The following is a 41,618-nucleotide window of genomic DNA, read 5'->3' on the forward strand; positions in this document are numbered from 1 at the left end:
ATCGACGGCGACAAGCACACGGTCCCCGGCAGCCCAAGGCCCCTCGATGGCGTGAGCCTGCATGTGGGTAAGCAGCTGTTCGTCGACGCGCTGGGCGGTGCGGCGCAGAGCAAGCTCACGCAGCGCCGTCAAATTGCCGGGCGAAAAATAGTTCTCGATGGCGCGGCGCGCCGTAGTCGGCACATAGACCTTGCCTTCATGCAGGCGTTTGATCAGGTCGTCGGGTGTGAGGTCGATGATCTCGACGTCGTCGGCGCGGTCGATGATCGAGTCGGGCACGGTCTCGCGCACTGTGACGCGGGTGATCTGGGCGACGATGTCGTTGAGGCTCTCGACATGCTGGATGTTGAGCGTGGTGTAGACGTCGATACCCTGGGTCAGCAATTCCTGGACGTCGAGGTACCGCTTGGGATGACGGCTGCCGGGCGCGTTGGAGTGGGCGAGCTCGTCGACAAGCGCCAGTGCCGGCCTGCGCGCGATGATGGCGTCGAGATCCATCTCATCGAGCTTGCGGCCCTTGTAGTCGACCGCCTTGCGCGGCACGACCTCAAAGCCTTCGACCAGCGCCTGGGTTTCGCGCCGGCCGTGGGTCTCGACAACGCCGATGACGACATCGGTGCCATCGGCAAGCCGGGCACGGCCCGACATCAGCATTTCATAGGTCTTGCCGACGCCAGGAGCAGCACCGAGGAAGATCTTCAGGCGACCGCGTCCCTCGCGTGCTGCTGTCTCAAGCAGCGCGTCGGGCGAAGGCCTGCCTTCCTTGTCTCTGATGTCGTCTGGCATCAATTCTTTACAGTCTGGGGCGCCGGAGTTCTTGCAGTGTTAGAACTCCGGCGCGACCTTGTCAGCGTGCGATCGCCGCGTCGAGCGCCAAATTCAGCTTGAGCACATTGACCACCGGTTCGCCCATGAAGCCGAGTTCGCGGGCTTCGACGTGGCTGTCGACAAGGCTGCGGACGAAGGCTTCGTCGGCACCGCGCGCCTTGGCCACGCGCGCCACCTGGAAGTAGGCGGCCTCGGGCGACAGGTGCGGATCAAGGCCGCTGCCCGATGCGGTGACTAGATCCATCGGCACCGGCGCGCCAGGATCGGTCTGCTTGAGCGTGTCCGCCTCGGTCTTGATGCGTTCGATCAGCTTGGCGCTGGTCGGCCCGAGGTTGGAGCCGCTGGAGCCAGCGGCATTGTAGCCGTCGCCCGCGGCCGAGGGACGGCCATGGAAGTAGCGCTCGCCGGTGAAGGCCTGGCCGATCAGCTCGGAGCCGATGACCTTGCCGTCCTTGACGATCAGGCTGCCATTGGCCTGGTGCGGAAACAGCACTTGCGCGATGCCGGTCATGCCCAGGGGGTAGATGAGGCCGGTGATGACGGTGAGCGCCGCGATCATGACGAGTGCAGGTCTAAGTTGCTTCAACATGATGAAGGTCCTTTACACGAGGCCGATGGCGTTGATCGCCATGTCGATGGCCTTGATGCCGATGAAGGGCACGATGATGCCGCCGAGGCCGTAGACGAGCAGGTTGCGGCGGAGCAGCGAGCCGGCACCGATCGGCCGGTATTTGACGCCTTTCAGCGACAGCGGGATGAGCGCGACGATGATCAGCGCGTTGAAGATGATCGCCGACAGGATGGCGCTCTGCGGGGTCTGGAGCCCCATGATGTTGAGCGCGCCGAGCTGCGGGTAAAAGGCCAGGAACATCGCCGGGATGATGGCGAAATACTTGGCGATGTCGTTGGCGATCGAAAACGTGGTGAGCGCGCCACGCGTCATCAGCAGCTGCTTGCCGATCTCGACAATCTCGATGAGCTTGGTCGGGTCGCTGTCGAGATCGACCATGTTGCCGGCCTCGCGCGCTGCGACAGTGCCGGTGTTCATGGCGACACCGACGTCAGCCTGGGCGAGTGCCGGGGCATCGTTGGTGCCGTCGCCGCACATGGCGACCAGCTTGCCCTTGGCCTGTTCCTCGCGGATGAGGCTGAGCTTGTTCTCCGGCGTGGCCTGGGCGAGGAAATCATCGACGCCGGCTTCGGCCGCGATAGCCGCTGCCGTCATCGGGTTGTCGCCGGTGATCATCACTGTGCGGATGCCCATGCGGCGCAGCTCGGTGAAGCGTTCCTTGATGCCGCCCTTGACGATATCCTTGAGGTAGATGACGCCGAGCAGGCGGGCATCGCGAACAACCGCAAGCGGGGTTCCGCCGAGCTTGGCGATCTCGTCGGAGATGGCCTGGATGCCACGCACGGCTTCCGTGTCGACACGCGTGCCTGAAGCCGACGCGGCACTGGATTTGACATAGTCGAGCACCGAATCCACCGCGCCCTTGCGGATGGAGGAGCCGTCCAAGTCGACGCCACTCATTCGGCTCTGGGCGGTGAAGGGCACGAAATGAGCGTGCAGCGAGCCCATGTCGCGGGCGCGGATGCCATAACGCTCCTTGGCGAGCACGACGATCGAGCGGCCTTCCGGCGTCTCGTCGGCGAGCGAGGCAAGCTGGGCGGCATCTGCCAGTTCCTGCTCGGTGACGCCCCTGACCGGACGGAATTCGGTCGCCTGACGATTGCCGAGCGTGATCGTGCCGGTCTTGTCGAGCAAAAGCGTGTCGACGTCGCCGGCGGCCTCGACGGCGCGGCCCGACATGGCAAGCACGTTGAAGCGCACGAGGCGGTCCATGCCGGCGATGCCGATGGCCGAGAGCAGCGCACCTATGGTGGTCGGGATCAGCGTGACGAACAGCGCGACCAGCACGATGACCGGGATGTAGCCGCCGGCATAGGTGGCGAAGCTCGGGATTGTGGCAACGGCAAGCACGAAGATCAGCGTCATGCCGGCAAGCAGGATGTTGAGCGCGATCTCGTTCGGCGTCTTCTGGCGCTCGGCACCCTCGACCAGCGAGATCATGCGGTCGAGGAAGGTCGACCCGGCAGCGGCGGTGATGCGCACGCGGATCCAGTCGGACAGAACCTGGGTGCCGCCTGTCACGGCCGAGCGGTCGCCACCCGACTCGCGGATGACCGGAGCCGACTCGCCGGTTATGGCGGCCTCGTTGACCGAAGCGACACCTTCGATGACTTCGCCATCGGAAGGGATGATGTCGCCGGCCTCGACGAGGACGACCTGGCCGACCTTGAGGGCTGTGCCCGGCACCATCTTGTAGGCGGTGCGGCTTTCGCCTTCGAGCAGCTTGGCCTGGGTTTCAGTGCGTGCCTTGCGCAGCGAGTCGGCCTGGGCCTTGCCGCGGCCTTCGGCAACGGCCTCGGCGAAGTTGGCGAACAGCACCGTGAACCACAGCCACAGGATGATCTGGAACGAGAAGCCAAGACCGCCCGCTCCGGTGACCAGATCCTTGACGAAGAGCACCGTTGTCAGCGCCGTAACGACGGCGACGACGAACATGACAGGGTTCCTGGCCAGGCTGCGCGGGTCAAGCTTCTTGAACGCGTCGCCTATGGCGGGGAGGATGATGCGAGCGTCGAGCAGGCTCGCAGATTTGTGGACACTCATGTGAGAGACTCCAGTCCTTTAGTTTTGCGGCGCTGCATCAGAACGTCTGGCCGACGATCATGGCGAGGTGCTCGACGATCGGGCCGACGGCGAGTGCCGGGAAGAAGGTCAGGCCGCCGACGATGACCACGACACCGGCAAGCAGGCCGACGAACAGGGTCGTATCAGTCGGGAAGGTACCGGCGGAGGCTGGAACCGTCTTCTTCGCCACCAGCGAACCAGCGATTGCCAGTGCCGGGATGATGACCAGGAAGCGGCCCATCAGCATGGCGAGACCAAGCGTGATGTTGTACCAGGGCGTGTTGCCGGTGAGGCCGCCGAAGGCTGAGCCGTTGTTGGCAGTCGCCGAGGTGTAGGCATACAGGATCTCGGAGAAGCCGTGCGGACCCGGCGTTCCGACCGAAGCGACAGCGTTCGGTATCAGCACGGCAATGGCTGTGAAGCCGAGCATGGAGAGCGGCAGGCACAGGATGGCGAGCAACGCCATCTTGACTTCCTTGGCCTCGATCTTCTTGCCGAGATATTCCGGCGTGCGGCCGACCATCAGGCCAGCAACGAAGATGGCGATGATGACGAACATCAAGATGCCGTAGAAACCAGCGCCGACACCGCCGACGATGACTTCGCCAAGCTCCATGTTGATGAGCGGGATGAGCCCGCCCAGCGCGGTGAAGGAGCCATGCATGGCATTGACCGCGCCGCAGGAGGCGGCGGTGGTAACGACGGCGAAGAGTGCCGACATGACGATGCCGAAGCGCGCTTCCTTGCCTTCCATGTTGCCACCGTCGATGCCGAGCGCATGGACCAGCGGGTTGCCGGCGGCTTCGGCCCAGTAGGTGACGGCGACGCCGGCGACAAACAGGATGCCCATGGTGGCGAAGATCGCCCAGCCCTGGCGCTGGTTGCCGACCATGCGGCCGAAGACGTTGGTAAGAGCAGCGCCGATGGCGAAGATCGAAACCATCTGGAGGAAGTTGGAGATGGCGTCAGGGTTTTCGAACGGGTGCGCGGAGTTGGCGTTGAAGAAGCCGCCGCCATTGGTGCCGAGCATCTTGATCGCCAGCTGCGAGGCAACCGGGCCGACAGCGATGGTCTGCTGGGCGCCCTCGACTGTGGTGGCCGCAACATAGGAGCCAATGGTCTGCGGCACGCCGAGCCAGACATAGGCAAGCGTCAGCACGATGCACAGCGGCAGCAGCACGTAGAGCGTGGAACGGGTCAGATCGACCCAGAAATTGCCGATCGACTTGCCCGAGGCGCGAGCAAAGCCGCGGATCAGCGCCATGCCGACGGCGATGCCGGTGGCGGCGGAAACAAAGTTCTGGACGGTCAGGCCGGCCATCTGCACGAGATAAGACATCGTGCTTTCGCCGCCGTAGTTCTGCCAGTTGGTGTTGGTGACGAAGCTGACGGCGGTGTTGAAGGAGAGTTCCGGCGGCACAGCAGTCATGGCGGCGGGGTTGAAGGGCAGCGAGCCCTGGAACCGCTGCAAGAAGTAAAGCAGCAGGAAGCCGGCGATGTTGAACGACAGCATGGCGGCGGCATAGCCGGTCCAGTGCTGGTCCTCGCGCTCGCTGGTGCCGGCAAGCCGGTAGAGCACGCGCTCGATGGGGCCGAGGACGGGCGACAGAAGCGTGCGCTCGCCACTGAAGACGCGCGTCATGTAGCCGCCAAGCGGCTTCACGAGCAGAATGATGATCGCGCAGAACGCGGCGATCTGTATCCAGCCATTGATGGTCATTTGAGAAACTTTCCGTGCGAGCGCTGGACGGTCAGAACCGTTCGGGGCGGATGAGCGCGTAGGTCAGATAGGCAAGCAGGAACACGGTCACTGCGCCGCCGAGGATGTATTCGAGCAACATGTTGGCGTTCCTTCAGAGGATGTCGCAGGCTTTGACGTAAGCAAAACACAAGGCGAAGAAGAAGACGCCTATGGCGAGAACGAAGATATCCATCTTCGAATGCTCCTGTTCAGTTGAGACCTTGCACCGGAAGCGCAAAGACCATGCCACGCGCCAAACAACGGCGCCAGCTGCGCTGACGACGTTGGCTGTGGCATCTGTTTGACGCATCGTGCTTGGCGAAGACCTGACGGGCCTTCGGGCCGATGCGCTGGGATTTCAGGAGGGAATGTGGCCCCAAACCGCATTAAGGTTCGAGAGAGCGGGGTGCTGAAAGAAATAGGAATTCCATAAAGAAAACGGCCCTCAGGCGGGTGCCTGAGAGCCGTTTGTATTCAAAGCTTGGGTGCCGCGTCAGCCGACGCGGCAAGCAGGATCAGGCAAGGCCTTCCGCGCGCAGGGCCTTCTGCACGGCTGGGCGGGCAGCCACGGTACCTAGATAGCGCTGAATGTTGGCGAAGGACGACAGGTCGACGCCGACATGCTTGGCCCAGCCGAGCACGGTCCACATATAGGCGTCGGCTGCGCTGAAGACGTCGCCCATCAGATAGGAGCGGTCGGCGAGCTTGCCGTCGACATAAGCAAAACGCTTGGCGAGATGCTCGCGGTTAATCTCCTTGGTCGCCTCGGGCGTGTTCGGCTTGAAGAATACGCCAAGGCTCTTGTGCAGTTCGGTGGCGACGAAGGCCAGCCACTGCTGGACGCGGTAGCGCGCCATGTCGCCGGCCTTGGGCATCAGGCCACTTTCGGGCTTCTGGTCGGCGAGATACTGAACCAGCACCGAGGCTTCGGTCATCAATTCGCCATCGGGCAGGACGAGGGCCGGCACATAACCGTTGGGGTTGGTGGCGAGGAAATCCTGATCGGCTTCGGTGGTCTTGGTCTTGCCGTCGACCTTGACCAGATCGAGGTCGATGCCAACTTCATTGGCAACGATGTGGGGAGCCAGCGAGCAGGCGCCGGGCATGTAGAAAAGCTTCATGTCGTGGGAAACTCCGAATGTTGATGCCTCCCTCTCGCACGCGCGGGCAATGCCTCCAAGCACCCAATCGGTGAACACTATGTTACCGGTGTCGGATGCGGCTTTGGAACGGCGGCGACTCACACTGTGATTGTCTTGAGGCGCTGGGCGATCAGGCTTGCCAGCCTGCCTGCGACCTCTTCTTTGGAAAGGTCCGGCCACTCGTCGACACCGCTCTTGCTGACGATGCGGACACGGTTGCGGTCGCCACCCATGACGCCGCCTTCATGGCTGACATCATTGGCGACGATGAAATCAGCACCTTTCCTGGCAAGCTTGGCCTGGGCGTTCTTGAGCACGTCCTGGGTCTCGGCGGCGAAGCCGACAACAAGATAGGGACGTTGTTTATGATGCCCGACGCCTGCAAGAATGTCGGGATTCTCGACCATCTTCAGGCTCGGCGCGCCCTCGCCCGCCACCTTCTTGATCTTCTCGCCAGCGGCATTGTCGGTGCGCCAGTCGGCGACGGCGGCGACAAAGACGGCGGCGTCGGCAGGCAGAAGCTGCTCGACCGCATCGCGCATCTCACGCGCGCTTTCGACATGAACCGTCTTCACCCCAGCCGGGTCGGCGATGGTGACCGGGCCGGAGACGAGGCGAACGTCGGCCCCGAGCCTGGCCAGGGCCGCGGCGATGGCATGGCCCTGCTTGCCCGACGAGCGGTTGGCGATGTAGCGGACCGGGTCGATGGGCTCATGTGTCGGCCCGGAGGTGATGATGATTTTCTTGCCCGACAGCGGCTTGGGCCTGGCATCGAGCAGCGCTTCGATGGCAGCCACGATCTCCAGCGGTTCGGCCATGCGGCCCTCGCCTGCCTCGCCGCTTTCGGCCATCTCGCCGCTCTTGGGGCCGACGAAATGGATGCCGTCCTTCTCCAGCATCGCGCGGTTGCGGCGCGTGGCTGCATGCGACCACATTTTGGGGTTCATGGCGGGCGCCAGCAACACCTTCTTGTCGGTGGCAAGCAGCACCGTCGAGGCAAGGTCGTTGGCGTGGCCATTGGCGAGCTTGGCCATCAGGTCTGCGGTAGCAGGGGCCACGACCAACAGATCGGCCTCGCGCGACAGCCTGATGTGCCCGATGTCGTGCTCGTCCTGGCGGTCGAAGAGATCGGAGAACACATGGTCGGCGGTCAGAGCGCCGACCGACAAGGGCGTGACGAACTCCTGCGCGGCCGACGTCATGACCGCACGGACCGAAGCGCCGCGCTCGCGCAGGCGCCGGATCAGGTCGAGCGACTTATAGGCCGCGATGCCGCCGCCGATGATGAGCAGGATACGCTTGCCGTTGAGGATCATGCCTGGTCCGCCGTCTCGTCAGGCCGGCTTCAGCGCCGGCTGGATGTCGGTATGGATGAAATCGTCGCCCTTGAAAAGCAGCGGCAGGTTCCGTGTCTTGGCAAGGGCATAAGCGAAGCAGTCGCCCATATTCAGTTGAGCTGGATGTCCAGAGCCTTGCCCATAGCGGGCATAGGCGCTTCTGGCGGCCGCAAGATGTTGTGCGTCGAAGGCAATCAATTCCAGCTCAAGCTTCGACAGAAGCGCCTCCAGGCGAACGGACCCCGTAACCATCCGGCTCCTTGCCACAACACAAAAGGCCTCGTGAACTGTCGCCGTGCTGATGACTACACTTGGGACCGCGTGGCAAAGGGATGCAAACTGCCTGCTTTCAGGTTCCGCCTTCAGAATTGCGATCAGTACCGATGTATCGACCGCCAGGCTGATCATAAGAGCCCTTCATCCCACATCTCGTCGCTGAGCTTTTTGAGATCAAACGGCTCGGACGGCTTCACTCCCAGCGCGAGGATTTCCTCTATCGTCGCCTTTTTCGTCCGTTTTGGAACGCTGCTTGCAAGGCGCTCACGCACTTCCTGCTCCATCGACACACCGCGTGCGGCAGCGCGCCCGCGTAGCTCCCGCTTTGTGGCTTCTTCGAGATTGCGAATGGTCAGAGTGCCCATCGTCGTGCCTCGCAAAACTTCTGCCGATCACTTCTTGTCTTCTTCGGACCCGTCATCCACTTTCACGCCCCGGCGATTGAAGCCTTCGCTGGTTGGCAGCCCGAGGGAGGCGGCGAGCACGTCTCGCGCCTCCTGCTCCATCGATACGCCACGCGCCGCGCCGCGTTCTCGCAGCCTTTGCATGACCCAGTCATCCAGGTTCCGGACGGTGATCCTAGCCATGTGCCCAATATAGTGGCAATGGCCTTCGACAGCAATGACAGCATTGCTAGCAACGCTGTCATGTCACCTCATAGCAGCTGCCAGGCGAGGAACACAAGCGTGGCCGCAATGACCCAAATCGCGACGCGGCCTGAGCGGGTGTAGCGTGCTTCGGCCTTGCCAATAGCCCTGGCGGTTTCGGCATCGAAACGCAGCCCGTTTTCCGCCATGAGGTCGATCTGCCGCGACAGGCGCTCGGTGCGGGCAGCGAGATCGGGGGCCTGTCGAATGAGCGACATCAACGCGCCAAGGCCGTCGCGGGCGTCGATCAGCAGGCCCTGCGGACCAAGATTGCCTGCGATCCAGTGGCTGACCACCGGCTCGGCGGTCTTCCACATGTTGAAAGCCGGATCGAGCGTGCGGGCAACGCCCTCGACCACGACCATTGTCTTTTGCAGCAGCACCAGTTCGGGCCGCGTCTGCATGTCGAACAGCTCGGTGACCTCAAACAGCAGTGTCAGAAGCTTGGCCATCGAGATGGTCTCGGCCGGCTGGCCATGGATCGGCTCGCCAATGGCGCGGATCGCCTGGGCAAAGGCCGCGACATTGTGGTGGCGCGGCACGTAGCCCGCTTCAAAATGCACTTCGGCGACACGCATGTAGTTGCGGGTGATGAAGCCGTAGAGGATCTCGGCGAGGAAGCGCTGCTCCTTCTTGCCGAGCCGGCCCGAAATGCCGAGGTCGACGGCGACGATGTCGCCCTTGGCGTCGACGAACATGTTGCCGGGGTGCATGTCGGCATGGAAGAAGCCGTCGCGCAGCGTGTGGCGCAGGAACGACTGGACGAGCGTCGCGGCGATCGCCTTGAGATCGTGGCCGCCGGCGCGAAGCCCGTCGATGTCGTTGAGCTTGACCCCGTCGATCCACTCCATGGTGAGCACGTCACGGCCGGTGCGCTCCCAGTCGACTGCCGGCACCCGGAAACCGGGATCGTCCTTGGTGTTTTCGCCAAGCTCGGAATAGGCGGCTGCCTCAAGCCTGAAATCCATCTCGATCTTGGTGGTCTGCGCCATCGTCTCGGTGATCTCGACGGGACGGAGCCGGCGGCTCGACGGGACAAAGCGCTCCTGCAGCCGGGCGGCGAGGAAATAGCTTTCGAGATCCTGGAAAAAGCGGCGGCGCACGCCCGGGCGGATGACCTTGACGGCGACCTTGCGCGGGCCATTTGGCGTATCAACCTCGGCCGGGTGAACCTGGGCGATGGAGGCCGCCGCCACCGGCTCGCCGATACTGAGGTAGAGGTCGGAAACCTTGCGGCCGAGCGAGCCTTCGATGGCATCTACAGCTTCCGACATCGGGAAGGTCGCCATGCTGTCCTGAAGCAGTGCGAGATCGAGCGCGATGTCGTCGCCAACGACGTCAGGACGCGTCGCCAGGAACTGGCCGAGCTTGACGTAGGAGGGCCCGAGCCGGGCAACGGCATTGGCCAGGCGGTCGCTGCGCACGCTTTTTCGGGCACGGCGGCGGGTGAACAGCTTGGCCACACGCCAGCCGAATTTCGGCAGGCCGGTCAACTGGTCGCCCGGCAAAGCCGCGACCACGCCCTCGCGCACCAAGACCCAGCCCGCGCGCGCGAGCCGGAAAGACGCCCCGATATTGCTCATCGCGCGCCGTCTCTCAAAGCTTCCAGCCCGAATGAAGCGCTGCGATGCCGCCGGTGTAGTTGCGGAAAGTGACGCGATCGAAGCCGGCGCGCGTGATCATCGCGGCAAAGTTCTGCTGGTTGGGGAACTTGCGGATCGATTCGACGAGATAGGCATAGGGCTCGCCGTCGCCAGTGACGGCTTGGCCGATGCGCGGGATGGCGTTGAACGACCAGGCTTCATAAACCTTGTCGAGCAGCGGCATGTCCACCTCGGAGAATTCGAGGACCAGTAGGCGTCCACCCGGCTTGAGAACGCGATAGGCTTCCGACAGCGCCACGTCGATGCGCGGCACGTTGCGGATGCCGAAAGCGATCGTATAGGCGTCGAAGGTCTCGTCGGCGAAAGGCAGTTCTTCCGCGTTGGCTTCGACAAAATCGGTCTTGTCGGCAAGGCCGCGTTTTTCGGCCCGCTCGCGGCCGACGCCGAGCATCGAGCCGTTGATGTCGAGCACGGTGGCGTGCGCGTTGCCATGCGAGGCATCGATGATGCGGAAGGCGACGTCGCCGGTGCCACCGGCAACATCAAGCACTTTCCAGCCCGGACGCCTGGGCGGATTGAGCCAGGCAACCATAGCATCTTTCCACACCCGGTGCAGCCCGCCCGACATCAGGTCGTTCATCATGTCGTAGCGGTTGGCGACCTTATGGAAGACCTCGTTGACGAGGCCCTGCTTGTCGCCCGCGCCGACATTTCGGAAACCGTATGAAGTTTCCATGCCGCCGACAGCTGTCGTCCGTTGTTCTGACATTTTCTTGTCCAATCAAATCCGGCGGGACCATAGCCGATCACACCAGCGGGCGCTATTGTTTGAGGCGCGGTTTTCGGCCGCGCCCGCGCCGACACGACGAGGAACAAAGAATGCCTTTGAAAGCCGAGCTGCACTGCCACATAGAAGGTGCGGCTGCACCCGAACTCGTCATCCGCCAGGCCCAAAAATACAACAAGGATGTTTCGCCCTTTATCAAGGACGGCTCCTTTGTATGGAACGATTTCACTTCGTTTCTCGCCGCTTATGACTTTGCCGCCGACCTTTTCCGCACCGAAGAGGACTATGCCAGGCTTTCCGAGCACTATCTGACAAGCCTTGCGCGCGATGGCGCGATCTATTCGGAGGTGTTCACCTCGCCCGACCACGCCAAGAAGGCCGGACTGTCGCCCATGGCCTACACCAATGCGCTCGGCGAAGGCATGGCGCGGGCCAAGGCCAAGACCGGCATCGAGGGACGCATGATCGTCACCGGCGTGCGCCATGTCGGCGTCGAATCAATCGAGGCCGCCGCGCGCTTCGCCGCCAAGTGCAACCATCCGCTGGTGACCGGCTTCGGTGTCGCCGGCGACGAGCGCATGGGCGAATTCGAGGATTATGTCAGGGCCTTCGAGATCGCGCGCGAGGCCGGCCTCGGCATCACCATCCATGCCGGCGAGCTGATGGGCTGGGAGAGCGTCGCAGCAGCACTCGACCACATCCGCCCCTCGCGTATCGGCCATGGCGTGCGCGCCATCGAAAACCCCGACCTGGTCAAGCGCATCGCCGACGAAGGCGTGGTGCTCGAAATCTGCCCGGGCTCGAACATCGCGCTCAAGGTGTTCGACAGCTTTGGCGACCACCCCTTCCCCAAACTGCGCGACGCCGGCTGCAAGGTGACGCTCAACTCCGATGATCCGCCCTATTTCTGGACCACGCTGAAGCGCGAATACGACATCGCGGCCGAGCATTTCGGCATGGACGACAAGGCGCTTGCGGCGACCACGAAGACGGCGATCGAGGCTGCCTTTGTCGACAAAAAGACCAAGGCAGCCCTTCTTGCGCGGCTCGACGGCCAAAAACGCTGAATTTCGGCCGACAAAACTGTGGTTCAAGGCGGCAAGTCATTGGTTGGCGGCGGACCAGCCGATAGAATGCCGCCAATTATCCGAGTTCCAGGAGCGTAAGCCATGACCGTGACCGTCGTCGACCATCCGCTTGTCCAGCACAAGCTGACCATCATGCGCGACAAGGAAACTTCCACGGCCGGCTTCAGGCGCCTGCTGCGCGAGATCTCGCTTTTGCTCGGCTATGAGGTGACGCGCGACCTCGAACTGACCACCAAGATGATCGAAACGCCGATCGAGACGATGGAAGCGCCGACGCTCGAAGGCAAGAAGCTGGTGTTCGCTTCGGTGCTGCGCGCCGGCAACGGCCTGCTCGAAGGCCTGCTTGATCTGGTGCCGGCGGCGCGCGTCGCCCATGTCGGGCTTTATCGCGATCACGAGACGCTTGAGGCGGTCGAGTATTTCTTCAAGGCGCCGAGCGACCTCGGCGACCGGCTGGTGATCGTCGTCGACCCGATGCTGGCGACGGCCAATTCGGCGATCGCGGCTATCGACATGCTGAAGGGCCGCGGCGCCACCAATTTGCGCTTCCTGTGCCTGTTGGCGTCGCCCGAAGGCATCGAGCGTTTCACCAAGGCGCATCCTGACGTGCCGGTCTTCACCGCCTCGATCGACCGCGAGCTCAACGAAAAGGGCTACATCATCCCCGGTCTCGGCGATGCCGGCGACCGCATGTACGGCACCAAATAACCAGCCATTTACCGCCTTTGACGATGGGGCTGCACCGTTAAAGGCGCGATCACCATCAGTTGCCTAGGGTGACGCCTGAATTCGAGGCGTCACCATGTTGCGTAAGATCATCATATTCGGCATTTTCGCCAGCGCATCCGCGTCGCTGCCATCGCTTTACGAGAAGCACGGCGGTGCAGTGCAGGCACTGCTGGGGACGAGCGCGGACAGCGATCCAGCCGCGCCGCCTCAGACAATCGAGGCGAGCGCAGCCACGGTATCGACGGCAGGACGGCGCGTGACGATCGACGCCGATATGCGCGGCCATTTCAGCGCCAGCTTCAAGGTCAATGGGCGCGCGGTCGACGCCATGGTCGACACCGGCGCCACCTTGGTTGCAATCAACATGTCGACGGCGCGGCTGGCCGGCGTCAAGGTTTCGGCCACCGACTTCACCCAGAAGGTCAATACAGCCAACGGTACAGCACGGGCCGCACTCGCCCGCATCGACAGACTGCAGATCGGCCGGATCAGCGTCGACGACGTGCCGGTGGTCGTGCTCGAAGACAAGGCGCTCGACGGCACGCTGATCGGCATGAGTTTCCTGTCACGGCTGAAGAAATACCAGGTCGAAAACGGCGCCCTGCTTCTGGTGCAATAGAGCTCAGGTGCCGGTCGTCTGGTCCACCGTCCTGAAATGACCGGGCGGTTGGCCGATGATGCGCTTGAAGGCTCGGCTGAAGGCGGCTTCCGAATCATAGCCCAGCCGCGAGGCAACGACCGAAATCCTCAGGCGGTCGCGGACAAGCCACTGCCGTGCCTGATGCATCCTGACCTGGGTGACATATTTCGCCGGTGTTTCGCCGACAATGGCAGCAAAGCGCTCGGCGAAGCCTGAGCGTGAGGCGCCCATCATCCTGGCCAGCGCCTCGACAGTCCAGTCTCGGCTCGGTTCGAGATGGATGGCCGCCAGCACCTTGCCGATCTTGGGGTCCCTGACGGCAGCGATCCAGCCACTCGAATCACCGCAACCGCGCTCGACCCATGAGCGGATGATGATGGCGGCGAGCACATCGGCAAGGCGCGCGACGATGCCGCCGGAGCCGACGCGCTCGAGCTTGACCTCGCGCGCCATGGTTTCAAGCAGATGCGTGATGCCTGGATCATGGGCCTCGAGCTCGGTGGTGCGCATGACGTCGGGCATCATGCCGAGCAGCGGGTGGAGACCATCGAGGTTGAAATACATGCTGCCGCAGAAGAGCAAAGTGCCCGGCTGGCAGCCCTCGGTCGACAGGCAAAAGACGTTCTTGCAGATCTCGTGGATCTCGTAGCCATTGATCGGCGACGATCTGGCGCCCGGCTCGCTTGCCAGCGCATGTGCAACGCCGCGCGGCAGGAGCACAGCGTCGCCGCATTTGAGCTCCACCCACTCACCAGAAGGCTGTCGAAGCCAGCACGCCTTCTGGCTGACGAAGTAGAAACGCGCCGTGGCCTGGGCCGGGAATTCGATGTTCCACGGCTCTTTCAGTTCCCAGCGTCCGTATTCGACGCCGTCGAGGCGCAAGCCGCGCAGGATGTTGGTCAGCGGATCACCGGCAATTGGAAATTTGGACGAATGATCATTCATGGCGGGGTTTCTAGCATGGAAACTCCAGGCGGTCACTCCCACCTTGCACTGCATTCAATCGGAGACTGACCATGATCGAACCTGCGACAGCCGTAATGGACGGCGTTTCGCTCGACGCCTCGACACCCCGGGAACGATCCGATCCAGCATGGGGGGCTGTCGTCTCCCTTGCGCTCGGCGTGTTCGGACTTGTGACGGCAGAGTTCCTGCCGGCCAGCCTGCTGACGCCGCTGGCACAGGATCTCCGCATCACCGAGGGCACCGCCGGGCAGGCAGTGACGGCAACCGCGATCGTAGCTGCGATCGCGGCACCCACCATGGCAATCGCCACCAAACGCGTCGACCGCCGGCACGTCATGCTGGGCCTGACGCTTTTGCTGATCGCTTCAAGCATACTTGCCGCCGTTGCCTGGTCGCTGCCTTCCCTTTTGTTCGCGCGCGTCGTGTTGGGCATAGCGCTCGGTGGCTTCTGGTCCATGTCGGCAGCCATCGCGATGCGGCTTGTGCCCAGCGATGTCTTCCCGCGCGCCATGTCCATCATCCTGACAGGCGTATCCGTCGCCACCGTCTGCGCGGCCCCTGTCGGGGCCTATGTCGGCGATGTCTGGGGCTGGCGCACCGCCTTCATGCTTGCGGCCGCAATCGGCGTCGTGACGCTGATCGTCCAGGTTGCGACCCTTCCCAAGCTGCCGCCGGTGGGCGTGGCCAGCTTCCGCGCCCTGCTGGACGTCTCGAAGAACCCGATGATCAAGGTCGGACTGCTGGTGATCCTTCTAACTGCTTCCGGCCACTTCGCCGGCTTCACCTATTTCCGCGCCTTCCTCGAACAGGTGCCGGCATTCGGCATCGAGTCCATCTCGCTAGTGCTGCTCGCCTTCGGTGTAGGCGGCTTCTTCGGCAATTTCGCCGGCGGCTTCATGGCCGAACGCAGCCTCAAGGCCGCCGTGACGCTCGCTCCCTTGTTGATCGCGATTGCCGCGCTTGCGCTTTTGCTGGACGGGGCATCGCCTGCAGTCTCGACAATCGCGGTTGCGGTCTGGGGCTTTGCCTTTGGCGCGGTGCCGGTCGGCGTACAGACATGGATGGTGCGTGCCGCGCCCGAGCAGGCGGAAAGTGCTGGCGGCCTGATGGTCGCGACCTTCCAGGTGGCGATTGCAATGGGAGCCGTTTTCGGTGGGCTTTTGGTCGACAATTCCGGTGTTGCCAGCGCCTTTGTCTATAGCGGTGTGGCTACGTTGCTCGCAGCGCTTGCGGTCTTCTGCTTAGGTCCGAAGCGCGCGGCGTAGCCACTTCATGCCCCCTCACCGCGCGGCTCTATCTTCTTGTTGGAGCATGATCTTCTCCGAAAACCGGCATCCACTTTTCGGGATCATGCTCTAGCCGCGCGGTGAAATTCGCCTGACGATGGCCTTGGTCGCAACCGGCTTCGCATCCCCGATGCTATAGGCAGCACGCACCACGGCTGCGGCCGCTTCGGCAGCGGAAGCGTTGCGGGCATGGACAAGTGCGAGCGGTTCACCCGCCCGCACCTCCGCGCCAACGGGCGCAAGCCCGGTGATGCCGACGGCATGGTCGACCTTGTCTTCCGGCCGCTTGCGTCCGCCGCCAAGGGCGACGACCGCAAGGCCAATGTCACGTGTTGAAATGCCTGACACAAAGCCGCTACGGGACGCTTTCACCGCAAGCTCGACATCTGCTCGCGGCAGATATTTCGCGGAGTTCGAAACGAAATCCTTCGGACCACCAAGGACTGCGACCATGCGGCCGAAGATTTCGGCGGCGCGGCCATCGTCCAGCGCCGCGCGCGCAAGGCGCAATGCCTGCTGGTTGGACAAAGCGATTCCTGCCGACACCAGCATCTCGGCGGCAAGCGCCAGCGTCACCTGTTCAAGGCGCGGATCGCGCAAGCGGCCGGTGAGGAAATCGACCGCGCTGGCGACCTCGACAGCGTTGCCGGCGGCGGATGCCAGTGGCTCGTTCATGCCGGTGATCAGCGCGGTTGTCTTGAGACCCGCGCCATTGGCAACCTCGACCAGGCTTGTGGCAAGCGCTGAGGCGTCGCGCGCGCTTTCCATGAAGGCGCCATTGCCGATCTTGACATCGAGCACCAGTGACTGGAGCCCAGCGGCGAGCTTCTTGGACAGGATGGAGGCGGTGATCAGCGGTACGGATTCAACGGTCGCGGTGACGTCGCGGATACCGTAGAAGCGCTTGTCGGCGGGGGCGAGATCGGCGGTCTGGCCGATGATGGCGCAGCCGGTTTCGCGGACCGTACGCCGAAACAGCGCAAGGTCCGGCTGGCTGGCATAGCCGGGGATCGAATCCATCTTGTCGAGCGTGCCGCCGGTATGGCCAAGGCCGCGCCCCGAAATCATCGGGACATAGGCGCCACAGGCGGCAACGATGGGCGCCAGCATCAAAGAGACGTTGTCGCCGACACCGCCGGTGGAGTGCTTGTCGGTGACCGGGCCCGGCAAGTCGGACCAATCGAGCACGTCGCCTGAATCGCGCATGGCAAGTGTCAGTGCCACCGCTTCGTTGCGGTTCATGCCGTTGAAGAACACCGCCATGCCGAAGGCCGCGATCTGGCCTTCGGAGACCGTGCCAGTGGCGATGCCCTTGACGAAGGCGGCGATCTCATCGGAGGCAAGTGGTTTGCCGTCGCGCTTGCGGCGAATGATTTCTTGGGGGAGCATCTAAAGGGCGCTCGCAAGGAGGTGCTGGCGCTCGACGTTGCCCCCCTCTGGCCTGCCGGCCATCTCCCCCTCAAGGGGGGAGATCAGCAGCTTTGAGCTCGGCGCTTTTGTTGCGGAATTGGCGATTGACGAAAGTCGGCGTGATAGCTGATCTCCCCCCTTGAGGGGGAGATGGCCGGCAGGCCAGAGGGGGGCGCGAAGGAACGCCTCGTTCCCCGTTTGCGCCACCCACACCTCACTCATCATGCATGCCCTTTTCGAACATCTTGCGCAGCACGGTGGCCAAGCGGCCGCCGCCGATGGGCGCCATGTCCTTGGTCTCGCGATGCGAAAGCTCAGCACCGGTCATGCCGGCGGCCAAATTGGTGATGACCGAGCAGGCGAGCACCTTGAGACCAAGGAAACGGGCGATGATCACTTCAGGCACCGTCGACATGCCGACCGCATTGGCACCGAACATGCGCGTCATGCGGATCTCGGCCGGGGTCTCGAAGGACGGGCCGGAGAACCACATGTAGACCCCCTTGTGCAGTTCGATGCCGGCTGCTGTGGCAGCCGCCTCGAACGCCTCGCGAAGCCGTGCGTCATAAGCCTCGGTCAGGCCGACGAAACGACGGTCTGTCGGTTCGCCAAATAGCGGGTTGGTGCCGGAGAAATTGATGTGATCCTCGATCAGCATGATCGAGCCGGGCAGCATCTCGGGATCGACGGAGCCGGCGGCATTGGTCAGCACCAACTGGGTTATGCCGATACCGGCCAGCGTCTCGAGCGCGGGGCGCATGGCCGACGCGTCGCCCTGCTCGTAATAATGGGCGCGGCCGGCCATCATGATCACCGGCTGGCCACCGAAGATGCCAGCCACAAGTTCGCCGGCATGGCCGGTGACGCCGCTTCTGGGGAAACCCGGCAACGCGGCATAAGGAATGCGGATGGCGTTTTCGACCTCATCGACGAGGCCGCCGAGACCGGAGCCCAGCACCATGGCGGTGGCTGGCGCCAACCCGTCAAGCTGCTCGACGAGGCGGTCGACGGCTTCCTTCATTTGAGAGCCTCCGCTTCGAAGCCGAGCGGAAAGATGTCCTTCAGCCTGACGGTTTCGACGACGCCCGTGCTGTCGCAGAGATAAAGCTTGGTGTCCGGCCCGGCAAACTCGGCCAGGCGCTGGCGGCAACCACCGCAGGGCGTGACCTTGGCCTTTTTCTCGGCGATGACGGCGATCTCGGTAATCTTGCCGCCGCCGGCCATGATGTAGTGCCCGAGCGCTGTGGTCTCGGCGCACCAGCCCTCCGGATAGGAGATCACCTCGATGTTGCAGCCCGAGAAGACCCGACCATCCTCGGTGCGGATCGCGGCCCCCACCGGGAATTTCGAATAAGGCGCATAAGCCTTGGCCATGGCGGCTGTTGCAGCTTCGAAAAGGTCATGGCTCATGATGGAGGCACCTAACTGAATGGATACCCCCACCCCTAACCCCTCCCCCTTGTGGGGAGGGGTTAGGGGTGGGGGTAAATTCGATCATACTCAGCGCTCCTTCACGTAAGGCACGCCACCGGCACGTGGCGGGATGGCCTTGCCGATGAAGCCGGCGAGCAGGATGACGGTGAGGATGTAGGGCAATGCCTGCATCAGCTGCACCGGCACCTTGCCGATGAGCGGCAAAGGCGTGCCCTGCAGGCGTATCGACAGCGCGTCGAGGAAGCCGAACAAAAGGCAGGCAAACATTGCCGGCACCGGCTTCCACTTGGCGAAGATCAGTGCGGCCAGCGCGATGTAGCCACGCCCGGCGGTCATGTCCTTGACGAAGCCGGCGTTCTGGGCGAGCGCCATGTAGGAGCCGGCAAGGCCGGTGAGCACGCCGGTGCAGATGACGGCGCGATAGCGCAGCCAGGCGACCGAGATGCCTGCGGTATCGACCGCAGCCGGGTTTTCGCCGACGGCGCGCAGGCGCAGGCCAAAGCGCGTGCGAAACAGCACCCACCAGGTGAATGGCACGGCGAGGAAGGCGACGTAGGTCAGCAGCGAGTGGCCCGACAGCAGGCCGGAATAGAGCTGGCCGATGACAGGCACGTCGCGCAACGCATCAGCGCCTGGCAAGATTATGGCGCCGAAGCGACCCTCTGGCGGCAGCGAAGGGGTACGGCCGCCCTGCTGGAACCAGGCCTGGCCGAGGATGATGGTCGAACCGGCGGCGATGAAATTGATCGCCACGCCCGAAACTATCTGGTTGCCGCGATGGGTGATCGAAGCAAAGCCGTGGACGAGTGACATGCCAATCGAGACAAGAACCGCGACGAGCAGGCCGATCCAGGCCGAGGCAAAGACCGCCGCGGCCGCAGCCCCGGCAAAGGCGCCGGCCAGCATCTTGCCTTCGAGGCCGATGTCGAAGACGCCGGCGCGTTCGGAATAGAGGCCAGCCAGGCAGGCGAGCAACAACGGCACCGAAACCCGGATCGTCGAGTTCAGGATGTTGATGAGCGTGTCGACGAATTCCATCTCAGGCACGCTCCCCTTTGGTCGCCGCGATGCCGACCGATCGCGGACTGAAGCTCGCGAAAATACCCTGGATCGTCGGGCGGAACATGTTCTCCAGCGCTCCGGCAAACAGGATCACCAGGCCCTGGATGATGACGATCATGTCGCGGGAGATGTTCGGCATCTCGAAGGCAAGCTCAGCGCCGCCCTGATAGAGCATGCCAAACAGGATCGCCGCGGGCACGATGCCGACTGGATGCGAGCGGCCCATCAGCGCAACCGCGATACCGACGAAACCGGCACCGCTGACGAAATCGAGGGGCACATTGTGCTGATCGCCCATGATCGGGTTGAGTGCCATCATGCCGGCGAGCGCGCCCGAGATCAGCATGGTGACGATGATGATGCGCGTTTCCGAAATGCCGGCGTAACGCGCGGCCTTCGAACTGAAGCCGTAGGTGCGGATCTCGTAGCCGAGCTTGGTGCGCCAGATCAGCACCCAGACGAGGAATGCCATGACCAGCGCGAGCAGGAACGAGATGTTGAGCGGCGCCGATGGCCTGACTTTGAGGCCGAATTCGGCCAGCAGCCAGCCGAGCTTGGGCAGTTGCCCGCCTTCGAGGAACTGGCGCGTCTGCGGCGCCATCGAGCCCATCGGCTTCAGCACATTGACCAGCATGTAGACCATCACGCTGGCGGCGATGAAGTTGAACATGATGGTGGTGATGACGATGTGCGAGCCGCGCTTGGCCTGGAGATAGGCCGGGATAAGCGCCCACAGGGCGCCGAAGAGCGCCGAGGCCACGATTGCCAGCGGAAAGACCACCCACCATGGCAATGTGCTGTCGAAGGCAAGGACTACGATGGCGATGCCAAGGCCGGCGATGTAGGCTTGGCCCTCGCCGCCAATGTTGAACAAGCCGCAATGGAAGGCGACGGCAACGGCAAGGCCGGTGAAAATGAAGTTGGTGGCGTAGTACAGTGTGTAGGCGAGGCCCTGCCCGCTGCCGAAAGCGCCCTCGACGAGAATGACGGCAGCCCGCAGCGGGTTTTCGCCGACAAGCAGCACGACAAGACCAGCCACCGCGAAGGCGACAAGCAGATTGATCAGGGGGATGAGCCCGTAGTCGGCCCAGGCCGGCAGTTTTGCGTAAGGCGTGCTCATTCGGCGGCTTCCTTGTGCTCGACGCCGGCCATCAGCAGACCAAGCTCGCCTTCGCTGGTTTCTGGTCCGCGCTCGCCGACGATGCGGCCGGCGAACATCACCAGGATGCGGTCGGACAGCGAGCGGATCTCGTCGAGCTCGACCGAGATCAAGAGCACCGCCTTGCCCTGGTCGCGCATGGCGATCAGCCGCTTGTGGATGAATTCGATGGCCCCGACGTCGACGCCGCGGGTCGGCTGGCCGACGATCAAGACGCCGGGGTCCTGCTCGATTTCGCGGGCGAGCACGATCTTTTGCTGGTTGCCGCCGGAAAAATTGGCGGTCTTGAGCCGGGGATTGGCCGGCCGAATGTCGTATTTCTCGATCTTTTGCAGCGCGTCCTTCTGGATCGCATCGAGATTGAGGAACGGGCCTTTGAGATATTGCGGCTTGTCGTGATAGCCGAGGATCGAGTTCTCGCTTTCGTCGAAGGCGAGCACCAGCCCGACATGATGCCGGTCCTCCGGCACATGGGCCAAACCGCGATCGCGCAACTCGCCAGGATCGGCCTGGCCGGTGAGGTCGATCGGCTTGCCATCGAGCATCACGGTGCCTGAAACCGCCTTGCGAATACCGGAGACGGCTTCCATCAGTTCGGACTGGCCGTTGCCGGCGACACCGGCGATGCCGACGATCTCGCCGGCGCGCACGTCCAGCGACACATTGTCGACCATGGTGACGCCGCGCGAATCCTTGACGGTCAGGTTCTTGACCAGAAGCTTGACGTCGCCGGGCGAAGCCTCGCCTTTTTCGACGCGCAACAGCACGCGGCGGCCGACCATCAGCTCGGCCAGTTCCTCGACAGTGGTCTCGCTGGTCTTGCGCGTCGCCACCATCGTGCCCTGGCGCATGACCGAAACATTGTCGGTGATCGCCATGATCTCGCGCAGCTTGTGGGTGATCAGCACCACCGTCTTGCCCTGGTCCTTGAGCTGCTTGAGGATGCGGAACAGGTGGTCCGCTTCGGCCGGCGTCAAAACGCCGGTTGGCTCATCGAGGATCAGAATCTCGGCGCCGCGATAAAGCGCCTTGAGGATTTCGACGCGCTGCTGCAGGCCGACCGGCAGCTCTTCGATCAAGGCATCGGGATCGACCTCGAGGCCGTATTCCTCCTCCAGGCGGCGAAGCTCCGAACGCGCCTTGGCGATCGATCTCTTGAGCAGGGCCTCGCCCTCGGCGCCGAGGATGATGTTTTCCAGCACCGAGAAATTCTCGACCAGCATGAAGTGCTGGTGGACCATGCCGATGCCGGCGGCGATGGCGTCGTTGGGTGTCTTGATCGCTGTCGGCTTGCCGTTGACCCGGATTTCGCCACTGTCGGCCTGGTAAAAGCCGTAGAGGATCGACATCAATGTCGACTTGCCCGCGCCGTTCTCGCCGATGATGCCATGGATCGTGCCGCGCGGGATTTCGAGCGCGATATCGCGGTTGGCGCGGACAGCACCAAAGCTCTTGTTGATGCCGATCAGTTCGATAGCCATTTCCGCCATACGACCGTCCACCTCAGGTTTCTTATGTTCTTGTTATGGCTTGCCGAAAGAGCTAGCACGCCCATACTGCCCTGCCAATCGGCTCGGCCAACGGCCCCCGACAATTGGCAGATGCGTCGCGAAACGACCCGAAAGTCCGGACCGAAGAGGATAGCCCATGACAACGCCCCAGGACCGGCTGACGACGCTTGAAATCCGCGCCGCCGAGCAGGAGCACACGATCGAGGAGCTTTCCGGCCAGATCGCCGAGCAGTGGAAGGTGATCGACCGCATGCAAAAGAGGCTCGACGCGCTGGCCGAGCGCTTTCTCGCGCTCGAAGAGCAGTCGGCGCCCGACACCCCAGTGACCAAGCCCCCCCACTGGTGAATCCAGCTTTCGAGCCAAGGTCAAGCCAGACCGGCCGCGTCGGATGGCTGCCACAGCTCGATCGGATTGCCCTCGGGGTCGAGGATCCGACAAAACCGGCCGACCTCCGAGTCCCATTCCGCTCGCGTTTCCACCGCGATACCAGCTGCCTTCAGGTCGGACATCGCAGCGTCGAGGTCATCGACACGCAGATTGATCAACCATTGCTGCTCCCGGCGGCCAAAATACTCGGTGTCCTGGCTGAAGGGCGCAAGGATTGTCGGCCCCGCCTGCTGTTTCCAGACCTCGCGCGAAATGTCCGAGATGCCGAGGTGCTTTTCGTACCAGGCAGCGAGCGCTTGGGGGTCCTTGGCGCGAAAGAAGAAGCCGCCAATTCCGGTCACGGTGAACATCGACTGCCGTCCCAAAGACAGGGCCACAATGATCACGCCGCCGGACGATGCCCGGCGGCGTGGATTTCGATCGGATTAACCGATCAATAGGGGCACTTGTCGTCCGAGGTGTAGTCATGCACCTGGACGGTGCCGGCGATGATGTCGGCCTTGGCCTTTTCGACGGCAGCCTTCATCTCGTCGGTGACGAGCGCCTTGTTGTTGTCGTCCATGGCGTAGTCGACGCCACCTTCCTTGAGGCCGAGATTGTTGATGCCGCCTTCGAACTTGTCGTTCTTGGCATCCATGAAGGCGTTGTAGACGGCGACGTCGACGCGCTTGAGCATCGAGGTCAGCACCTTGCCCGGCTGCAGGCCGTTCTGGTTGGAGTCGACGCCGATGCCGAGCTTGCCGCCGTCGGCAGCAGCCTGGAGCACGCCGACGCCGGTGCCACCGGCCGCGGCGTAGATGACATCCGCGCCCTGCGAGATCTGGGTCTTGGTGATTTCGCCGCCCTTGGTCGGGTCGTTCCAGGCGGCCGGGGTGTCGCCGGTCATGTTCTGGATGACTTCGGTCGCACCGGCAGCCTTGGCGCCGCCGACATAACCGCAGCCGAACTTGCGGATCAGCGGAACGTCCATGCCGCCGACAAAGCCGACCTTCTTGGACTTGGAGGCAAGTGCTGCCATCACGCCGACGAGGTAGGAGCCCTCATGTTCCTTGAACACGATCGACTTCACATTGGGCTTTTCGACGACCATGTCGATGATGGCGAACTTCAGGTCCGGATAGTCGACCGCCACCTTGGCGAGCGCTTCGGACCAGGCGAAGCCGGCCATGACGATCGGATTGCGGCCGTCCTCGGCGAAACGGCGGAGCGCCTGGTCGCGCTGCGAGGCGTTCGAAACTTCGAACTCCACGTAAGGGATGCCGGTCTCGGCCTTGAACTTCTCGGCGCCGTTGAAGGACGCTTCGTTGAATGACTTGTCGAACTTTCCACCGAGATCATAGAGCAACGCCGGCTGAACATCAGCGGCAAGCGCCGGAAGGCACATGGCGGTGGCCGCCAGAAGGCCGAGAACGATACGTTTCATGTGATCCACACCCTGTCGGTTGTCTTTTTTTGCGATTGCGGTGCGGGCCGTTCCTCCGGCTGCCGCACAGCACATGGCAAGGGCCCAGTCCCCCCGCGCATCGGCATATCTTGCACGGGCCAAGACAAAATTCACGCGGAATCTTGACCTTTTGGAAAAATGCACAGGCGTCGCAAATGGATCGTGAAACGAATGCCTAAACGGCGGCCGGCTGGGGGATTGCGCAAGCAACGCCAGTGCCCTTGAGGCCACAATAGCCATAGGGATTCTTGGCCAGATATTGCTGGTGGTCCTCTTCGGCGAAATAGAACTCGGGCGCCGGCTCGATCTCGGTGGTGATCCTTTCGCGGCCCGCCCCCTTGAGCGCCGCCTGATAGGCATCGCGCGAGGTGATGGCCTCCGCCTGCTGGGCCTCGGAAAATGTGTAGATCGCCGAACGATAGGTCGTGCCGACATCGTTGCCCTGGCGCATGCCTTGCGTCGGATCATGCGCCTCCCAGAAGATCTTCAGCAGTTCGGCGTAAGAAACCTCCTTGGGATCGAACACCACCAGCACAACCTCGGCATGGCCGGTGAGCCCCGTGCAGGTCTCCTGATAGGTCGGGTTGGGCGTGAGCCCGCCGGCGTAACCGACAGCCGTGACCCACACGCCCGGCGTCTGCCAGAACAGCCGCTCGGCACCCCAGAAGCAGCCGAGGCCAAACATCGCGGTGTCGAACCCTTCGGGATACGGGCCCTTGAGCGGGCGCTTCGACACATAATGTTTCGAGGCGGTGGCAATCGGCCGCTCGCGGCCGGGCAGCGCCTCGCCGGGTGCAGGCATCTTGAGCTTCTTGTTCAGCATGTCGCTCAGGAAAAACATGGCATTCTCCCTTTCTCGTTTGCCGAAATCGTTACGCGCCGCGACTGCGGCCTCCGTTTCAGACTTCGGCAGTGAAGCGGCCCGGACGCCGCCTGTGGCCTATGGCGTAAAGCAGGAAAGCAAGGACCGCGAAAATCGCGAAGCCCGGCAGGTTGAGCACCGGCATGATGACCGTGTCCCACAGAGCCGGGCTCGCTTTGTCGCTGACGAAAGTCTCGGTCGCGGCAAGCGTGCTCGGCGAAGCCGTCGACCAACTGGTGTCGAGCGGCGTCATCACCAGCCGCGACACGGCCACAGTGCGCGTGGCATCGAGCACCGCCATGATGACGGCCACCGAAAGTGCGATCGCAGCGGCGAGACGGAACACGAAGCGGATCATCAGCGGTCCTGGATATCAGTTTCGACACGAGAAATAGGCTGCGCGGCGTGCCAGTGCAATCGCACACACGCTGAATTGACAGGCGAATGGCTCAAACGGCGGGCTTCGGCTTGCGGTGATTTACGCGCCAGACAGCGAAGATGCCACCGCCTATGGCACCGACCAGCAGGCCGGCGAGGCCGATCAGCACCGCGAAATAACCGCAGGCACCTTCGAAGCAGCTCATGTCGGTCGCCTCGGAAATGCCACTGCCGGCCGCAAGCCCAGCCGCCGCGCCGACCGCCCCGCCGACGACGACGCCGAGAAGTGCCGCAAAGAGCGAAACCAGCAGGCCGGCGCTCGTACGTTCGCTGCTGACGAACCCCGTCGGCGATTGCTTCGTTCGGTTGACCAGGACGATCATCAGCAGACCGATTGCGATCTCGCCGCCATCCCAGGCAAGGCCTTCGATGGAGAAGACGAAATCCGGGGCGACCAGGACATAGACCTGCTTGGCGAGAAGGAAGGCGATGATGGCCAATTGCCAAACGGGGAAACGGCGCGGAAAACGCTCCGAGCGGTTGTAGGCGAGACCAAGCAGATACAAACCCCAAGGGATCGTCACCACAGCCACGATCATCGAGGCATAGACCAAATAGAGGGCAGTGTCCGGCAGGGAAAACCCTTGAACGATGGCAAGGCTCATGTCGAAGCCGCGCGCGCTGAGCGCCATGACAAGGCAAAGCCACAGCACCGGCAGCCAGCCCAGGACGCCCCTGGCGTTCGTTTGCATTTCCGCCGGCATCGAATCCCCCAAACAGCGCGCGCCACGCGCAATTCCAGTCTGCGGCAAAGCAGCGTCACATGACAAGGAAGCCATGGAATGTGCTGTTCGATTTCCATGGTTGGCGCGACGACGGGTGCGCTTTGCGTATTTTGCCGGCAAGGCGGACGCCCGCTGCAAGATTTGCCACGTCAGCGCTTGGCAAGTGCCGCAGGATCGACTAGATGAGCCCGGCAGCCGGATGCACGAGATCGTGTTCGGCAGCAGGCGGATGGGCGGCGGCAGGTTGACCGCACCCGATTGCCGGCTCTTTTGAGCCGCAAACCAACGCCCAGGAGATGCGCGCACTCCCAACCAGCCCGGCGAAACCGGCCGGCGCAAGGCGCGTATGCGGAGAGGTGGCCGAGTGGTTGAAGGCGCACGCCTGGAAAGTGTGTTTACGGGAGACCGTAACGCGGGTTCGAATCCCGCTCTCTCCGCCATTTTTTGAGAGCAGCCAAGCTTCCAGTTTCATTGAACTTTTTTGGATACTCCAGAGCCTGGCACCTCCGTACGAGGTAGCCTGCCCTCCCACCCTCGCCTCCGATCGAACGGTTTGCAAAGAGGAATGAACAGAGCGACATTCAAGGCCTCGTCCATTTTGTCTGTATTGCTTATGCGAAACACAAGTTGGAGGAACTGCCATGAGGACTGCAAGTCTCGTTAGCTGCGCTGTCATTGCTCTGGCTGGTTTTTGGGGTGCCGCCCCAGCCCTGGCGGAAGAACCCAAAAAGGCTGAAATCGACGCTGCGCGTAAGGCGCTGGAGAAGTACCAGGATCCGTATGTAGCCGTGCGCGACCTATATCTCTCGACCGTCGGCTGCGTTCACTACAGCGGCGAGAAAATCGCGGGGGCCATGGACTATCCAAAGGGCGCCATGGGGATTCACTTCGTCAACGTCACGCTGCAGGGCCCGCCCGATCCAAACAAGCCAAACGTGCTGATCTATGAGCCAGACGGCAAGAAGTTGCGCCTGGTTGCCGCCGAGTGGCTCGTTCCGCTTGCCGCCGCCAAGGAGCGGCCAAGCCTATTTGGCCACCCCTTCCAGGGCCCGATGGAAGGGCATGAACCGCTCATCCCAAAAGAATTTGTCCATTACGACTTGCATGCCTGGCTGTTCAAGGACAACCCATTGGGGATGTTCAGCCCGACGAACCCTGCAGTGACATGCGACGGGGCGGATTTCAGCCTTTTGGAGAAGCCAACAAAAATGGTGCATGCGCAGTAAGGCGACTGCGCACCTAAAAAGCCCAGCCACCCCGCTATCGACTCAACGGGGTGACTGGCTGTTGAACTCAAGCCGACGCAGATGCCGTGTCGACGACTTCGAAGTCATGGGTCAGTTTGGCCGACATGGCGAGCATGGCGGATGCCGAACAGTATTTCTCGATCGACAGGCTGACAGCGCGCTCGACCTTGGCGGGCGCGAGGCCGCGGCCCTTGACCACGAAATGCATGTGAATGCGGGTGAAGACCTTGGGGTCGGTCTCGGCGCGGTCCGCATCGAGCTCGACAGTGCAGTCCTCGATCGCCTCGCGGCCCTTTTCCAGGATATGGACGACATCATAGGCCGAGCAGCCGCCAGCACCGATCAGCATCAGCTCCATCGGGCTTGGGCCGGGCGTCTGGCCGCCAGGTTCCTTGGCGGTTCCGAGCACGATCTTGTGCCCGCTGCCGGACTCACCCACGAAGGTGCGATCTTCAACCCATTTGATGCGTGCCTTCATGACAGCCATCCTTCCATGCAAAAATTTCCGTGACCATGCGCTCCAGGTTCATAACCGGATGCGGGCCGAGGCGTCGAGTGCCGCGATCTGACGCGGGCAGATTTTTAAGAAGTCGGGGGACCTGTTTCGTTCGAAGGCTTTCCCGACAACAGCGTCGCCAGCCAGCGCGTCGAGGGCGACTGGCCTGTGTACACGATGAAGGCGATCAGCACCGGCACGCCGAGGAAGGCACCTGAAATACCCCACAGGAAGCTGCCGAAGAACACCGCGAAAATGACCGCGAAAGGCGAGATCGCCAGCGATGCGCCGGTGAGCAAAGGCTCGAGATAGCTGCCGATGATGAACTGAATCAGGTTGAGACCGAGAAAGACAACGGCTGCCATCTGCCAGGATTCGAACTGGGCGATGGCGAACATGGTGGGAAACATCGTCGCCACGAATGGGCCGAGGAACGGGATGTAGTTGAGCGCGAAGGCGATGGCGCCCCACGCGCCGGCGAGCTCCAGCCCGGCAACCAGCGCGAAGCCCCAGACGACAAGACCGGTGAGGATGCTGGCGAAGGTGCGGACCACCATGAACCGGCGCAGCTTGGCGCCGATCTCGCGATTGGCCAGCAATATGCGTTCGCCCTGGGGCTGGGCGTTTGGTGACTTGAGCCGCCGGTTGAAGTCCTCGACCTCAAGCAGGCCGAGCATGACGAGGATGAAGACCAGGACGGCGAAACCGGCCAGGCTGTTGAGCCGCCCGGCGATCCCTTGGGTGAAGCCGACCAGCCAGGTCACGTCGAAGCGGTCGGCGAGCGGCCCGGCTATGGCGACGCCATGTCCCTCCAGCCAATCGGTCCAATCGGTATAGACGGCCTGAAAATGTCCGGCATTGGCAAACAGCCACTGGCCGAGCCTGCCAAAACCCCAGATTACCGAAGAGCTGACGGCGAGAACGATTGCGATGGTGACGGTGACGGTGATGAGCAGCGCCAGGAGCTTGGGCATCCGGCGCTGCAGCGCGAACTGCACCGGCCAGACCAGCGCGATCAGAAACAGCGAAAAGACCAGCGGCACGAAGATCGACTGCGCAAAATGCATCAGCGCCAAGACCAGAATACCCGTCGCCAGATGCCCTACCATCCGACCCTCGCCTTGAACTGGCATGTCCCCTCCCCGCGCTCACCTGCTACTGGTCTAGCGCAAGATCATGTCCCAGAGAATGTCCCTGCGTCCCGCAAGGCGGATTTAGCTGATGCGCAAAGCGCAGCATCCGCAATTCGCACAGACCGATGCCGGCGAGACGCCGTCGCCGAGAATACAGCCGAAGGTTGATGCAAGGCGCGCGTGAAAACGACCGCTGGCGACAGCCGGCCGACGCACGCATGGAGCTGTCGATCCACGCGTTCACAGTAAATGTACGATCACGACATTCTGTGCGGAACTTTGGCTGTTCAGGGAAGTTGAGGTGAAGGCAAAGAGTCGAAGTGGTGATACACTCCTTACTGACTTCGGCATTGTGAGGGTGCCATGCAAACACGTGAATCCGACGTCTTCAATCTCTTCTCGGAAATCTACGGCAGTCAGACCACCGAGGAGATGAGCCTCCAGCAATATCTGCTCGCTTGCCGCGACCAGCCAGCGATGTACGCGACTGCAGCAGAGCGAATGGTGGACGCCATTGGCGCCCCAGCGCTGGTCGATACCAGCGCCGACGCCCGCCTCGGGCGCATCTTCGCCAACCGAACAATCAAGATATATCCGGCATTTGCCGAGTTCTACGGCATGGAAGACACGATCGAGCGTATCGTCGGCTACTTCCGTTATGCCGCGCAAGGGCTCGAAGAGCGCAAGCAGATCCTCTATCTGCTCGGCCCCGTCGGCGGCGGCAAGTCGTCGCTCGCCGAGCGGCTGAAGAAGCTGATGGAAGAGCGGCCGATCTACACGCTCAAGATCAACGGCCAGGTCAGCCCGATTTTCGAATCACCCCTCGGCCTGTTCCATCCCGAACGCATGGCCGACCTTCTCGAAGACAAATATGGCATTGCCCGGCGCCGGCTCACCGGCCTGATTTCGCCCTGGGCTGCCAAGCGGCTCGAAGAAATCGGCGGCGATGTTGCGAAGTTCTCCGTCGTCAAATTGATGCCGTCGCGGCTGCGCCAGATTTGCATCGCCAAGACCGAACCCGGCGACGAAAACAACCAGGACGTGTCGGCGCTTGTCGGCAAGGTCGACATCCGCAAGCTTGAACATTTCAGCCAGTCCGACCCCGACGCCTATTCCTACAGCGGCGGTTTGAACCGCACGACGCAAGGGCTTCTCGAATTCGTCGAGATGTTCAAGGCGCCGATCAAGGTGCTGCACCCGCTGCTCACCGCGACCCAGGAGAGCAATTATAACGGCACCGAAAGCTTCGGCGCTTTCCCCTACCAGGGCATCGTGCTTGCGCATTCCAACGAGTCGGAATGGCTGCAGTTCAAGAGCAACAGGAACAACGAGGCATTCCTCGACCGCATCCTGGTGGTCAAGGTGCCCTATTGCCTGCGCGTCACCGAAGAACGGCAGATCTACGAAAAGCTGCTGCGCGAAAGCGAGCTGGTGAGCAATCCATGCGCGCCCGAGGTGCTCGACATATTGAGCCGCTTCACCGTGTCGACACGGCTGGCCGAACACGAGAACTCGCCGCTCTACACCAAGATGCGCGTCTATGACGGCGAGAACCTCAAGGACGTCGACCCCAAGGCCAAGTCGATGCAGGAATATCGCGACGCCGCCGGCGTCGATGAAGGCATGAACGGCGTCAGCACGCGTTTTGCCTTCAAGGTGCTGTCGGAGACGTTCAACTACGACACCAAGGAGATCGCCGCCGACCCCGTGCACCTGATGTATGTGCTCGAACAGGCGATCAAGCGCGAGCAGTTCCCGGGCGAGATCGAAGCCTCCTATCTCGACTTCATCAAATCGGAGATTGCGACCCGCTATGCCGAGTTCATCGGCCACGAGATCCAGAAGGCCTATCTCGAATCCTACAGCGAATACGGCCAGAACCTGTTCGACCGCTACATCGCCTATGCCGACGCCTGGATCGAGGACCAGGACTACAAGGACCCCGACACCGGCCAGATCCTCAACCGCGGCATCCTCGACTCCGAGCTGTCGCAGATCGAGAAGCCCGCTGGCATCGCCAACCCCAAGGACTTCCGCAACGAGGTGGTGAAGTTCACGCTGAGGGCGCGCGCCAAGAACAGTGGCCGCAACCCATCGTGGACGAGTTACGAGAAGCTGCGCGAGGTGATCGAAAAGCGGATGTTCGGCCAGGTCGAGGACCTGCTGCCGGTGATCAGCTTCGGTGCCAAGCGCGACAGCACCACCGAAAAGCAGCATGCCGAATTCGTCGAGCGCATGACCGAGCGCGGCTACACGCAGCGCCAGGTCCGGCGGCTTGTCGATTGGTACATGCGGGTCAACAAGGCTGGCTGAGCGGGAGCGAACGGGGACCCACATGCCGAACTTCATCGATCGGCGCCTCAATCCCAAGGACAAGAGCCTTGGCAACAGGCAGCGTTTTTTGAGGCGCGCCCGCGAAGAGTTGAAACGGGCGATCAACGAGCGGATCAAGTCCGGCAAGATCGGGACTGCGGACCAGGACCAGATCATCCCCATCCCCCGCAAAGGCATCGGCGAGCCGACCTTTCAACGCGCACCGCATTCGGGCCGCCGGGAGGAGGTCCTTCCCGGCAACAAGACGTTTGGCACCGGCGACCGCATCCCAAGGCCAGCGGCGGGAAGCGGCAAGGGTTCGGACCCGTCATCGTCGGGCGATGGCGAGGACGATTTCCAGTTCGCGCTGTCACGCGAGGAAGTGCTCGACCTGTTCTTCGAGGATCTCGAGCTGCCCGACCTGGTGAAGCTCAACCTCAAGGAAGTGGTGACATTCCGGCCACGCCGGGCCGGCTACACCATGAGCGGCAACCCGACCAGCATCAGCGTCGGACGCACCATGTTCAACAGCTTCGGCCGGCGCATCGCGCTGAGAAGGCCGAAACAATCCGAGATCGACGCCATCGCAGCCGAGCTCCTCAAGCTGGAGGGTGAAAGGCGGCCAAGTGCCGCCACTCAGCAACGCATCGCAGCGCTGCGTGAAGAACACGCGACGCTCGCACGCCGCCGCAAGCTGATCCCCTATATCGATCCCATCGACATCCGCTTCAACCGTTTCGAACCGCAGCCGGTGCCTAATGCCAATGCGGTGATGTTTTGCCTGATGGACGTTTCAGGCTCGATGGGCGAGCGCGAGAAGGACCTCGCCAAGCGCTTCTTCGTGCTGCTGCACCTGTTTCTCAAGCGGCGCTACGAAAAGACCGATATCGTCTTCATCCGCCATACCCATGAGGCTTCGGAGGTCGACGAGGACACGTTCTTCTACAGCACCCAAAGCGGCGGCACTGTCGTTTCCACCGCACTCGACGAAATGCTGCGCGTCATCCGCGAGCGCTATCCCGCCAAGGACTGGAACATCTACGCGGCACAGGCTTCGGACGGCGACAACATCCCCAACGATTCCGAGCGCTGCGTGTCGATACTCGACAACACGCTGATGCGGCTGTGCCAGTACTACGCCTATGTCGAGATCATCGACGAGCGCGAAAGCGAGATGTTCCGCCATGCCGACAACGGCACGTCACTATGGAATGCCTATCGCGAGGTGAGTGCCGCCTGGCCGAACTTCGAGATGACGCGCATCGCCAAGCCATCCGACATCTATCCCGTCTTTCATGAGCTGTTCGCCAAGGCGCCGGCGCCAGCAAAACGCGGTTGAGGGTGCAAGGTGGAAAAGCGTTCGAAAACATCGTCGCTGCTGTTTACGAGTTCCGACTGGAACTTCGATGACCTCGCGCGCGCCTATGACGCGATCAAGGAGATCGCCGTCGACGAGCTTCGCCTCTCTTTCTACCCCAACCAGATCGAGGTGATTTCGTCCGAGCAGATGCTTGATGCCTATTCATCGATCGGCATGCCATTGATGTACCAGCACTGGTCCTTCGGCAAACATTTCGTCCATGAGTCGAACCTCTATCGCAAAGGGCGCATGGGGCTCGCCTACGAGCTGGTGATCAACTCCAACCCCTGCATCACCTATCTCATGGAAGAAAACACCATGGCGTTGCAGACGCTGGTGATCGCGCACGCCTCGTTCGGCCACAACCACTTCTTCAAGAACAACTATCTGTTCCAGCAATGGACCGATGCAGGCGCCATCCTCGCCTATATGGAGTTCGCCAAGAGCTACATCGCGCGCTGCGAGGAGAGGTATGGCCCCGCCGCCGTGGAGGCCGTGCTCGATGCCGCGCACGCGCTGATGCCGCAGGCGGTGTTCCGCTATCGCCGACGGCCGCGCCTTTCGGTCGAACGCGAACAGGCGCGCATCCGCGAACGGCTCGAACATGAGGAACGCACCTTCAGCGACTTGTGGCGGACCTTGCCTCAATCGGCCGAGGCCGGAGTGCCGCGCGAGGCCGAGACCGACATTGCGGAACGGCAATCAGCCATCGAATATCCGGAGGAAAATCTGCTGTATTTCCTGGAGAAATACAGCCCCGTGCTCAAGGCTTGGCAAAGGGAGATCCTGCGGATCGTGCGCGTCATTGCGCAATATTTCTACCCGCAGCGGCAGACCAAGGTGATGAACGAGGGCTGCGCCACCTTCGTCCACTACACGATCATGAACAGGCTGTTCGACAAGGGCAAGATCAGCGAAGGCACGATGCTGGAAGTGCTGCAGAACCACTCCAACGTGGTGTTCCAGCCCAGCTTCGACGACCCACGCTATAGCGGCATCAACCCCTACACACTCGGCTTCAACATGATGCGCGACATCCAGCGTATCTGCACGGAACCGACGGCCGAAGACCGCGACTGGTTCCCCGATTTCGCCGGCAATGGCGACTGGTGCGGCACGCTGCTCGACGCATGGGCAACCCACCGCGACGAGTCCTTCATCCGGCAGTTCCTGAGCCCGGCGCTGATCCGCGACATGCGCCTGTTTTCGCTGCAGGAAGAAGCCTCCGACCCGTATTACGAGGTGACGGCGATCCACGACGAGCGCGGCTATGAGCGGGTGCGCTCGCGGCTCGCCGACAATTACGACGTCGGGGTGATCCAGCCCGATATCCAGGCGGTCGACGCCGACCTCAAGGGCGACCGCAAGCTGCGCATCAAGCACACCGTGCACCATGGCGCGACATTGCAGGAAGAGACACGCAACGAAACGGTGCGCTACATCCAGCGCCTCTGGGGCCACGAGGTCAGCCTGGTCGGCGTCGACGACACGACCGACAAGACGCTGTACGAATTCTCGTCGAAGGAACTGGCCGAGAAGGCTTAACCGAGTGCGGCCTTCATTTTCCTGACGATGTCGGCATCGGTGTGCTTGGGCCGTGGCGCGACAAAGCCGAGTTGCAGCGCTTTCAGATTCGTCGCATCGGCGGCAGCCGAACAGGATGAATGAATCTCACGCAAAGGCAGCCGTGCCTGGATCGCGCCAAGCGTGTCGAGATTGACGCCCGACCCTGGCATGATCGCGATGCGACCACGCGCCTGCTCGAAACATTCCGCCAGCCTGTCGAGGCCCTTCAGTGCGGACGTCTCGCCACCTGACGTCAGGATGCGCTCAAAGCCGAGTTCGACGGCCAGTTCGACAGCCGCCGCAAAATCCGGGCCGGCAAGGTCGAAAGCGCGGTGAAGCGTCTTGCCGAGCCCCTTTGCGTGGGCTGACAGGCGCGAAAGCAAGTCACGATCCAGCGTGCCGTCCGGCCTGTTGGCGCCGAGCACGACACCTTCCAGTCCCGCCGCGCGCACCGCATCGATATCGGCGAGCAGAGCCATCATATCGGCATCGTCGAAGACGAAGTCCCCGGGCCGCGTGCGGATCATCGCATAGACCGGGATCGGCGCCTTGGCGGCAAGCGCCATCAGGCCGGACGATGGCGTGAGGCCGCCGGTTTCAAGTGCCGCGCAAAGTTCGATGCGGTCGGCACCACCTTCGATCGCTGCGGCCAGGCTTTGCGGGCTGTCGACGCAGACTTCGAGCAAGATCTCAGGCATGGGTCAACTCCTGGCAACCTAGGGCAGCGGCGCCGATGAGGCCGGGCTCGGTGGTCAAGGCCGCCTTGACCAGCAGCGGGCTTTGTGAACGCCGGAGCGTACGGCCGCGCACCTCGTTGTCGAGGGCGGCAATCAGTTCAGGCACGTTGGACAGGCCGCCACCGACCGGAACGACGGATGAGCCAATGATGTTGAGCGTCAGCGCCAGCGGCACGCCGACAAGTTCGAGATAGATGTCCATGGTCCTGCATGCGCGGGCTTCGCCTTGGCGCCAGCGGTCGATGATCTCGGTGCTCGACAGCACCTCGCCGCACAGCAAATGGTGCAGCTTCTCCATGCCGCGCGCACCGCCAATGGTGTCGACGCAGCCGGCCTGGCCGCAGGCGCAGGCAAAATGCGGAACATCGACCGGCGGCTTGCCAACTCTTGTAGCAAGCGCCTGGCCATGGCCCCATTCGCCGGCATAACCGCCAGCACCCCTGACGACATGCCCATCGATGACAAGGCCGCCACCGACGCCGGTGCCCAGGATGATGCCGAACACGTTGCGATGGCCGCGCCCTGCCCCGCTCGTTGCCTCGGCCATGGCGAAACAATCGGCATCGTTGGCGATCCACACCGGCAGGCCGATTTCAGCTTCGAGATCGGCGGCAATGATGCGGCCGTCGATGCAGGGGATATTGACGCATTTCAGGCTGCCGGACGCGGGATCGACTACGCCTGCGATCGAAATCGAAACGCCCTTGGTGCGGCCGCGGTCGAGCGCGACACGCTCGGCGATGACGGCAGCGAAGGCGGCAAAATCATCAAGCGGCGTTGTTACCCTGTCGATGATCTCGATTTCGCCGGCCGAGCGGGCACGGGCGCTTTTTATCGTTGAACCGCCAATGTCGAAGCAGGTAAGCATGAAATCAGTTCCCGAATAGATGATTGCCGCGGGACGTCTGGCCACAGCGCCCGAATTTCAAGACTCGCAAAGGCCCTTATGGACAGTTCGCGCAAACGACGCACCCAGCCGACCATCGCCGATGTCGCGGAGCTGGCCGGCGTGTCGCGTGCGATCGCCTCGCGGGCGCTGTCGAGCGAAAGCCGTCCTGTTTCCGCCGACAAGCGCGCGCGAGTGCTTGAAGCAGCAGACAAGCTCGGCTTCAAGCCCAATCTTCTGGCCCGCAGCCTGACCACCAAGACGGTCAACCTGATCGCGGTGATCGTCAACCACATCCATGATTTTTCCGACCTCGACCTGTTCGACCTTCTGATCAGCGACATACAGTCGATCGGCAAGCAGGTCATCTTCTTGCGTGTCGGCTCGGTCGAGCGGATCGAGGAATTCCTGCGCAATGGCGTCGCCTATCATGTCGATGCGGCACTGGTGTTTTCCGACTTCGCCGACGCCGAAAGCGTGCGGAAAATGTTCCGCAGCGACGACGTTTTGATGCTCAATGGCATGCATGACGGCACATCCCCCTCAGTGGTGCCCAACGAGGCGATCGGCATCGCCGAGGCTGTCGCCGACGCCGCCAGCAAGGGCATTGCGACAGCGGCGCTCGTGACCGGGCGCGTATCCTCTCCCGTCGAGCGGTCGCGCATCGCCAACTACAAGGCCGAGATGGCGCGGCGCGGCATCCGCCTGGTTGCGGAACTGCGCGGCGATTACTCCTACCAGAGCGGGCGCCGCGTCGCGCAGTCGCCGGAATGGCCTAGAACTGACGCGGTGTTCTGCACGTCCGATGCCATGGCGATGGGTATCATGGATGTTCACCGCGATGCCTTTCCCGGCAACAGGCCAGAGCGCTTCCGGCTCTACGGCTTCGACAATCTGTCGCTGACCGATTTCGAGGCCTACCCGATCTCCTCGATCGGCTACGACAAGAAGACCTATGTCGGCGAGATCCTGCGTTTCCTTGCGACGCCCGAGCAGTTCGGCGATGGGCAGGCAGAGGTGACTGTGCCGACCTTCTTCGTGCCACGCGCGACGTCATAGGACGGATAGCAGGAGAGCTTTCTTCAAGCCCCTCACCCTTACCCTCTCCCCGTAAGAACGGGGAGAGGGGGCGTCAGCGTTGCGGCAGTCTTCATTGGCGCTGGTGCTGCGGCCAGCCTCCTTCTCCCCGTTCTTACGGGGAGAAGGTCCGGTAGGGGATGAGGGGCAGCTCAACGCCCCCGCAATTACCAAAGCGGGGTCAGCGCCGGCGGGTTGGCGGTCTCGCCCCACCACTTCTTGTAGTTGGTCTGGTAGGCGCCGCTCTGGATGTAGTCGGACACGAACATGTCGATCCAGCGGACGAAACCCTCGTCGCCCTTGGCGACCGCGATGCCGATCGGGTCGTTGGAGTGCAGGCCCGGCAGCGTCACCAGGTTCTCGTTCTTGGTGGCGAGGTAGTCGAGCAGCGAGGAATCCTCGATGGCCGCGTCGACGCGCTTCTGCTGCAGCAGCAACACGCCTTCCGGCGAGAAGTTGTCGGTGTAGACGAGCTCGGCCTGAGGTGCCGCATTCTTGATGAAGGTCTCGCCCGTCGAGCCGCGGCCGACGACGATCTTCTTGCCGGCAAGGTCCTCAAGCTTGGCGATGCCGGAGTCCTTCTGGACGATGATGCGCAGGCCCGCACGGTTGTAGGGGATCGAGAAGTCGACCGACTTGGCGCGCTCGAGCGTCGCCGAGGTGTTGGCGACCGCGATGTCGATCTGGCCCGACACCAGCATCGAGATGCGGGCGTCGCCCGACACGTCGACGAATTCGACCGGCACGCCGAGCTTTTCAGCCAGCATGGTGGCGACGTCGACGTCATAGCCGACCGGGTTGTTCTGGGCGTCGCGGAAGCCGATCGGCTCGCCGCCGAGCGACACGCCGATGCGCACGGTGCCGCGCTCGCGGATCTCGTCGATTTTGCCGGCCTGGGCAGCACCGGTGGCGGCAAGGCCCACGGCCAGGGCCATGCCGGCGAGTTTCGTCATCAGGTTCTTCATTTTTCCCTCCCTCGGGTTTCTAGGATGTGAACGGTTCGGCGAAGCGGTGTTCCGGCTCTGGCATGTCGGTGTCCCAAAACCAGTATTTGATCTGCTCTTCGCAATTCAGGCTGACGACCTTGTGGTTGCCCTTGGCGTCGAGCGCATGGATGACGACACCGGCAAGGAAGCCGCTTTTCAGCTCGCGCAGTTCCTCGATGGCAAGCGCAATGGCCGCTTCGAGCGAATAGCCCAGCCGCATGGCAAGCACGATGGTGCGCGCCGTGCCGCAGCGCATGGTCATCTCGCCTGTATGGGTGCAGGCGGCGGCACCAAAGCGGCTGTCGGCGTAGAAACCCGCGCCAGGGATGGGCGAGTCGCCCAAACGGCCGGGATATTTCCACGCCCAGCCCGAGGTCGAGGTCACGACATTGAGCCCGCCCTGACTGTCCTGCGACAGGAACACCGTGGTGTCGCGAACGCGCTCCGGATCGGTGATGGTGCGGCTGAGCGGGGCAAGCGCGATGTCGGGGAATTTCGCCAGGTCCTCAGGCGACAGCTCCTGTTCGAGCCGCTGCCACCAGACACGCTTGCTCTCTTCATACAGCGTCTCGTCGTGAGGGAAGCCGATCTCGGTGGCGAAGCGGCGGGCGCCGTCGCCGGTCAACATGACATGCGGCAGACGCTTCATCACTTCATGGGCGAGCGCCGCCACAGGAATCGTGTCGGGAACTGCGCCGACCGAGCCGACTTCACGCGTGGTGCCGTCCATGACGCCGGCGTCGAACTCCATGCGCCCAAGCATGTTGGGCCAGCCGCCGAAGCCGACGCTGCGGACTTTCACTTCGCGCTCGACCTCGCCGATGCCGGCGACCATGGCGTCCAGGCCATGGCTACCGCCCTTCAGCAGTTCGACGCTTTTGGAGAAGCCGGGCCAGGCCTCGGAATTGGCAAGCAGGATCATTTTCAGTCTTTACGCATCTTGGAGAGAAATTGAGCCACGCGCGGCAGGGCCATGCCCTTGGCGGAGAAGAACTCTTCGGTCGGCAGGTCGGCGATAAGCACACCCTTGTCGAGGAAGGCGATGCGCGAGGAAATGGAGCGCGCGAATTCGATCTCGTGGGTGACGAAGACCATGGTGGTGCCGGTCTTGGCGAGTGCCGCCAAGATCGACAGCACCTCAGACGTCATCTCGGGATCGAGCGCGCTCGTCACTTCGTCGAGCAGGAGATAGCTCGGCTTCATCGCAAGCGCCCGGCAGATGCCGACGCGCTGGCGCTGGCCGCCGGAGAGCTGGGAGGGATAGGCGTCGGCGCGATCGGTCAGCCCGACCGACTGCAGCAGTTCGCGCGCCTCGGCCTCGGCCTGCTTGCGCGGCACCTTGAGCACTTCGACCGGGGCAAGCGCGACGTTCTGCACGGCGGTCATGTGCGGGTAGAGGTTGAACAGTTGGAAGACGGTGCCCGAGCGCTTGCGCGCTTCCGAAAGCTCGCGCGGCTTGGAAACGTCGAAGCCGTCGACAGTGATCTTGCCTGCGTCGATCTTCTCCAGGCCGTTGATGCAGCGGATGAGCGTCGACTTGCCCGAACCGCTGGAGCCCAGCACCGAGACGACCTCGCCCTGGCGGATTTCGAGATCGACGCCGTTGAGCACTGTCGCCGCGCCGAAGGATTTGCGCAGGCCCGATACGCTGATCATCAGAGACCTCTCCATGCCGTGTGCGCCCTGAGTCGCTTTTCGAAGCGGCCTCCGGCGTAGGCGACCAGCTTTGCGGTCAGGTAGTAGAGCGCGCCGACGGCGGTCCAGACGATGAACGGCTTGAGCGTGCGCAGGTTGAGTATGTTGCCGACCTTGGTCAGGTCCATGACGCCGATCACCGAGATCAGCGAGGTGACCTGCAGCTGGTTGACAAGGAGGCCGGTGAGCGGGCCGATGGCGAAGGCGGCAGCTTGCGGTGCGATCACCCGGCGCAGGGTCTGCCAACGCGTCAGGCCAAAGACGCGCGCGGCCTCGATCTGGTCGCGCCCGACCGACTCGATCGCCGAGACGGCAATGACATAGATGAAGGCGGCACTGTTGCCGGACAAAGTGATGACGGCGGCTTCGGTCGGCGTGACGTTGATCTTGAGGAAGGCAGGCAGGCCGAAGAACACCAAAAACAGCTGCACCAGCACTGGCGAGTTCTTGAGCAGTTCGGCAAAAAAGGTGACGAGTTGCATCAGCACCGGCACGCGATAGAAGCGGATCACCGCCCAGAGCGAACCGATGATGAGCCCGATCAGCGTCGTCGAGACAAACAGCGCCACCGACACGCCAAGACCCTGCAGGAGCAAGATAATGTCGAACGGCGTGAAATCCCCGTAGCGCATCAGACCGCTCCCTCAGACTGGTGACGGTTGAGGTAGCGGTGGAGCATGCCGATGAGGATCGAGACGGAATAGGTCAGCGCGGCGTAGGCGACCAACAGCACGAAGTAGACCTCGAACGGCCTGAAGGTGTTGGAGGCGACGATCTTGGCCGAGCCGGTCAGCTCGTTAAGCGTGATTGTCGACAGGATCGACGACGTCAGAATCAGGTTGATGAAGACCGAACCCAACGGCCTCACCGAGGCGCGGAGCGCGATCGGCAGAATGATCCGGCGGAAGATGGTGCTTTTCCTGAGACCGCTGACCTGCGCTGCCTCGATGATACCAGGGTCGATGGCCAGGATGCCCGAGCGGATGACATCGGAGGTGAAGGCGCCGCCGGCGACCGACAGGGCAACCACGCCGGTGGTGAAGGCATCGATGTAGATGCCGATCTCGGGCAGGCCGAAATAGAAGAAAAACAGCTGCACGATGAAGGGGATGTTGCGGAAGATGTCGACATAGATCGCCGCCAGCCTGTTGAGCAGCGGCGAGGCCGATGTCCGCATAGCGCCAACGGCCAGGCCGAGCACAAGCGAGCCGATGACGGCAAGCGTGCAGGCCTGCAGCGTCAGCCAAGCCCCCTCCAGCAGGAAGGGGATATGCTTCGCAAGGATCGACAGGTCGAACTTCAAGCGGCACATTTCCCAAAAGTGAAACCGGTTTCACTCTGCAAAACGACCAAGGCGATGTCAACGCCCGCGCGGGCTGTGTTTTCAGTTTTTCAGAAGGGACGTTTTGCCTGACAGCAAGCCGCTGATGACGATGGTTCCGTAGCCATCTGGAACAGAGCTGAGGGACCGGGCGTCCGCCGAAGCTCTTGGATTTGCCTCGGGTGACCGGACGCCCGGCCAGCATTCCCCCCAAAGCTCACTTTCATATTGCCGGCTCAAACAGGCGAGGCTGCTTGATCCCTAGCCGGCGGCAGCTGGCTATTTGCCGTTGTGCCCGTGGTCACCGCCGCCATGATCGCTACCACCACCTTTGTGGTCGCCACCACCTTGGTGATCGTTGCCACCACCCTTGTTGTCGCCGCCACCCTTGTGGTCGCCACCACCCTGGTGATCGTTGCCGCCGCCCTTGGGATCGCCACCGCCTAGGTGATCGTTGCCGCCACCCTTGTTGTCGCCGCCACCCTGGTGATCGTTGCCACCACCCTTGTGGTCACCACCGCCTTGGTGATCGTTGCCGCCACCCTTGTTGTCGCCGCCACCCTGGTGATCGTTGCCACCACCCTTGTGGTCACCACCGCCTT

At 62.7% G+C, this 41,618-nt stretch carries 44 protein-coding genes and 1 tRNA gene (1 of these 45 running past the window's edge); 11 read left to right on the top strand and 34 right to left on the bottom strand.

Annotated features, from left to right (window positions below; all coding sequences use genetic code 11):
- From AC1RTB_RS06355 to ubiE, 12 genes are all read right to left on the bottom strand, one after another.
- Nucleotides 1–786, bottom strand: the beginning of a protein-coding gene (locus AC1RTB_RS06355) for a DUF4118 domain-containing protein (RefSeq protein WP_492875763.1). 1,938 nt of this gene lie to the left of the window's left edge; the window shows 786 of its 2,724 coding nt (coding positions 1–786); it begins with the start codon at nucleotides 784–786; its stop codon lies off the left edge, out of view.
- Between the two features lie 61 nt (nucleotides 787–847).
- Nucleotides 848–1,417, bottom strand: coding sequence for a potassium-transporting ATPase subunit KdpC (gene kdpC / locus AC1RTB_RS06360; RefSeq protein ID WP_492875765.1), 570 nt, complete (start codon nucleotides 1,415–1,417; stop codon nucleotides 848–850).
- A 12-nt stretch (nucleotides 1,418–1,429) separates the two neighbouring features.
- On the bottom strand, nucleotides 1,430–3,502 hold the full coding sequence (kdpB, locus tag AC1RTB_RS06365) for a potassium-transporting ATPase subunit KdpB (protein ID WP_492875767.1): 2,073 nt from the start codon (nucleotides 3,500–3,502) through the stop codon (nucleotides 1,430–1,432).
- A 37-nt stretch (nucleotides 3,503–3,539) separates the two neighbouring features.
- Complete coding sequence (gene kdpA, locus AC1RTB_RS06370; protein ID WP_492875769.1) at nucleotides 3,540–5,243, bottom strand: potassium-transporting ATPase subunit KdpA; 1,704 nt, start codon at nucleotides 5,241–5,243, stop codon at nucleotides 3,540–3,542.
- A gap of 31 nt (nucleotides 5,244–5,274) precedes the next feature.
- The gene (gene kdpF, locus AC1RTB_RS06375) at nucleotides 5,275–5,364 is read right to left on the bottom strand and encodes a K(+)-transporting ATPase subunit F (protein ID WP_067954606.1); all 90 of its coding nucleotides are present in this window, start codon (nucleotides 5,362–5,364) and stop codon (nucleotides 5,275–5,277) included.
- Between the two features lie 415 nt (nucleotides 5,365–5,779).
- Nucleotides 5,780–6,385: a glutathione transferase GstA gene (gene gstA / locus AC1RTB_RS06380; RefSeq protein WP_492875772.1), complete on the bottom strand. Its 606-nt coding sequence runs from the start codon at nucleotides 6,383–6,385 to the stop codon at nucleotides 5,780–5,782.
- 119 nt (nucleotides 6,386–6,504) lie between these two features.
- Nucleotides 6,505–7,722: a bifunctional phosphopantothenoylcysteine decarboxylase/phosphopantothenate--cysteine ligase CoaBC gene (gene coaBC, locus AC1RTB_RS06385; RefSeq protein ID WP_492875774.1), complete on the bottom strand. Its 1,218-nt coding sequence runs from the start codon at nucleotides 7,720–7,722 to the stop codon at nucleotides 6,505–6,507.
- A gap of 18 nt (nucleotides 7,723–7,740) precedes the next feature.
- The gene (locus AC1RTB_RS06390) at nucleotides 7,741–8,151 is read right to left on the bottom strand and encodes a type II toxin-antitoxin system VapC family toxin (protein WP_492875776.1); all 411 of its coding nucleotides are present in this window, start codon (nucleotides 8,149–8,151) and stop codon (nucleotides 7,741–7,743) included.
- Nucleotides 8,148–8,384, bottom strand: coding sequence for a FitA-like ribbon-helix-helix domain-containing protein (locus AC1RTB_RS06395; protein ID WP_492875778.1), 237 nt, complete (start codon nucleotides 8,382–8,384; stop codon nucleotides 8,148–8,150). The genes AC1RTB_RS06390 and AC1RTB_RS06395 overlap by 4 nt, the downstream gene beginning before the upstream one ends.
- Nucleotides 8,385–8,411: 27 nt before the next feature.
- Nucleotides 8,412–8,606: a FitA-like ribbon-helix-helix domain-containing protein gene (locus AC1RTB_RS06400; protein ID WP_492875780.1), complete on the bottom strand. Its 195-nt coding sequence runs from the start codon at nucleotides 8,604–8,606 to the stop codon at nucleotides 8,412–8,414.
- Between the two features lie 68 nt (nucleotides 8,607–8,674).
- The gene (ubiB, locus tag AC1RTB_RS06405) at nucleotides 8,675–10,249 is read right to left on the bottom strand and encodes a 2-polyprenylphenol 6-hydroxylase (RefSeq protein WP_492875782.1); all 1,575 of its coding nucleotides are present in this window, start codon (nucleotides 10,247–10,249) and stop codon (nucleotides 8,675–8,677) included.
- Between the two features lie 13 nt (nucleotides 10,250–10,262).
- Nucleotides 10,263–11,039 carry a bifunctional demethylmenaquinone methyltransferase/2-methoxy-6-polyprenyl-1,4-benzoquinol methylase UbiE gene (gene ubiE, locus AC1RTB_RS06410; protein WP_492875784.1) on the bottom strand — a complete coding sequence of 259 codons (777 nt, stop codon included), beginning with the start codon at nucleotides 11,037–11,039 and terminating at the stop codon, nucleotides 10,263–10,265.
- 110 nt (nucleotides 11,040–11,149) lie between these two features.
- On the opposite strand from ubiE, the gene AC1RTB_RS06415 reads away from it, so the two are divergent.
- The 3 genes from AC1RTB_RS06415 (at nucleotide 11,150) to AC1RTB_RS06425 (ending at nucleotide 13,493) form a co-directional block, all read left to right on the top strand.
- A complete protein-coding gene (locus AC1RTB_RS06415; RefSeq protein WP_492875786.1) occupies nucleotides 11,150–12,124 on the top strand; it encodes an adenosine deaminase in 975 nt (324 codons plus the stop codon).
- Between the two features lie 102 nt (nucleotides 12,125–12,226).
- Entirely contained in the window at nucleotides 12,227–12,853 is a 627-nt protein-coding gene (upp, locus tag AC1RTB_RS06420; protein ID WP_492875788.1) for a uracil phosphoribosyltransferase, read from the top strand.
- 94 nt (nucleotides 12,854–12,947) lie between these two features.
- Entirely contained in the window at nucleotides 12,948–13,493 is a 546-nt protein-coding gene (locus AC1RTB_RS06425; protein WP_492875790.1) for a TIGR02281 family clan AA aspartic protease, read from the top strand.
- 3 nt (nucleotides 13,494–13,496) lie between these two features.
- Here the strand turns inward: AC1RTB_RS06425 and AC1RTB_RS06430 are convergent, their stop codons facing one another.
- Entirely contained in the window at nucleotides 13,497–14,459 is a 963-nt protein-coding gene (locus AC1RTB_RS06430) for an AraC family transcriptional regulator (RefSeq protein WP_492875792.1), read from the bottom strand.
- A gap of 71 nt (nucleotides 14,460–14,530) precedes the next feature.
- Here AC1RTB_RS06430 and AC1RTB_RS06435 point away from each other — a divergent pair, with 71 nt between their 5' ends.
- A complete protein-coding gene (locus AC1RTB_RS06435; RefSeq protein ID WP_492875795.1) occupies nucleotides 14,531–15,745 on the top strand; it encodes an MFS transporter in 1,215 nt (404 codons plus the stop codon).
- Between the two features lie 90 nt (nucleotides 15,746–15,835).
- Here the strand turns inward: AC1RTB_RS06435 and deoA are convergent, their stop codons facing one another.
- From deoA to AC1RTB_RS06465, 6 genes are all read right to left on the bottom strand, one after another.
- Nucleotides 15,836–17,155, bottom strand: coding sequence for a thymidine phosphorylase (gene deoA / locus AC1RTB_RS06440; RefSeq protein WP_492875798.1), 1,320 nt, complete (start codon nucleotides 17,153–17,155; stop codon nucleotides 15,836–15,838).
- Nucleotides 17,156–17,390: 235 nt separating this feature from the next.
- Nucleotides 17,391–18,197: a purine-nucleoside phosphorylase gene (locus tag AC1RTB_RS06445; RefSeq protein ID WP_492875801.1), complete on the bottom strand. Its 807-nt coding sequence runs from the start codon at nucleotides 18,195–18,197 to the stop codon at nucleotides 17,391–17,393.
- On the bottom strand, nucleotides 18,194–18,586 hold the full coding sequence (locus AC1RTB_RS06450) for a cytidine deaminase (protein WP_492875803.1): 393 nt from the start codon (nucleotides 18,584–18,586) through the stop codon (nucleotides 18,194–18,196). Before AC1RTB_RS06450 ends, AC1RTB_RS06445 begins: the two co-directional genes overlap by 4 nt.
- Before the next feature lie 90 nt (nucleotides 18,587–18,676).
- Nucleotides 18,677–19,648, bottom strand: a complete 972-nt coding sequence (locus AC1RTB_RS06455) for an ABC transporter permease (protein WP_492875805.1) — start codon at nucleotides 19,646–19,648, stop codon at nucleotides 18,677–18,679.
- Between the two features lies 1 nt (nucleotide 19,649).
- Nucleotides 19,650–20,792 carry an ABC transporter permease gene (locus AC1RTB_RS06460; RefSeq protein WP_492875807.1) on the bottom strand — a complete coding sequence of 381 codons (1,143 nt, stop codon included), beginning with the start codon at nucleotides 20,790–20,792 and terminating at the stop codon, nucleotides 19,650–19,652.
- The gene (locus tag AC1RTB_RS06465; protein WP_492875809.1) at nucleotides 20,789–22,321 is read right to left on the bottom strand and encodes an ABC transporter ATP-binding protein; all 1,533 of its coding nucleotides are present in this window, start codon (nucleotides 22,319–22,321) and stop codon (nucleotides 20,789–20,791) included. The genes AC1RTB_RS06460 and AC1RTB_RS06465 overlap by 4 nt, the downstream gene beginning before the upstream one ends.
- Before the next feature lie 157 nt (nucleotides 22,322–22,478).
- Between AC1RTB_RS06465 and AC1RTB_RS06470 the strand changes: the two genes are divergently transcribed.
- Entirely contained in the window at nucleotides 22,479–22,688 is a 210-nt protein-coding gene (locus AC1RTB_RS06470; protein WP_492875811.1) for a SlyX family protein, read from the top strand.
- Nucleotides 22,689–22,708: 20 nt separating this feature from the next.
- On the opposite strand, the gene AC1RTB_RS06475 is transcribed toward AC1RTB_RS06470, so the two are convergent.
- From AC1RTB_RS06475 to AC1RTB_RS06495, 5 genes are all read right to left on the bottom strand, one after another.
- Entirely contained in the window at nucleotides 22,709–23,080 is a 372-nt protein-coding gene (locus AC1RTB_RS06475; RefSeq protein WP_492875813.1) for a VOC family protein, read from the bottom strand.
- Nucleotides 23,081–23,163: 83 nt separating this feature from the next.
- Nucleotides 23,164–24,153 carry a BMP family lipoprotein gene (locus tag AC1RTB_RS06480; protein WP_395448509.1) on the bottom strand — a complete coding sequence of 330 codons (990 nt, stop codon included), beginning with the start codon at nucleotides 24,151–24,153 and terminating at the stop codon, nucleotides 23,164–23,166.
- A 196-nt stretch (nucleotides 24,154–24,349) separates the two neighbouring features.
- A complete protein-coding gene (gene msrA / locus AC1RTB_RS06485) occupies nucleotides 24,350–25,015 on the bottom strand; it encodes a peptide-methionine (S)-S-oxide reductase MsrA (protein WP_492875815.1) in 666 nt (221 codons plus the stop codon).
- Nucleotides 25,016–25,073: 58 nt separating this feature from the next.
- Nucleotides 25,074–25,394 (bottom strand): hypothetical protein, encoded by a 321-nt coding sequence (locus tag AC1RTB_RS06490; RefSeq protein WP_492875817.1) that lies wholly within the window; start codon nucleotides 25,392–25,394, stop codon nucleotides 25,074–25,076.
- A gap of 91 nt (nucleotides 25,395–25,485) precedes the next feature.
- A complete protein-coding gene (locus AC1RTB_RS06495) occupies nucleotides 25,486–26,166 on the bottom strand; it encodes a hypothetical protein (RefSeq protein ID WP_492875818.1) in 681 nt (226 codons plus the stop codon).
- A 383-nt stretch (nucleotides 26,167–26,549) separates the two neighbouring features.
- Here AC1RTB_RS06495 and AC1RTB_RS06500 point away from each other — a divergent pair.
- Nucleotides 26,550–26,639 (top strand) — tRNA-Ser (locus tag AC1RTB_RS06500).
- A gap of 201 nt (nucleotides 26,640–26,840) precedes the next feature.
- Nucleotides 26,841–27,425: a hypothetical protein gene (locus tag AC1RTB_RS06505; RefSeq protein ID WP_492875820.1), complete on the top strand. Its 585-nt coding sequence runs from the start codon at nucleotides 26,841–26,843 to the stop codon at nucleotides 27,423–27,425.
- A gap of 67 nt (nucleotides 27,426–27,492) precedes the next feature.
- Here the strand turns inward: AC1RTB_RS06505 and AC1RTB_RS06510 are convergent, their stop codons facing one another.
- Both AC1RTB_RS06510 and AC1RTB_RS06515 read right to left on the bottom strand, forming a co-directional pair.
- Complete coding sequence (locus AC1RTB_RS06510) at nucleotides 27,493–27,924, bottom strand: OsmC family protein (protein WP_492875822.1); 432 nt, start codon at nucleotides 27,922–27,924, stop codon at nucleotides 27,493–27,495.
- A gap of 104 nt (nucleotides 27,925–28,028) precedes the next feature.
- Nucleotides 28,029–29,075: an AI-2E family transporter gene (locus AC1RTB_RS06515; RefSeq protein WP_492875824.1), complete on the bottom strand. Its 1,047-nt coding sequence runs from the start codon at nucleotides 29,073–29,075 to the stop codon at nucleotides 28,029–28,031.
- Between the two features lie 363 nt (nucleotides 29,076–29,438).
- Between AC1RTB_RS06515 and AC1RTB_RS06520 the strand changes: the two genes are divergently transcribed.
- The 3 genes from AC1RTB_RS06520 to AC1RTB_RS06530 are packed head-to-tail and all read left to right on the top strand — an operon-like array spanning nucleotide 29,439 to nucleotide 34,293.
- On the top strand, nucleotides 29,439–31,388 hold the full coding sequence (locus AC1RTB_RS06520; protein WP_492875826.1) for a PrkA family serine protein kinase: 1,950 nt from the start codon (nucleotides 29,439–29,441) through the stop codon (nucleotides 31,386–31,388).
- A gap of 22 nt (nucleotides 31,389–31,410) precedes the next feature.
- Nucleotides 31,411–32,727: a YeaH/YhbH family protein gene (locus tag AC1RTB_RS06525; RefSeq protein WP_492875828.1), complete on the top strand. Its 1,317-nt coding sequence runs from the start codon at nucleotides 31,411–31,413 to the stop codon at nucleotides 32,725–32,727.
- A gap of 9 nt (nucleotides 32,728–32,736) precedes the next feature.
- Nucleotides 32,737–34,293 carry a SpoVR family protein gene (locus tag AC1RTB_RS06530; protein ID WP_492875830.1) on the top strand — a complete coding sequence of 519 codons (1,557 nt, stop codon included), beginning with the start codon at nucleotides 32,737–32,739 and terminating at the stop codon, nucleotides 34,291–34,293.
- On the opposite strand, the gene AC1RTB_RS06535 is transcribed toward AC1RTB_RS06530, so the two are convergent.
- Together AC1RTB_RS06535 and AC1RTB_RS06540 are read right to left on the bottom strand one after the other, a co-directional pair.
- Nucleotides 34,290–35,012, bottom strand: a complete 723-nt coding sequence (locus AC1RTB_RS06535) for a copper homeostasis protein CutC (RefSeq protein ID WP_492875832.1) — start codon at nucleotides 35,010–35,012, stop codon at nucleotides 34,290–34,292. The genes AC1RTB_RS06530 and AC1RTB_RS06535 overlap by 4 nt on opposite strands.
- A complete protein-coding gene (locus AC1RTB_RS06540; RefSeq protein WP_492875834.1) occupies nucleotides 35,005–35,919 on the bottom strand; it encodes an ROK family protein in 915 nt (304 codons plus the stop codon). Before AC1RTB_RS06540 ends, AC1RTB_RS06535 begins: the two co-directional genes overlap by 8 nt.
- Nucleotides 35,920–35,997: 78 nt before the next feature.
- On the opposite strand from AC1RTB_RS06540, the gene AC1RTB_RS06545 reads away from it, so the two are divergent.
- Nucleotides 35,998–36,996: a LacI family DNA-binding transcriptional regulator gene (locus tag AC1RTB_RS06545; protein WP_492875836.1), complete on the top strand. Its 999-nt coding sequence runs from the start codon at nucleotides 35,998–36,000 to the stop codon at nucleotides 36,994–36,996.
- 185 nt (nucleotides 36,997–37,181) lie between these two features.
- On the opposite strand, the gene AC1RTB_RS06550 is transcribed toward AC1RTB_RS06545, so the two are convergent.
- The 6 genes from AC1RTB_RS06550 to AC1RTB_RS06575 all read right to left on the bottom strand — a co-directional run.
- Complete coding sequence (locus AC1RTB_RS06550) at nucleotides 37,182–37,979, bottom strand: transporter substrate-binding domain-containing protein (RefSeq protein ID WP_492875838.1); 798 nt, start codon at nucleotides 37,977–37,979, stop codon at nucleotides 37,182–37,184.
- A 19-nt stretch (nucleotides 37,980–37,998) separates the two neighbouring features.
- Nucleotides 37,999–38,922, bottom strand: a complete 924-nt coding sequence (locus tag AC1RTB_RS06555) for a glycosylasparaginase (RefSeq protein WP_492875840.1) — start codon at nucleotides 38,920–38,922, stop codon at nucleotides 37,999–38,001.
- Between the two features lie 2 nt (nucleotides 38,923–38,924).
- Nucleotides 38,925–39,656, bottom strand: a complete 732-nt coding sequence (locus AC1RTB_RS06560; RefSeq protein WP_492875842.1) for an amino acid ABC transporter ATP-binding protein — start codon at nucleotides 39,654–39,656, stop codon at nucleotides 38,925–38,927.
- Nucleotides 39,656–40,327: an amino acid ABC transporter permease gene (locus AC1RTB_RS06565; protein ID WP_492875844.1), complete on the bottom strand. Its 672-nt coding sequence runs from the start codon at nucleotides 40,325–40,327 to the stop codon at nucleotides 39,656–39,658. The genes AC1RTB_RS06560 and AC1RTB_RS06565 overlap by 1 nt, the downstream gene beginning before the upstream one ends.
- The gene (locus tag AC1RTB_RS06570) at nucleotides 40,327–40,998 is read right to left on the bottom strand and encodes an amino acid ABC transporter permease (RefSeq protein ID WP_492875846.1); all 672 of its coding nucleotides are present in this window, start codon (nucleotides 40,996–40,998) and stop codon (nucleotides 40,327–40,329) included. Before AC1RTB_RS06570 ends, AC1RTB_RS06565 begins: the two co-directional genes overlap by 1 nt.
- A gap of 297 nt (nucleotides 40,999–41,295) precedes the next feature.
- The coding region (locus AC1RTB_RS06575) for a hypothetical protein (protein WP_492943799.1) at nucleotides 41,296–41,618 on the bottom strand (323 nt) is incomplete at its 5' end.

It is taken from the genome of Aminobacter sp. GW821-FHT11F06 (genome assembly GCF_058808215.1).

What these genes read in the sequence shown, in the direction of transcription:
- kdpC (WP_492875765.1), bottom strand. Translation starts at nt 1,417, where the DNA reads ATGTTGAAGCAACTTAGACCTGCACTCGTCATGATCGCGGCGCTCACC.
- kdpB (WP_492875767.1), bottom strand. Translation starts at nt 3,502, where the DNA reads ATGAGTGTCCACAAATCTGCGAGCCTGCTCGACGCTCGCATCATCCTC.
- kdpA (WP_492875769.1), bottom strand. Translation starts at nt 5,243, where the DNA reads ATGACCATCAATGGCTGGATACAGATCGCCGCGTTCTGCGCGATCATC.
- kdpF (WP_067954606.1), bottom strand. Translation starts at nt 5,364, where the DNA reads ATGTTGCTCGAATACATCCTCGGCGGCGCAGTGACCGTGTTCCTGCTT.
- gstA (WP_492875772.1), bottom strand. Translation starts at nt 6,385, where the DNA reads ATGAAGCTTTTCTACATGCCCGGCGCCTGCTCGCTGGCTCCCCACATC.
- coaBC (WP_492875774.1), bottom strand. Translation starts at nt 7,722, where the DNA reads ATGATCCTCAACGGCAAGCGTATCCTGCTCATCATCGGCGGCGGCATC.
- AC1RTB_RS06390 (WP_492875776.1), bottom strand. Translation starts at nt 8,151, where the DNA reads ATGATCAGCCTGGCGGTCGATACATCGGTACTGATCGCAATTCTGAAG.
- AC1RTB_RS06395 (WP_492875778.1), bottom strand. Translation starts at nt 8,384, where the DNA reads ATGGGCACTCTGACCATTCGCAATCTCGAAGAAGCCACAAAGCGGGAG.
- AC1RTB_RS06400 (WP_492875780.1), bottom strand. Translation starts at nt 8,606, where the DNA reads ATGGCTAGGATCACCGTCCGGAACCTGGATGACTGGGTCATGCAAAGG.
- ubiB (WP_492875782.1), bottom strand. Translation starts at nt 10,249, where the DNA reads ATGAGCAATATCGGGGCGTCTTTCCGGCTCGCGCGCGCGGGCTGGGTC.
- ubiE (WP_492875784.1), bottom strand. Translation starts at nt 11,039, where the DNA reads ATGTCAGAACAACGGACGACAGCTGTCGGCGGCATGGAAACTTCATAC.
- AC1RTB_RS06415 (WP_492875786.1), top strand. Translation starts at nt 11,150, where the DNA reads ATGCCTTTGAAAGCCGAGCTGCACTGCCACATAGAAGGTGCGGCTGCA.
- upp (WP_492875788.1), top strand. Translation starts at nt 12,227, where the DNA reads ATGACCGTGACCGTCGTCGACCATCCGCTTGTCCAGCACAAGCTGACC.
- AC1RTB_RS06425 (WP_492875790.1), top strand. Translation starts at nt 12,948, where the DNA reads ATGTTGCGTAAGATCATCATATTCGGCATTTTCGCCAGCGCATCCGCG.
- AC1RTB_RS06430 (WP_492875792.1), bottom strand. Translation starts at nt 14,459, where the DNA reads ATGAATGATCATTCGTCCAAATTTCCAATTGCCGGTGATCCGCTGACC.
- AC1RTB_RS06435 (WP_492875795.1), top strand. Translation starts at nt 14,531, where the DNA reads ATGATCGAACCTGCGACAGCCGTAATGGACGGCGTTTCGCTCGACGCC.
- deoA (WP_492875798.1), bottom strand. Translation starts at nt 17,155, where the DNA reads ATGCTCCCCCAAGAAATCATTCGCCGCAAGCGCGACGGCAAACCACTT.
- AC1RTB_RS06445 (WP_492875801.1), bottom strand. Translation starts at nt 18,197, where the DNA reads ATGAAGGAAGCCGTCGACCGCCTCGTCGAGCAGCTTGACGGGTTGGCG.
- AC1RTB_RS06450 (WP_492875803.1), bottom strand. Translation starts at nt 18,586, where the DNA reads ATGAGCCATGACCTTTTCGAAGCTGCAACAGCCGCCATGGCCAAGGCT.
- AC1RTB_RS06455 (WP_492875805.1), bottom strand. Translation starts at nt 19,648, where the DNA reads ATGGAATTCGTCGACACGCTCATCAACATCCTGAACTCGACGATCCGG.
- AC1RTB_RS06460 (WP_492875807.1), bottom strand. Translation starts at nt 20,792, where the DNA reads ATGAGCACGCCTTACGCAAAACTGCCGGCCTGGGCCGACTACGGGCTC.
- AC1RTB_RS06465 (WP_492875809.1), bottom strand. Translation starts at nt 22,321, where the DNA reads ATGGCGGAAATGGCTATCGAACTGATCGGCATCAACAAGAGCTTTGGT.
- AC1RTB_RS06470 (WP_492875811.1), top strand. Translation starts at nt 22,479, where the DNA reads ATGACAACGCCCCAGGACCGGCTGACGACGCTTGAAATCCGCGCCGCC.
- AC1RTB_RS06475 (WP_492875813.1), bottom strand. Translation starts at nt 23,080, where the DNA reads ATGTTCACCGTGACCGGAATTGGCGGCTTCTTCTTTCGCGCCAAGGAC.
- AC1RTB_RS06480 (WP_395448509.1), bottom strand. Translation starts at nt 24,153, where the DNA reads ATGAAACGTATCGTTCTCGGCCTTCTGGCGGCCACCGCCATGTGCCTT.
- msrA (WP_492875815.1), bottom strand. Translation starts at nt 25,015, where the DNA reads ATGTTTTTCCTGAGCGACATGCTGAACAAGAAGCTCAAGATGCCTGCA.
- AC1RTB_RS06490 (WP_492875817.1), bottom strand. Translation starts at nt 25,394, where the DNA reads ATGATCCGCTTCGTGTTCCGTCTCGCCGCTGCGATCGCACTTTCGGTG.
- AC1RTB_RS06495 (WP_492875818.1), bottom strand. Translation starts at nt 26,166, where the DNA reads ATGCAAACGAACGCCAGGGGCGTCCTGGGCTGGCTGCCGGTGCTGTGG.
- AC1RTB_RS06505 (WP_492875820.1), top strand. Translation starts at nt 26,841, where the DNA reads ATGAGGACTGCAAGTCTCGTTAGCTGCGCTGTCATTGCTCTGGCTGGT.
- AC1RTB_RS06510 (WP_492875822.1), bottom strand. Translation starts at nt 27,924, where the DNA reads ATGAAGGCACGCATCAAATGGGTTGAAGATCGCACCTTCGTGGGTGAG.
- AC1RTB_RS06515 (WP_492875824.1), bottom strand. Translation starts at nt 29,075, where the DNA reads ATGCCAGTTCAAGGCGAGGGTCGGATGGTAGGGCATCTGGCGACGGGT.
- AC1RTB_RS06520 (WP_492875826.1), top strand. Translation starts at nt 29,439, where the DNA reads ATGCAAACACGTGAATCCGACGTCTTCAATCTCTTCTCGGAAATCTAC.
- AC1RTB_RS06525 (WP_492875828.1), top strand. Translation starts at nt 31,411, where the DNA reads ATGCCGAACTTCATCGATCGGCGCCTCAATCCCAAGGACAAGAGCCTT.
- AC1RTB_RS06535 (WP_492875832.1), bottom strand. Translation starts at nt 35,012, where the DNA reads ATGCCTGAGATCTTGCTCGAAGTCTGCGTCGACAGCCCGCAAAGCCTG.
- AC1RTB_RS06540 (WP_492875834.1), bottom strand. Translation starts at nt 35,919, where the DNA reads ATGCTTACCTGCTTCGACATTGGCGGTTCAACGATAAAAAGCGCCCGT.
- AC1RTB_RS06545 (WP_492875836.1), top strand. Translation starts at nt 35,998, where the DNA reads ATGGACAGTTCGCGCAAACGACGCACCCAGCCGACCATCGCCGATGTC.
- AC1RTB_RS06550 (WP_492875838.1), bottom strand. Translation starts at nt 37,979, where the DNA reads ATGAAGAACCTGATGACGAAACTCGCCGGCATGGCCCTGGCCGTGGGC.
- AC1RTB_RS06555 (WP_492875840.1), bottom strand. Translation starts at nt 38,922, where the DNA reads ATGATCCTGCTTGCCAATTCCGAGGCCTGGCCCGGCTTCTCCAAAAGC.
- AC1RTB_RS06560 (WP_492875842.1), bottom strand. Translation starts at nt 39,656, where the DNA reads ATGATCAGCGTATCGGGCCTGCGCAAATCCTTCGGCGCGGCGACAGTG.
- AC1RTB_RS06565 (WP_492875844.1), bottom strand. Translation starts at nt 40,327, where the DNA reads ATGCGCTACGGGGATTTCACGCCGTTCGACATTATCTTGCTCCTGCAG.